Source organism: Hydrogenophaga flava NBRC 102514 (genome assembly GCF_001571145.1).
Classification (GTDB): Bacteria; Pseudomonadota; Gammaproteobacteria; order Burkholderiales; family Burkholderiaceae_C; genus Hydrogenophaga; species Hydrogenophaga flava.
The window spans coordinates 1-55915 of the sequence record NZ_BCTF01000008.1; the positions used below are offsets into that span (position 1 = coordinate 1).

57 protein-coding genes (1 of these 57 cut by a window edge) are annotated in these 55915 nt (G+C 65.5%); 21 read left to right on the plus strand and 36 right to left on the minus strand.

Going from position 1 to position 55915, the window contains the following annotated elements:
- Positions 1-186 precede the first annotated feature (186 nt).
- The 5 genes from HFL01S_RS08575 to HFL01S_RS08595 form a co-directional block, all read right to left on the minus strand.
- The gene (locus tag HFL01S_RS08575; protein WP_066257420.1) at positions 187-2475 is read right to left on the minus strand and encodes a YgiQ family radical SAM protein; all 2289 of its coding nucleotides are present in this window, start codon (positions 2473-2475) and stop codon (positions 187-189) included.
- Positions 2476-2570: 95 nt separating this feature from the next.
- Complete coding sequence (locus tag HFL01S_RS08580) at positions 2571-3167, minus strand: GAF domain-containing protein (protein WP_174525234.1); 597 nt, start codon at positions 3165-3167, stop codon at positions 2571-2573.
- Positions 3168-3227: 60 nt separating this feature from the next.
- On the minus strand, positions 3228-3431 hold the full coding sequence (locus HFL01S_RS08585; protein WP_066257422.1) for a hypothetical protein: 204 nt from the start codon (positions 3429-3431) through the stop codon (positions 3228-3230).
- Positions 3428-5137, minus strand: a complete 1710-nt coding sequence (locus tag HFL01S_RS08590; RefSeq protein WP_066257424.1) for an FAD-dependent monooxygenase — start codon at positions 5135-5137, stop codon at positions 3428-3430. Before HFL01S_RS08590 ends, HFL01S_RS08585 begins: the two co-directional genes overlap by 4 nt.
- 81 nt (positions 5138-5218) lie before the next feature.
- Positions 5219-6061, minus strand: coding sequence for a helix-turn-helix transcriptional regulator (locus HFL01S_RS08595; RefSeq protein WP_066257730.1), 843 nt, complete (start codon positions 6059-6061; stop codon positions 5219-5221).
- 80 nt (positions 6062-6141) lie between these two features.
- On the opposite strand from HFL01S_RS08595, the gene HFL01S_RS08600 reads away from it, so the two are divergent.
- The 12 genes from HFL01S_RS08600 (at position 6142) to HFL01S_RS08645 (ending at position 16384) form a co-directional block, all read left to right on the plus strand.
- Positions 6142-7038, plus strand: coding sequence for a crotonase/enoyl-CoA hydratase family protein (locus HFL01S_RS08600; protein ID WP_066257426.1), 897 nt, complete (start codon positions 6142-6144; stop codon positions 7036-7038).
- Between the two features lie 127 nt (positions 7039-7165).
- Positions 7166-7711, plus strand: a complete 546-nt coding sequence (locus tag HFL01S_RS08605; protein ID WP_066257428.1) for a bactofilin family protein — start codon at positions 7166-7168, stop codon at positions 7709-7711.
- A 155-nt stretch (positions 7712-7866) separates the two neighbouring features.
- A complete protein-coding gene (locus tag HFL01S_RS08610) occupies positions 7867-9501 on the plus strand; it encodes an ExeA family protein (RefSeq protein WP_369407716.1) in 1635 nt (544 codons plus the stop codon).
- Positions 9502-9514: 13 nt separating this feature from the next.
- Positions 9515-10183, plus strand: a complete 669-nt coding sequence (locus HFL01S_RS24620; protein ID WP_084383166.1) for a general secretion pathway protein GspB — start codon at positions 9515-9517, stop codon at positions 10181-10183.
- Between the two features lie 61 nt (positions 10184-10244).
- Positions 10245-11816 (plus strand): glycosyltransferase family 39 protein, encoded by a 1572-nt coding sequence (locus tag HFL01S_RS08615; RefSeq protein WP_066257433.1) that lies wholly within the window; start codon positions 10245-10247, stop codon positions 11814-11816.
- The gene (locus HFL01S_RS08620) at positions 11813-12538 is read left to right on the plus strand and encodes a class I SAM-dependent methyltransferase (protein ID WP_066257435.1); all 726 of its coding nucleotides are present in this window, start codon (positions 11813-11815) and stop codon (positions 12536-12538) included. The genes HFL01S_RS08615 and HFL01S_RS08620 overlap by 4 nt, the downstream gene beginning before the upstream one ends.
- Positions 12508-12930 carry a hypothetical protein gene (locus tag HFL01S_RS25050; protein WP_157538811.1) on the plus strand — a complete coding sequence of 141 codons (423 nt, stop codon included), beginning with the start codon at positions 12508-12510 and terminating at the stop codon, positions 12928-12930. Before HFL01S_RS08620 ends, HFL01S_RS25050 begins: the two co-directional genes overlap by 31 nt.
- On the plus strand, positions 12900-13853 hold the full coding sequence (locus HFL01S_RS08625) for a UDP-glucuronic acid decarboxylase family protein (RefSeq protein WP_066257437.1): 954 nt from the start codon (positions 12900-12902) through the stop codon (positions 13851-13853). Before HFL01S_RS25050 ends, HFL01S_RS08625 begins: the two co-directional genes overlap by 31 nt.
- Positions 13850-14800: a glycosyltransferase gene (locus HFL01S_RS08630; protein WP_066257438.1), complete on the plus strand. Its 951-nt coding sequence runs from the start codon at positions 13850-13852 to the stop codon at positions 14798-14800. Before HFL01S_RS08625 ends, HFL01S_RS08630 begins: the two co-directional genes overlap by 4 nt.
- Positions 14797-15204, plus strand: a complete 408-nt coding sequence (locus HFL01S_RS08635) for a GtrA family protein (protein WP_066257440.1) — start codon at positions 14797-14799, stop codon at positions 15202-15204. The genes HFL01S_RS08630 and HFL01S_RS08635 overlap by 4 nt, the downstream gene beginning before the upstream one ends.
- Entirely contained in the window at positions 15201-15788 is a 588-nt protein-coding gene (locus tag HFL01S_RS08640) for a hypothetical protein (RefSeq protein WP_066257442.1), read from the plus strand. Before HFL01S_RS08635 ends, HFL01S_RS08640 begins: the two co-directional genes overlap by 4 nt.
- Positions 15785-16384 carry an ABC transporter ATP-binding protein gene (locus tag HFL01S_RS08645; RefSeq protein WP_066257443.1) on the plus strand — a complete coding sequence of 200 codons (600 nt, stop codon included), beginning with the start codon at positions 15785-15787 and terminating at the stop codon, positions 16382-16384. Before HFL01S_RS08640 ends, HFL01S_RS08645 begins: the two co-directional genes overlap by 4 nt.
- Positions 16385-16399: 15 nt before the next feature.
- On the opposite strand, the gene HFL01S_RS08650 is transcribed toward HFL01S_RS08645, so the two are convergent.
- Positions 16400-17566: an acyl-CoA dehydrogenase family protein gene (locus HFL01S_RS08650; protein ID WP_066257445.1), complete on the minus strand. Its 1167-nt coding sequence runs from the start codon at positions 17564-17566 to the stop codon at positions 16400-16402.
- A gap of 111 nt (positions 17567-17677) precedes the next feature.
- Between HFL01S_RS08650 and HFL01S_RS08655 the strand changes: the two genes are divergently transcribed.
- Genes HFL01S_RS08655 through HFL01S_RS08675 form a run of 5 tightly spaced genes read left to right on the plus strand, consistent with a single transcriptional unit; the run spans position 17678 to position 23037 of the window.
- On the plus strand, positions 17678-18883 hold the full coding sequence (locus HFL01S_RS08655; RefSeq protein WP_066257447.1) for an acetyl-CoA C-acetyltransferase: 1206 nt from the start codon (positions 17678-17680) through the stop codon (positions 18881-18883).
- 21 nt (positions 18884-18904) lie between these two features.
- Positions 18905-21064: a 3-hydroxyacyl-CoA dehydrogenase NAD-binding domain-containing protein gene (locus HFL01S_RS08660; protein ID WP_066257453.1), complete on the plus strand. Its 2160-nt coding sequence runs from the start codon at positions 18905-18907 to the stop codon at positions 21062-21064.
- A gap of 3 nt (positions 21065-21067) precedes the next feature.
- Positions 21068-21811: a 3-oxoacyl-ACP reductase FabG gene (fabG, locus tag HFL01S_RS08665; RefSeq protein WP_066257455.1), complete on the plus strand. Its 744-nt coding sequence runs from the start codon at positions 21068-21070 to the stop codon at positions 21809-21811.
- A 27-nt stretch (positions 21812-21838) separates the two neighbouring features.
- A complete protein-coding gene (locus tag HFL01S_RS08670; RefSeq protein ID WP_066257457.1) occupies positions 21839-22444 on the plus strand; it encodes a chromate transporter in 606 nt (201 codons plus the stop codon).
- Positions 22441-23037, plus strand: a complete 597-nt coding sequence (locus HFL01S_RS08675; RefSeq protein WP_066257458.1) for a chromate transporter — start codon at positions 22441-22443, stop codon at positions 23035-23037. Before HFL01S_RS08670 ends, HFL01S_RS08675 begins: the two co-directional genes overlap by 4 nt.
- Positions 23038-23043: 6 nt before the next feature.
- Here the strand turns inward: HFL01S_RS08675 and HFL01S_RS25655 are convergent, their stop codons facing one another.
- The 4 genes from HFL01S_RS25655 to HFL01S_RS08695 all read right to left on the minus strand — a co-directional run bounded on the left by HFL01S_RS25655 (position 23044) and on the right by HFL01S_RS08695 (position 26200).
- Positions 23044-24282, minus strand: coding sequence for a Yip1 family protein (locus HFL01S_RS25655; protein ID WP_066257461.1), 1239 nt, complete (start codon positions 24280-24282; stop codon positions 23044-23046).
- 82 nt (positions 24283-24364) lie between these two features.
- Positions 24365-24706: a hypothetical protein gene (locus HFL01S_RS08685; protein WP_066257463.1), complete on the minus strand. Its 342-nt coding sequence runs from the start codon at positions 24704-24706 to the stop codon at positions 24365-24367.
- 20 nt (positions 24707-24726) lie between these two features.
- Positions 24727-25470 carry a 23S rRNA (guanosine(2251)-2'-O)-methyltransferase RlmB gene (gene rlmB, locus HFL01S_RS08690; RefSeq protein WP_066154159.1) on the minus strand — a complete coding sequence of 248 codons (744 nt, stop codon included), beginning with the start codon at positions 25468-25470 and terminating at the stop codon, positions 24727-24729.
- Positions 25471-25510: 40 nt separating this feature from the next.
- Positions 25511-26200, minus strand: coding sequence for an ABC transporter ATP-binding protein (locus HFL01S_RS08695; RefSeq protein WP_066154161.1), 690 nt, complete (start codon positions 26198-26200; stop codon positions 25511-25513).
- Here HFL01S_RS08695 and HFL01S_RS08700 point away from each other — a divergent pair.
- Both HFL01S_RS08700 and mnmH read left to right on the plus strand, forming a co-directional pair.
- Entirely contained in the window at positions 26199-26876 is a 678-nt protein-coding gene (locus tag HFL01S_RS08700; protein WP_084383169.1) for an arylesterase, read from the plus strand. The genes HFL01S_RS08695 and HFL01S_RS08700 overlap by 2 nt on opposite strands.
- Before the next feature lie 7 nt (positions 26877-26883).
- Positions 26884-27939, plus strand: coding sequence for a tRNA 2-selenouridine(34) synthase MnmH (mnmH, locus tag HFL01S_RS08705; RefSeq protein WP_066257469.1), 1056 nt, complete (start codon positions 26884-26886; stop codon positions 27937-27939).
- A 10-nt stretch (positions 27940-27949) separates the two neighbouring features.
- On the opposite strand, the gene HFL01S_RS08710 is transcribed toward mnmH, so the two are convergent.
- The 22 genes from HFL01S_RS08710 to HFL01S_RS08815 form a co-directional block, all read right to left on the minus strand.
- On the minus strand, positions 27950-28141 hold the full coding sequence (locus HFL01S_RS08710) for a hypothetical protein (protein ID WP_066257471.1): 192 nt from the start codon (positions 28139-28141) through the stop codon (positions 27950-27952).
- Between the two features lie 33 nt (positions 28142-28174).
- Positions 28175-29365 carry a PLP-dependent transferase gene (locus HFL01S_RS08715; protein ID WP_066257473.1) on the minus strand — a complete coding sequence of 397 codons (1191 nt, stop codon included), beginning with the start codon at positions 29363-29365 and terminating at the stop codon, positions 28175-28177.
- A 5-nt stretch (positions 29366-29370) separates the two neighbouring features.
- Entirely contained in the window at positions 29371-29895 is a 525-nt protein-coding gene (locus tag HFL01S_RS08720) for a phosphoribosyltransferase (protein ID WP_066257475.1), read from the minus strand.
- 56 nt (positions 29896-29951) lie between these two features.
- Complete coding sequence (locus HFL01S_RS08725; RefSeq protein WP_066257477.1) at positions 29952-31340, minus strand: adenylosuccinate synthase; 1389 nt, start codon at positions 31338-31340, stop codon at positions 29952-29954.
- Between the two features lie 13 nt (positions 31341-31353).
- Positions 31354-32526, minus strand: coding sequence for an ATP phosphoribosyltransferase regulatory subunit (locus HFL01S_RS08730; RefSeq protein WP_066257479.1), 1173 nt, complete (start codon positions 32524-32526; stop codon positions 31354-31356).
- A 66-nt stretch (positions 32527-32592) separates the two neighbouring features.
- Entirely contained in the window at positions 32593-32790 is a 198-nt protein-coding gene (locus HFL01S_RS08735) for a DUF2065 domain-containing protein (protein WP_066257481.1), read from the minus strand.
- Complete coding sequence (hflC, locus tag HFL01S_RS08740; protein WP_066257483.1) at positions 32791-33675, minus strand: protease modulator HflC; 885 nt, start codon at positions 33673-33675, stop codon at positions 32791-32793.
- A gap of 26 nt (positions 33676-33701) precedes the next feature.
- Entirely contained in the window at positions 33702-35042 is a 1341-nt protein-coding gene (gene hflK / locus HFL01S_RS08745) for an FtsH protease activity modulator HflK (RefSeq protein WP_066257485.1), read from the minus strand.
- 56 nt (positions 35043-35098) lie between these two features.
- Positions 35099-36277, minus strand: coding sequence for a GTPase HflX (gene hflX, locus HFL01S_RS08750; protein ID WP_500778579.1), 1179 nt, complete (start codon positions 36275-36277; stop codon positions 35099-35101).
- On the minus strand, positions 36274-36525 hold the full coding sequence (gene hfq, locus HFL01S_RS08755) for an RNA chaperone Hfq (protein ID WP_066154195.1): 252 nt from the start codon (positions 36523-36525) through the stop codon (positions 36274-36276). The genes hflX and hfq overlap by 4 nt, the downstream gene beginning before the upstream one ends.
- Before the next feature lie 86 nt (positions 36526-36611).
- A complete protein-coding gene (gene der, locus HFL01S_RS08760; RefSeq protein ID WP_066257490.1) occupies positions 36612-37946 on the minus strand; it encodes a ribosome biogenesis GTPase Der in 1335 nt (444 codons plus the stop codon).
- 45 nt (positions 37947-37991) lie between these two features.
- Positions 37992-39101, minus strand: coding sequence for an outer membrane protein assembly factor BamB (gene bamB, locus HFL01S_RS08765; protein ID WP_066257492.1), 1110 nt, complete (start codon positions 39099-39101; stop codon positions 37992-37994).
- 29 nt (positions 39102-39130) lie between these two features.
- Positions 39131-39802, minus strand: a complete 672-nt coding sequence (locus tag HFL01S_RS08770) for a YfgM family protein (protein ID WP_066257493.1) — start codon at positions 39800-39802, stop codon at positions 39131-39133.
- A 60-nt stretch (positions 39803-39862) separates the two neighbouring features.
- Entirely contained in the window at positions 39863-41158 is a 1296-nt protein-coding gene (gene hisS, locus HFL01S_RS08775; RefSeq protein WP_066257494.1) for a histidine--tRNA ligase, read from the minus strand.
- A 42-nt stretch (positions 41159-41200) separates the two neighbouring features.
- Positions 41201-42493, minus strand: coding sequence for a flavodoxin-dependent (E)-4-hydroxy-3-methylbut-2-enyl-diphosphate synthase (ispG, locus tag HFL01S_RS08780; protein WP_084383171.1), 1293 nt, complete (start codon positions 42491-42493; stop codon positions 41201-41203).
- Between the two features lie 2 nt (positions 42494-42495).
- Entirely contained in the window at positions 42496-43374 is an 879-nt protein-coding gene (locus HFL01S_RS08785) for a RodZ domain-containing protein (protein ID WP_066257497.1), read from the minus strand.
- Positions 43375-43381: 7 nt separating this feature from the next.
- A complete protein-coding gene (pilW, locus tag HFL01S_RS08790; protein ID WP_066257499.1) occupies positions 43382-44269 on the minus strand; it encodes a type IV pilus biogenesis/stability protein PilW in 888 nt (295 codons plus the stop codon).
- Positions 44270-44274: 5 nt separating this feature from the next.
- Positions 44275-45402, minus strand: coding sequence for a dual-specificity RNA methyltransferase RlmN (gene rlmN / locus HFL01S_RS08795; protein WP_066257732.1), 1128 nt, complete (start codon positions 45400-45402; stop codon positions 44275-44277).
- 21 nt (positions 45403-45423) lie between these two features.
- Positions 45424-45849 (minus strand): nucleoside-diphosphate kinase, encoded by a 426-nt coding sequence (gene ndk / locus HFL01S_RS08800; protein WP_066257501.1) that lies wholly within the window; start codon positions 45847-45849, stop codon positions 45424-45426.
- Positions 45850-45963: 114 nt separating this feature from the next.
- On the minus strand, positions 45964-47241 hold the full coding sequence (locus HFL01S_RS08805) for a pseudouridine synthase (protein WP_084383173.1): 1278 nt from the start codon (positions 47239-47241) through the stop codon (positions 45964-45966).
- Entirely contained in the window at positions 47210-47866 is a 657-nt protein-coding gene (scpB, locus tag HFL01S_RS08810) for an SMC-Scp complex subunit ScpB (protein ID WP_084383174.1), read from the minus strand. The genes HFL01S_RS08805 and scpB overlap by 32 nt, the downstream gene beginning before the upstream one ends.
- Before the next feature lie 143 nt (positions 47867-48009).
- A complete protein-coding gene (locus HFL01S_RS08815; protein WP_245644764.1) occupies positions 48010-48990 on the minus strand; it encodes an RluA family pseudouridine synthase in 981 nt (326 codons plus the stop codon).
- Between the two features lie 77 nt (positions 48991-49067).
- On the opposite strand from HFL01S_RS08815, the gene HFL01S_RS08820 reads away from it, so the two are divergent.
- Complete coding sequence (locus HFL01S_RS08820) at positions 49068-49871, plus strand: outer membrane protein assembly factor BamD (RefSeq protein ID WP_066257738.1); 804 nt, start codon at positions 49068-49070, stop codon at positions 49869-49871.
- A gap of 90 nt (positions 49872-49961) precedes the next feature.
- Entirely contained in the window at positions 49962-50720 is a 759-nt protein-coding gene (locus HFL01S_RS08825; protein ID WP_066257503.1) for a PP2C family protein-serine/threonine phosphatase, read from the plus strand.
- A 36-nt stretch (positions 50721-50756) separates the two neighbouring features.
- Here the strand turns inward: HFL01S_RS08825 and zapE are convergent, their stop codons facing one another.
- From zapE to HFL01S_RS08845, 4 genes are all read right to left on the minus strand, one after another.
- Positions 50757-51854 (minus strand): cell division protein ZapE, encoded by a 1098-nt coding sequence (gene zapE, locus HFL01S_RS08830; protein WP_066257504.1) that lies wholly within the window; start codon positions 51852-51854, stop codon positions 50757-50759.
- 13 nt (positions 51855-51867) lie between these two features.
- Complete coding sequence (gene lpdA / locus HFL01S_RS08835; protein WP_066257506.1) at positions 51868-53295, minus strand: dihydrolipoyl dehydrogenase; 1428 nt, start codon at positions 53293-53295, stop codon at positions 51868-51870.
- A gap of 66 nt (positions 53296-53361) precedes the next feature.
- Entirely contained in the window at positions 53362-54624 is a 1263-nt protein-coding gene (odhB, locus tag HFL01S_RS08840) for a 2-oxoglutarate dehydrogenase complex dihydrolipoyllysine-residue succinyltransferase (protein ID WP_066257508.1), read from the minus strand.
- 92 nt (positions 54625-54716) lie between these two features.
- Positions 54717-55915 carry the final stretch of a 2-oxoglutarate dehydrogenase E1 component gene (locus tag HFL01S_RS08845; RefSeq protein ID WP_066257510.1) on the minus strand. The gene runs 1678 nt beyond the window's last position, so 1199 of the gene's 2877 nt are visible here — the last part of the coding sequence; its start codon lies beyond the right edge, outside the window; its stop codon occupies positions 54717-54719.

Below are 55915 nucleotides of genomic sequence, written 5' to 3' on the forward strand. Positions count from 1 at the left end.
CGCCGATGGTGGTGTGCCCAACATCAACCAGTACGGCAACTCGTACCAGCTGCTCCCGGCTGAATGGGTGGGACCGTTCTACTACTAAGAAACAGAGAGCTCATGTAGAAACCCCCGCTGGATGTGAAATCCAGCGGGGGTTTTCTGCATCTGGCGACACAGGGCGCGAAGGTGTCTCTGTTGGCGCTACCCGCCCTTGCCCTTGGTGCCGGGCCTCGGTGGCAAGCCTGTGTGCTGGGTAAGGATGCGGCCCTTGACCGGCGCCTTCCCACCCGGCGTCGAGTTCTTCTTGCGAGCGCTCTGATATCCGCCATCAGTCATTGGCTGGAAGGTCGGGATCAGATGGTGTTTGCCGTTGCCGATCAGGTCGGCACGGCCCATGGCCTTGAGTGCTTCGCGCAGCAGCGGCCAGTTGTTGGGGTCGTGGTAGCGCAGGAAGGCCTTGTGCAAGCGGCGGCGCTTCTCACCCCGCACGATGTCCACGCGCTCGGCCCGCTCATCGCGGTGCACGCCCTTGAGAGGGTTCAGGTTGGTGTGGTACATGGCCGTGGCGGTGGCCATGGGGCTAGGGTAGAAGGTCTGCACCTGGTCGGCGCGGAAGCCGTTTTTCTTCAGCCAGAGCGCGAGGTTCATCATGTCCTCGTCGCTGGTGCCGGGGTGTGCGGCGATGAAGTACGGGATGAGGAACTGCTTTTTGCCGGCCTCTTCGCTGTACTTCTCGAACATGGTCTTGAAACGGTCGTAACTGCCGATGCCCGGCTTCATCATCTTGGAGAGCGGCCCGCTCTCGGTGTGCTCGGGCGCGATCTTCAGATACCCACCCACGTGGTGCTGCACCAGTTCCTTGACGTATTCCGGGCTCTTGACCGCCAGGTCGTAGCGCAGGCCGGAGCCGATCAGAACCTTCTTGACACCCTTGAGCGCGCGTGCCCGGCGGTAGATCTTGATCAGCGGGTCGTGGTTGGTGGTGAGGTTCTGGCAGATGCCGGGGTAGACGCAGCTGGGCTTGCGGCAAGCCGCTTCGATCTCGGGACTGCGGCAGCCCAGGCGGTACATGTTGGCCGTGGGGCCCCCGAGGTCGCTGACCACGCCGGTGAAGCCGACCACCTTGTCGCGCATCTCTTCGACTTCGCGAATGATCGAATCTTCCGAGCGGCTCTGGATGATGCGGCCTTCGTGCTCGGTGATGGAGCAGAAGGTGCAGCCGCCAAAGCAGCCGCGCATGATGTTCACGGAAAAGCGGATCATTTCCCAGGCCGGGATCTTGGTCGCGCCATCGTGTTTGCCGTGTTCGTCCGCGTAGGCGGGGTGCGGACCACGGGCGTAGGGCAGATCGAACACGTAGTCCATTTCCGCCGTGGTGAGCGGAATGGGCGGCGGGTTGATCCACACATCGCGCGCCGTCGTGCCTTCGCCGTGCGCCTGCACCAGCGCGCGGGCGTTGCCGGGGTTGGTTTCCAGGTGCAGCACGCGGTTGGCGTGCGCGTAGAGCACGGCATCACTCCTGACCTGCTCGTAGCTGGGCAGGCGGATGACGGTGCGCTCACGCGGCAGTTTGGCCACGCCGCCCGCGCCTTGCGGGCGGTGGATGGTGATGGGCTTGACCTGCGGGCCTGCCGCTGGAGCAGCAGCGCCCTCTTCCTTGGAACAACTCTGGCCTTGCGCCTGCGCCTGTTCAGAGGTGGTCTGGTAGGGGTTGATGTGGTCTTCGACGTGGCCGGGCGTGTCGACCTCGGTCGAATCCAGCTCGATCCAGCCCTCAGCCGTCGGGTCGCCCGGGCGGCGCACGAAGGCGGTGCCGCGCACGTCGGTGATCTGCTCGATGGGTTCGCGCGCGGCAATGCGGTGCGCCACCTCGACCAGCGCGCGCTCGGCGTTGCCGTACAGCAGCAGGTCGCATTTGGCGTCCACCACGATGGAGCGGCGCACCTTGTCGCTCCAGTAGTCGTAGTGGGCAATGCGGCGCAAGCTGCCTTCGATGCCGCCCAGGACGATGGGCACGTCCTTGTAGGCCTCGCGGCAGCGCTGGCTGTAGACGATGGCCGCTCGGTCGGGGCGCTTGCCGCCCACGTCGCCGGGCGTGTAGGCGTCGTCGCTGCGGATCTTCCGGTCGGCGGTGTACCGGTTGATCATGGAATCCATGTTGCCGGCGGTCACGCCCCAGAACAGGTTGGGCTTGCCCAGCGCCTTGAAGGGCTCTGCGCTCTGCCAGTCGGGCTGAGCGATGATGCCGACGCGAAAACCCTGCGCTTCCAGCACACGGCCGATCACGGCCATGCCGAAGCTGGGGTGGTCCACATAGGCGTCGCCCGTCACCAGCACGATGTCGCACGAATCCCAGCCGAGCTGCTCCATTTCCGCCCGGCTCATGGGCAGGAAGGGCGCGGTGCCGAAGCGCTTGGCCCAGTACGGGCGGTAACTGGTCAGCGGCTTGGCGTTGCGCGCGAAAAAGGAGACGTCGATGGGCGCGTTCATGGGGCCGTTCTGGGTACTTTCGGGGGAACCCGCAAGTGTAGGGGCCCCAGCCTGCCCTGCGTGGGCCTGGGGCCTCCCGCCAGACTGTCGGCGCCTTACAGAGAGCGCTTGCGCTCCAGCGGCACCAGCGACAGTTCCGGCCCCGCTGTGTCGTGCCGCTCCCGCTCTCGCCGGCCCTCAATCTTCCCCGCTGCCAGCTTCGCGGTGTAGCGCAAGACCTTCAAGTCGTTGGGGTCGGGATCGCCCAGAGGCGCCTGGCTGAAGGTGCACAGCGTTCCATAGACCTCGCCGCTCGCCAGCACGATGAGCGTGCTGATGTGGGTGCCGATGGAAAAGGGAACATCCTTGAGCAGGGCAGCCGAGGCCGGCAGCCGCCGGGCATCGGGAATGAACTCTGGCAGGCGTCCATCCACCACCCGCTGGCACCAGGACACCTCCAGCGGATCGGCGTCGCCGACAGCCAGGAGAGGGTTCCCGGGATCGGTATCCACGTACCGGATGACCCGCTGGCCCTCGGCAAACTGAGACACGAACACCACATCCATCTTCATGCGGTCGCGCAGCAACCGCAGCACATCCGTGATGGACTGGTCAATAAGTTCATCGGACTCATCGGCGGTGGCCACCAGCAGCTCGGACACCTGCACTTCAAGATCCTCGGGCCTGTAGCCCTGTTCGTACAGCGGATTCATGCAGGGTTTTATAAGTTAAAACCGCGCACCCTGCATCCCACAAGACGAAGCCTGTCCCGCTCAAAGGTCCTTGACCGCTGCGTCGATATGCGCCTGGAACAGGGCCGGGTCGGCCAGCGCATTGGCGTTCATCAGCGCAAGCTTCACGAGGAACAGCTCGGTTTTCGCGGGGTCGACGGCGTCGATGGCTGTCGCCAGCTGGTCGTAGACCTGCTCCAGGCCCGGGACCGTCAGGGTCTGCTGAGAGAGATGCTGGCTGCTCATGACGTGGCTCCTGTGTGCAGGCCGGTGGCGGTGTGGAGAGCGGCGCACAGCCGGCTGGCGTCCAGCGACGTCCATCGGGCGCAGACGTGCTGGTCGGGCCGCAGCAGGTAGACACCACCCGAGCAGAGCCCGTGGCGCAGGCGCAGGTGGCCGTCCGCATCGGACAAGGTCTGGTCGGCACCGGCAACCGGCTGGCGCGCCCCGACTGCGATCACCTGCAGCGGCAGGCCTTGGGCCCGGGCAGTATCGACCACCTCACGCACGTCGGCGGGAAGGCTGGCCCCCTCTTCGGCTGCCCACAGCAGGGTGAAGCGGTGGTCCAGGTGATCGAGCAGGAAGCAGTCGTCGCTCAGGCGGATGTTGCGCGGCGGCGCGCCGTGACCTGGCCCAGCCTCGAACGCCGCGTTGTCGTCGTCCACCGCATTGAGCGGCGAGCGGGTGTACTCGTGCGGGCGGGAGGTGCGCCAGTGGTAGAGCGGCCCGACGAAGGGCTGGCTCAGCGAGAGCGAGAGCACCGCGTCGCGCAGCAGCCGGAAACCGCGCGTGGGCGGTGTCATGAAGCGGGTGCTCTTGCCCGCCTCGTCGATGATCTCGCGCGCCGCGCCCACGCGCTCGCTGCTGTAGCTCTGCAACAGCGATGCAGGCGCCACGCCCCGGGCCACCAGCGCGAGCCGCCAGGCCAGCGCCTGTGCATCCTGAAAACCAGTGTTGGCGCCGCGCACCCCGAAGATGGGCAGCAGGTGCGCCGCATCGCCGACAAACAGCACATGGCCGTGCACGTAGTCGGGCAGCGTGAGCGCGCGCGCCGAATAGACCGAGCACCAGTCCATTTCCCAGGGCACGCCGGCGCGGCCGATCATGGCCAGCTGGGCGTCGATGCGCGCCTTCAGCGATTCGGGCTGGAGCGCGTCTTCGGGCGTCTCGCCGGGTGGCAGCTGGTAGTCCAGCCGCCACAGACCGTGCGGCTCGCGGTGCATGAGGATGGTGTTGCCCGGGTTCCAGTCGGGGCCGAAGAAGGCCAGGCGCTCGGTGGGCAGCGGCAGGTCCACGCGGATGTCGGCGATGACGAACTTGCCTTCGTAGGACGCGCCTTCGAGCTTGAGGTCCATGAGGGCGCGGATCGCCGAACGGGCACCGTCGGCGGCCACCAGCCAGTCGGATTTCAGCGTGTACGGGCCTTCGGCGGTGTCGACCTGCAATGTGGCACCGGAGGCGTCCTGCCCGAACGACACCAGCTTGTTGCCCCAGCGCAGTTCCACCATCGGATGGGCGTCGCAGGCCTCCACCAGGTACTGCTCCAGATACTGCTGCTGGATGTTGATCAGCGGGGCGAAACGGTCGTCGGGGTCGTGCGGGTTCTCCATGCGGAACACGCGCTGGCCACGGTAAATGGAGTTGCCACAGTTCCACGGCAGGCCGTTCTCTGTGACGCGGCGTGCCACACCCACCTGCTGCAGGATCTCCATCGAGCGCCGCGTGAAAGCGATGGCCCGGCTGCCCTCGGACACCTGTCGCTCGGCTTCTAGCACCACGCAGCGCACGCCCTGCTGCGCCAGCGCCAGCGCGGTCACCAGGCCAATGGGGCCGGCCCCCGCGATGACCACCGGGGCGTGCTGCTGCGCCGGGTGCTGCGATGGAACCCAGGCATCAAACACCTGGTAGCTGTAATAGATCGAGCGCCGTGGTTCCGCGTGGGGCTGGTGCATGCGTGTCTCCTGTAATGCGCCGCAGTGTAGGCAGCGACGAGCCGATCGATGTCCTTTTTTCAGGACATCCGGGACAAGTGATCAGGTCGACGCCAGCAGCGCGGCGAACAGTTCACGCTGCCCCGCCACACCCAGCTTGCGGTAGACCCGCTGGCAGTAGGTCTGGGCGCTGGAAGGCGTCAGGCCCAGGCGTTCGGCCAGGGTGTTGGTGTCCAGACCGTCCATGAGTGCCTGCAGCACGTCCTGGTCTCGGCGGGTGAGCTGCGGCCAGCGCCGGACGGCGCGCGCCAGCAGCAGTCCGCCCAGGTCCTGATGGACCGCCAGGCCTGTGTGGTGCAGGCGCACGGCCTGCACGATCAGTGGTGAAAAGGCCTCGACCACGGCGACCGCCGCGTCGTCAAAGGGGCCGTGCTCGGTGCCGCGGTAGAGGTGCACCGACATCCAGCGCCGCCCCTCATACAGCGCCAGCACCGCAAGCCGCTCGGCCACCTGCGGCAGCGTGTAGCAGGTCTGGCGGTAGCCGGCGTGGGCGATGTCGACACCGGTCTGGCGGTGCAGCAGGATGCGCGGCTGCTCGGTGCCGGCCTTTTGCGCGGCGGCCCACTCGGCCTGCATCACGGCGGCCAGCCCATCGAGCCGGTGGTAGCGGTTGACATAGGCCTCGGCAATGTGGGGCAACTCCTGAGTGCGCGAACGATCGCCCACCGCCACCACGACGGGCCTGCGCCCGGGCTCGAAGGAAAAAATGGTGCACTGGGCGAGAGGCGCGTGCGCACCCACAAGACGCAACAGGTCTTCGGCCACCGCGTCCCTGGCGCCCTGGCCCAGGTGGGTCAGCAGTGCGCTGGCCTGCGCCAGCGGCAGGTCCAGCGCAGGCGGCTGGCGGGAGCCCAGCTCCCAGTGGCGTCGCGATGGGGTGACCATGCGCGGCACTGTAGCTCAGGCGACGCGCACGGGTTACACAACACTCCTAGCATGCGGGCACCGCCACCGAGGAGCCCTCCATGCCCGAATTCAGCACCCTGCGCATCACGCCCGACCCGCATCAGCCGCGCATCGCCCGCCTGCTGCTCAACCGGCCAGAACAGTACAACGCGATCAACGACGCCATGCCCGGCGAGATCCGCGCCGCGGTGGACTGGGCCAACGCCGAACCAGAAATCCATGTCATCGTGGTCGAGGGGGCGGGCAAGGGCTTCTGTGGCGGCTACGACCTCGCCGGCTATGCCGAGCAGCGGATCGAACACCCCTGCCAGCAGGAAGCCCACCCCTGGGACCCGATGGCCGACTACGCCGTCATGAAGCGCAACACCGAGGACTTCATGAGCCTGTGGCGCTCATCCAAGCCGACCATCGCCAAGGTGCATGGCGCCGCGGTGGCCGGTGGCAGCGACATTGCGATGTGCTGCGACCTGCTGGTGATGGCCGAGGATGCGCGCATCGGCTACATGCCCACCCGCGTCTGGGGCTGCCCGACCACGGCCATGTGGACCTACCGGCTCGGGCCACTGCGCGCCAAGCAGATGATGTTCACCGGCGACGTGATCGACGGCCGCACCGCCGCCGACTGGGGCCTGGCCAACGAAGCCGTGCCGGAGGAACAGCTGGAGGACGCAGTGATGCGGCTGGCCGGGCGCATCGCGGGCGTGCCCTCGTCGCACCTGGCGATGCACAAGCTGGTGGTCAACCAGGCCATGCTCAGCATGGGTCTGGAACAGACCCAGATGTTCGCCACCGTGTTCGACGGCATCACGCGCCACAACCCCGAAGGCCTGTGGTTCCGCCGGTACGCCCAGGAACAGGGTTTCAAGGCCGCGGTGCAGTGGCGCGACAGCGGCCGGCCCATCCCCGAAGGCGACGAAGCACGCGCACTGATCCAGGAAATGGACGCGCGCGAATAGCAAGCGCGTGTTACGCAACAGGCGCAACCAGACGTACGGTTCATCTCGTTACCCCTCTTACGGCAGTGTTCCGAATGTAAGCCTCATGGTCCGTAGCATGAGCGCTTCACTTTCAGAAGGAGCTCGCATGGCACTGCATTTCGGAAAACGCGACAACGAACCCACCAACACCCTCAACCAGGGGCTCAACTCCCCCCGTTACGGCGCCAGCAGCATGAACACACCCTCCTCCAGCACCACACCCGAAAGCCGCCAGCCGGCATCGGCTGCGGCATCCGCCAGCACCACAGTGCCTGAAGGCGGCAGCAAGCTGACGGTCGGTCCGAACATCAAGCTCAAGGGCGTGGAAATCACCGACTGCGACACACTCGTGGTGGAAGGTCTGGTCGAAGCCACGATGGACTCGCGCGTGATCCAGATCGCCCAGCAAGGCGCCTTCAAAGGCTCGGCCGAGATCGACATCGCCGAGATCCACGGCGTGTTCGACGGCAACCTCACCGTGCGCCAGAAGCTCGTGATCTACGCCACCGGCAAGGTCACCGGCAAGATCCGTTACGGCAAGGTGGTGATCGAAGAAGGCGGCCAACTCTCGGGCGACATCGAGTGCTCGGTGGCCGGCAGCACCAAGTCATCCTCTTCCGCGGCCAAGCCCTCCATGGCGCTCGCCGCCTGAGCAACACCACCCTCTGAACCTCACCGCCCGCTTCTGCGGGCGGTATTCATTTGCGCCTGCCCCGGCGGCCCCGCTATCCTCTGGGCATGTACGCCGGTTATTTCGGTCTCCAGCAGACCCCCTTTTCCATTGCCCCGGACCCCCGCTACCTCCTGATGAGCGAGCGGCACCGGGAGGCGCTGGCGCTGCTTCTGTACGGGGTGCAGGGCGGCGGCGGCTTCGTCCTGCTCACCGGCGAGATCGGGGCCGGCAAAACCACGGTCTGCCGCTGCTTCCTCGAACAGGTCCCCGAGAACTGCAGGGTCGCCTACATCTTCAACCCCAAGCTCACCGTCGGCGACCTGCTCAAAACCATCTGCCACGAGTTCCAGCTGGAGGTGCGGCATGAGGGCATCGGCCCGGCCACGATCAAGGACTATCTTGATCCGCTGAACGAGTATTTGCTGCGCAGCCACGCCGCCGGTCAGCGCAATGTGCTGATCATCGACGAGGCGCAGAACCTCACGCCCCATGTGCTGGAACAGCTGCGGCTGCTGACCAATCTGGAAACCAACGAACGCAAGCTGTTGCAGATTGTTCTGATCGGGCAGCCTGAACTGCGCGCCGTGCTGGCCAGGCCCGAGCTGGAACAGCTGGCGCAACGTGTGATCGCGCGGTTCCACCTGGGGGCCCTCAGTCCGGCCGAAACCCGGCAGTACGTGCGGCACCGGATGGAGGTGGCAGGCCTCAAGGGCCCCCTGCCGTTCAGCGCCGAAGCGCTGGCGCGCGTCCATGCGATCACCCGCGGGGTGCCCCGGCGCATCAACCTGCTGTGTGATCGAGCGTTGCTGGGCGCCTACGCCACCGACAGCCGGCAAGTTGGTCCCGCGATGGTGGACAAGGCGGCCAGCGAGGTGTTCGACATGCCCGCCACCCGGTCCGCGCCTCCACCCGTCAAGACACTGGTCAGCCGCCCCTGGCAGACGCTGGCCCTGGGCGCACTGGGCGGCGCCGTGCTGGCCGCCGCAGTGGCCGCCGTGCTCTGGCAGCAGCGCGCACCGTCACAGACACCTGCTCCCGATCCATCCAGCCCCACCGCCAGCCCCACCAAGGGTCCGGCACCGGTGGCACCGACAACCGCGCCAGCCCCGCCCCCGCCCACCGCGGCCATCGAGGCTCCTGCCGACCCACTGCCTGCAAGCGCTCCTGCTCCACTCGTCAAGCCGCCGGTGGCCGCAGACCTGCTGGGCTCCGAGGTCACCGCTTGGCGCGAGCTCGGCGCGCTCTGGGGTGAGCCCTTGGCCGGAGGGGACCCCTGCACCGCGGCCCTGCAACGCCAGTTGCAGTGCTTCAGCACGCAGCGCATGACGCTGCACGGCCTGCGCCAGCTGAACCGCCCGGGCATCCTGTTGCTGCGCATGGGCAGTGAGGAACCGCGGCGGGCCCTCGTGACCGCCATGACCGCAGAAACTGCCACACTGCAGGCCAATGGTCAGCGCTGGCTGATGCCGCTGACCGCGCTGGCCGACGTCTGGCGCGGCGACTACGCAACCCTCTGGCGCCAGCCCGAGGGCACGCGGGGCCGTATCACACAGAACCCCCAGGGTGTGGCCGGTGACTGGCTTTCGGGAGAGCTCATCAGCCTCCAGACCAAGGGCCTGATTCCCGCCGAGGCCAGCACCTTCGCCACCCGCCTGAAGGCCTTCCAGCGGACACAAGGCCTGGAGGCCGACGGCGTGGCCGGGTCCATGACCTTCATGCAGGTCAACCTGGCAGCGGGTGTGGACGAACCCCGCCTGAGCAAGCCCTGAACGCCGCCGCGCCATGTCCTACATCCTTGATGCACTGAAACGGGCCGACGCCGAACGCGAGCGGGGCCACGTGCCCGGCCTCCACAGCCAGGGCACGCCGGCCCCCGCAGCGGGTGCGGCGCGGGCGAGGCGGTTCGGCCTGCCCATGATGGCGGGAGCCATCGTCCTGCTGCTGGCCGCAGCGACCGCCTTCTGGTGGTGGAACACGCCCCCCCGAGAGGCAGCGGCGCCAGTTGCTGTGGCGCAAGCACCGGTCAGCGCGCTGGAGAAGCCGGGCACGGCCCCGGAAGCCTCGGCGACACCCCCTGCCCCTGCGCTGCCCATTCTGGCACCGCCACAGGTGGTCGCCCCGCCGCCTGCGCCCCGCGCCGCGCCTGCCCCTGCGACGGCTTCTGCAACCTCACCCGCAGCGGCGTCCAGTGCGCCCACACCCCCTGCACCATCCGCCTCCGCCGGCATGGACGGACAACCTCCGCCGGCCGCCGCGGCCCCCGCATCGGCGCCTGCGGTCAAGGTCTCTGGTGTCACCTACTCCTCCAACGCGTCCCACCGGATGCTGATCGCGAATGGCAAGGTGGTGCGCGAAGGCGAAGAAATCGAGCCCGGTCTCAAGGTAGAGGTCATTTCCCCCAGAAGCGCCATACTCAACCACCGTGGCTCCCGATACAACATCAACTACTGAACGCCCCCTGCCGACGAGCCCTGCCCCGATACACAACAGGCCAGGCACCTGGGGCCATCCGGTGCTGTGGGTGGTGGTGCTGATCGGTATCGGATGGCTGCTGCGAGGTCGCCAGTACCTGTTCAACCGGTCCCTGTGGCTGGACGAGGCCTACCTGGCGGTCAACTTCATGGACCGCGATCTCGGGCAGTTGCTGTTCGAACCACTGTCCAACGGCCAGGCGGCCCCCCTCGGGTTTCTTGCGCTGACCAAGCTGCTGACGACGGTGTTGGGCGTGGAGGACTGGGTGCTGCGCTTGCAGCCACTGGCCGCGGGCCTGCTGACCCTGCTGGCGGCCTGGGGTCTGGCGCGCAGGACGCTGCCGCACCGCGCCGCCCAGGCCACCTTCGTGGGTCTGCTGGCCTTGTCCCCGGTGCTGGTGTACTACAGCTCGGAGTTCAAGCAATACCAGAACGACGTGCTGGCCACGGTGGGCCTGCTCTGGCTGGCCGCGCGCTTCGACCTGCAGCGCTGGCAACGGGATGCCCCTGTGCTGGCCGTGGCCGGCGTTCTCGCCATCTGGCTGTCCCACCCCAGCCTGTTCGTGCTCGCAGGCGTGGGCCTGGTGCTCTGGATCGAGGCAATCCGCCAGCGCCAGCGGGCGGCCTGGCTGGCGGTGTCCGGCGCAGGGCTGCTGTGGGTGCTGGCCTTTGCGGTTCACCACACCCTGGTGATGAAAACGCTTGCCGGCAACCAGCACCTGCTGGATTTCTGGCGGTTTGCCTATGCGCCAATGCCACCGGTCTCGCCGACCGAATGGCGCTGGTACCTGGACAGTGCGCTCGCACTGGTCTACCTCGCCATGCGCCATGTGGGCGTGGCGCACCACGGCATGCTGGTCGCCTGGTTCGACGGGCTGAACCTGGGTCTGCTGGCGCTATCTGCAGTAGGTTCGTTGACTCTGGCGTGGCGCGCACCGCGGATTGCTGCCATCGGGTTGGCCGTGCTGCTGGCCACGCTGGCGGCGTCGGCGCTGCACCTCTACCCGTTCCGTTCACGCCCAACCATCTTCCTGGTGCCGCTGGTGCACCTCGGCCTGGCCGCCCTGGTGCAGGCGGTGCTGGACCGCCGGCACCTGCCGGCGCGGCACCTGCTGGTGACGGTGGTCGCCGGCTTCGTGCTGCTGGTGCCCGCCTCTGCGTCCTGGAAGGTGCTGCGCAAGCCCCACAACGACCAGGACATGAAGGCCGCGCTCCTGCACATCGCCAGTCAGGCCAAGCCCGGGGACGGCATCGTCATCGACTCCATGTCGCACAAGGCGCTCGACTTTTATGCACGCCCCTATGGTGTTGACGCCATGCCCGACATCGTCTTCCGCCCCACCATCAACCAATACCACGACGCCAAGGCCACGGTGCGCCGCCTGTGCATCGAACAACCCATGCAGCGCAGCTGGGTCATCGTCACGCACCGGCTCCAGGAGCGCGCAGGCTTTCTGCAGCACATCGAGGGTATCGCCCCGGCCCTCCAGCGATGGGACGGGCAAGGTGCCACGGCACTGCTGTACGACTTCCGGGGCAGTGACTACTGCAAAAAATACACCGCGCCCAACCGCCCTGCCTCCGCGCCCTCTTCAGCATTCCCGACACAGTGACCGAATCCAGCACATTCATCTACAGCGGCACCGAACTCGACCTGTTTGCCACCGCCAAGCACTGGAAGTCCTATTGGACCCAGGTCATTGATCCCTATCTTGGCCAACACGTGCTGGAACTCGGTGCCGGAATCGGCACCAATGCGCAGGCCCTGCAACACCGACCCTATGCGCGCTGGCTCAGCGTTGAGCCCGACGCGGCCATGGTGCAACTGATGAAGCGGGGCATGGCCCAAGGTCTGCTCTCGCCCAGCCACGAGGCGGTCTGCGGCACTTCCCTGAACCTGTCAAGAGACGAGCGCTTCGACACCATCCTGTATCTCGATGTGCTGGAGCACATCGAGGACGATCGTGCCGAACTGCAGCGCGTGACCGGCCTTCTGCAACCCGGCGGACACATCGTCGTCCTGGCCCCGGCCCACAACTTCCTCTACACACCGTTCGACAGAAAGATCGGGCATTTCCGCCGCTACGACAAGGCGATGCTGCGCGCCATCGTCCCGACGGAGCTGCGCATCCGCAGGATGCAGTACTTGGACAGCGTTGGCATGCTCGCCAGTCTGGCCAACAAGCTGCTGCTGCGCTCCGATTCGCCCTCGCCTGGTCAGGTTCGTTTCTGGGACTCGGTCATGGTGCGCACGTCCCGGCTGGCCGATCCGCTGACCGGCTTCCAGCTGGGCAAGAGCATTGTTTGCGTTCTGCAAAAGTCATTGACTGTTTGAATCAAATCAATACGCGCGAAAATCCATTATTCACACCAATTGACTGTCGAATAATCTATTGCGAGACACCCAATATCACTCAATCGAGCAATCAGATAGAGAAATCCCTCGCACAGGATTGCATCCGCCAAACCTTAAGCAGCCTAAGCCAGCAGGCCGTTTCGGGCCACACCTTCGATGTCATTGGCAAGGCAGTTGCAGCAAGCCAATTGATGGCCGCAGCGCCCACCGGCGAATTCATCCAGGAGCCGTCGGCCAATCAGAGCCGACTGGACGTGCCGGTACAATGCCGCGGCCTGCACAGCAGGCCATCGCCACCGAATAAAGCGAATCCTGCCCACCCGACGCCCCGGAGCCCCGCATGCGCATTTCCAACAGAAAAAGAATCCTGATCACCGGGGGAGCCGGCTTTCTGGGCTCGCACCTGTGCGAGCGGCTGCTGGCCGAGGGCAACGACATCCTGTGCGCCGACAATTTCTACAGCGGCACCAAGGACAACGTGGCCCACCTGATGGGCAACCCGCACTTCGAGCTGATGCGCCACGACGTGACCTTCCCGCTGTATGTGGAGGTCGACGAGATCTACAACCTGGCCTGCCCCGCCTCGCCGGTGCACTACCAGTGGGACCCGGTGCAGACCACCAAGACCAGCGTGCACGGCGCCATCAACATGCTGGGCCTGGCCAAACGCACCAAGGCCAAAATCTTCCAGGCCTCCACCAGCGAGGTCTACGGCGACCCCGAGGTGCACCCCCAGCCCGAGAGCTACTGGGGCAAGGTCAACCCCATCGGCATCCGCTCCTGCTACGACGAAGGCAAGCGCTGCGCCGAAACCCTGTTCTTCGACTACCACCGCCAGCACCAGGTGGACATCAAGGTCGCCCGCATCTTCAACACCTACGGCCCGCGCATGCACCCCAACGACGGGCGCGTGGTGAGCAACTTCATCGTGCAGGCCCTGCGCGGTGAAGACATCACCATCTACGGCGACGGCTCGCAGACCCGCAGCTTCTGCTATGTGGACGACCTGATCGAGGGCTTCGTGCGCCTGATGGCCAGCCCCGACGGCGTGACCGGCCCTGTCAACCTGGGCAACCCCAACGAGTTCACCATCCGCCAGCTGGCCGAGGCCGTGCTGGCCAAGGTCGGCGGCCAGTCCCGGCTGGTCTGCAAGCCTCTGCCTTCGGACGACCCCAAGCAGCGCCAGCCCAACATCGAGCAAGCCAAGGCCGTGCTCGGCTGGCAGCCGCAGGTCCAGCTCGAAGAAGGCCTGGACAAGACCATCGCCTACTTCCGCCGCTTCCTGCAATCATGAGCTTCGCGCAGCACGAGATCGTGATCGTGACCCCGGTCTACGAAGACCTGGAGGCCAGCGGTCGACTGTTCAAGGAACTGGCCAAGGAGTTCGGCCAGCGGGTGTTCGTGGTGGCGGTGGACGACGGTTCGGTGCGCCAGCCCCTGACCATCGCCAGCCTCGAAGACGCAGGTGTGGCCGGGGTGGTGCTCAAGCTGCGCCGCAACGTGGGCCACCAGCGGGCGATTGCGATCGGGCTGAGCTACGCGGCCGAGCACCTGGCACCCCACCAGAAGGTGGTGCTGATGGATTCGGACGGCGAGGACCTGCCCTCGACCATCACCGAGCTGCTGCAACCGCTGGACCAGGCCGACGTGGACGTGGTGGTCGCGCAGCGCAAGAGCCGGGTGGAGACGCTCAAGTTCAAGGCCTTCTACCAGGTCTACAAACGCTTCTTCAAGGTGATGACAGGCCGCCCGATCAGCTTCGGCAACTTCATGGCGCTCAAGCCGGCTGCCGTGCAGCGCCTGGTGGCGATGCAGGAGCTGCCGATCCATGTGGCGGCGGCGGTGCTGGCCTCCAAGCTGCGCACCCGCGTCTGCCCGCTGGACCGCGGCCCACGCTACGCGGGCCAGTCCAAGATGAACTTCGTGGGCCTGGCGCTGCACGGCTTCAAAGCCCTGATGGTGTTCGCCGAGGACGTGCTGGTGCGCGTGGGCATCTTCAGCGCAGTGATCGCCGCGATGTCCGTGGTGGGATCGACCTGCGCCGTGGTGCTCAAGCTGCTGGGCTACTCCACCCCCGGCTGGTTCTCGCTGGTGCTGGGCATCTTCGTGCTGCTGTTCCTGCAGACCGGCGCCCTGGCGCTGATGACCCTCATGCTCACCGGCGTCATGCGCAGCGGCAGCGTGGTCACCGCCGTCGCCCACCGCGAGTTCATCGCCGAGGTCATCGAGACCCGACCATGAACGGTGCGGCCGCCTCCCACCCGCGCCAGGAACTGTTCCGGTTCGTGGTCAATGGCCTGGTGGCCACCGCGGTCCACTACGCGGTGCTGAGCTTCAACCTCCAGGTGCTGGGCTTTGGCTCTGCGGGCCTGGCCAACCTGTGCGCGGCGGTCGTCGGCATCACCTGCTCGTTCCTGGGCAGCCGCTTCTATGTGTTCGCCTGTTCCGCCCAGCAACCCTGGCTGCCACAGCTGCTGAAATTCAGCGGCCTCTATGGCGCCATCGCGCTGCTGCACGGCCTGGTGCTGTGGCTCTGGACCGACCGCCTCGGTCTGGACTACCGCGCCGGCTTCCTGCTGGCCACCGGCCTGCAGGTCTCGCTCAGCTACCTCGGCAACAAGTTCCTCGTGTTCAAACCCTCATGAAGCTCTTTCGCGCGCTCGCTGCCACCGCCCTGTTCGTCGTCCTGCTGCTGGCGGTCTACTACCTGCACATCCGTTTCTTTGCGGTCAACGTGGTGTTCTACTCGGCCATCGCCGACGGCGTGATCGCCGCCCTGCTCACGGGGCTGATCATCTCGACCAGCCGCACCTTCAACGGTTTCGAGAAGCTGCAACTGGTGGTGATCTGGCTGCTCTCGGGCTACTGCTTCGCGATCTCGGTGCCGACGGTCATCGACCGTTCGCTGTCCTTCTACATCCTGGAGAAGATCCAGCAGCGCGGCGGCGGCATCCAGCAGAGTCGCTTTGCCGACGTGTTCACGCAGGAGTACCTCAAGGAGCACAGGCTGGTCGATGTGCGCCTGACCGAGCAGCTCGAATCGGGCACCATCGAAATCCAGAACGGCTGCGTCAAGCTGACTGAAAAGGGCCAGCGCCTGGCCGCCGCCAGCCGCTACTTCCGCCAGAACTTCCTGCCCAAGCAGCGCCTGCTGATGGGCCAGTACTCCTCGGACCTGACCGACCCGTTCCGCCAGAGCGCAGACGTTGTCGACTACCAGTGCCAGTGAGCGCGTTCCTGGAGATCCGGGGCCTGGGCTTTGCCTGGCCCGGCCAGGCGCCGCTGTTTGCCCACCTGAACGCCTCGCTGGCACCGGGCCTGGCCTTGCTGACCGGTGACGAGCAGCGCGGCAAGACCACCCTGCTGCGGCTGCTGGCCGCAGAAATCCGTCCACAAATCGGGACGATGCAGCTGGCCGGGCAGGACATCGGCGACCAACTGGCGGGCCTGTGGCCCGACATGACCCGCCCGAACCTGGACCCGTTGGTGGTGGCCGACTGGCTGCGCACCCAGGTGCCCGAGGGCCCGGCACGCGACCGGCTGGACGAGCACATCGACGGCCTGTCGCTGGGCGAGCACCTGCACAAGGGCTTCTACATGCTCTCGGCCGGCGGGCGCCGCAAGGTGGGCCTGGCCGCCGCCATGGCCCTGCAGCAACCGCTGACCTTGCTGGACCAGCCGTTAGCGGCGCTGGACCTGGCCTCGATCCGATACCTCACCGACTGGCTGCGGGAACAGTCCCAGGCCACCGACCGGCTGGTGCTGCTGGCGGACTACGAGGCGCCCGCCGACCTGGCCATCGCCCAGCGCATCGACCTGGGCTGACACCTGGCGCTCGCGTCAGCGCCCGCCCAGCCCCATCGAGCGCGAGATCACCTCTTTCATGATCTCGTTGGTCCCGCCGTAGATGCGCTGCACGCGCGCATCGGCGTAGGCGCGGGTGATGGGGTATTCCCACATGTAGCCGTAGCCGCCGTGCAACTGCAGGCACTCGTCCATCACCTTGCACTGCAGGTCGGAACACCAGTACTTGGCCATGCTCGCGGTCGCGGTGTCAAGCTTGTCGATGTTCACCAGCTCGCAGCACTTGTCGACGAACACGCGCGCCACCTGCACCTCGGTCTGCAGTTCGGCCAGGGTGTAGCGGGTGTTCTGGTAGCTGGCCACGGCCTGGCCGAACACTTTGCGGTCCTTGACGTACTCGACCGTCCAGTCGATGGCCGCCTGCGCCGAGGCCACAGCACCAATCGCGATCTGCAGCCGCTCCCAGGGCAGTTGTTCCATCAGACAGATGAAGCCCTTGCCTTCAAAGCCAGCGCCGCCCAGCAGGTTCTCCGCCGGCACATTCACGTTGTCGAAGAGCAGCTCGGAGGTGTCCTGCGCCTTCATGCCCAGCTTCTTCAGGCGCTTGCCCTTGCTGAACCCTTCCATGCCGCGCTCGACCAGGAACAGGCTGGTGCCCTTGGCACCCGCGGCCGGGTCGGTCTTGGCAACCACGATCACCAGGTCTGCGTGCCAGCCGTTGGTGATGAAGGTCTTGCTGCCGTTCAGCACGTAGTGCGAACCGTCGGCGCTCTTGATGGCCGTGGTCTTCACGCCCTGCAGGTCGCTGCCAGCGGCCGGCTCGCTCATGGCGATGGCGCCCACCATTTCGCCGGTGGCCAGCAGTGGCAGGTATTTCTTCTTCTGCGCCTCGGTGCCGTAATGCAGGATGTACGGCGCCACGATCTCGCTGTGCAGGCCGAAGCCGATGCCGCTGACGCCCGCCCGCGCGATTTCCTCCATCTGCGCCACCGAGTACAGCCGGTCGGCCCGCGCACCGCCGTATTCCTCGGGCATGGTCATGCAGAGAAAACCGTTTTCTCCGGCGGCCTGCCAGACGGCGCGGTCCACATAGCCCTGCTCTTCCCAGCCGTCGTGGAACGGGGCGATTTCCTTCTCGACAAAGCGGCGGAAGCTGTCGCGGAAAGCCTCGTGGTCGGCGTTGAAGAGCGTGCGGTCGATCATGGTTGTCACCTTTCGGACTGGGTCAGACGATTTTTACAAAGCAAATGCTTGGCAAAAGTCTATACTGATCCGATTGGGTCCGGTACCGGACTTTTCCCCATAGGAGACACGATGAGCGAAGCCTTCGTCTACGACGCCATCCGCACCCCGCGCGGCAAGGGCAAGAAGGACGGCAGCCTGCACGAGGTCAAGCCCGTCAACCTGCTGGCCGGTCTGCTGACCGAACTCCAGAAACGCAACGACCTGGACACCGCCGCCGTGGACGACGTCGTCATGGGCGTGGTCTCGCCCATCGGCGAGCAGGGTTCGGTGCTACCCAAGGTCGCAGCGCTCAAGGCCGGCTGGGACTGGCGCTGCGCGGGTGTGCAGCTCAACCGCTTCTGCGCCTCGGGCCTGGAAGCCGTGAACATGGCCGCGATGAAGGTGAGAAGCGGCTGGGAAGACCTGGTCGTCGCCGGTGGCGTCGAAAGCATGAGCCGCGTGCCCATCGGCTCGGACGGCGGTGCCTGGGCGCAGGACCCGGAAACCAACAGCGCCACCCTCTTCGTGCCGCAAGGCATCGGCGCCGACCTGATCGCCACGCTCAACGGCTTTTCCCGCCAGGACGTGGACGCCTTCGCCCTCGAATCGCAGAAGCGCGCCACCGCCGCCCGCGCCGCCGGCCACTTCGACCGCTCGGTCGTGCCGGTCAAGGACAAGATGGGCCTGACCATCCTGGAGAAAGACGAGTTCATCAAGCCGGGCACCACCATGGAAGGCCTGGCCGGTCTCAAGCCCGCGTTCGAGCAGCTCGGCGCCATGGGCTTCGACGCCGTGGCCCTGCAACGTTACCCGCAGGTCGAACGCATCCACCACGTGCACCACGCCGGCAACTCGTCCGGCATCGTGGACGGCGCGGCGGCTATCCTGATCGGCAGCGAGGCCGCCGGCAAGACCCACGGCTTCACGCCGCGCGCCCGCATCGTGGCGGTCGCACTCTCGGGCGCCGACCCGACCATCATGCTCACCGGCCCCATGCCCGCCGCGCGCAAGGCGCTGGCCAAGGCGGGCCTGAGCATCGACCAGATCGACCTGTTCGAGGTGAACGAAGCTTTCGCCGCCGTGCCCATGAAGTTCATGCAGGAGATGGGTGTGCCGCACGAAAAGGTCAACGTCAACGGCGGCGCCATCGCCCTGGGCCACCCGCTGGGCGCGACCGGCGCCATGATCCTGAACACCCTGATCGACGAGCTGCACCGGACAGGCAAACGCTACGGCCTGGCCACTCTCTGCGTCGGCGGCGGCATGGGCATCGCGACGATTGTTGAACGCGTCTGATCGAAAGCGGAGACCACGAACATGATCACCAAAACCATCCGCTACGAGCTCGCGAACGGCATTGCCACCATCACCTTCGACGAGCAGGGCTCGCCGGTCAACACCATGTGCCTGCAGTGGCAGGACGACCTGGACGCCATTGCGGCGCAGGTGGCGAAGGACAAGGCCCAGCTCAAGGGCATCGTGCTGGCCTCGGCCAAGAGCACCTTCTTCGCCGGCGCCGACCTCAAGGGCGTGATGCGCTCGACCGAGGCCGACGGCCCGCGCGTGTTCAAGGAAATCGAGCGCATCAAGAAGAACTTCCGCACCATCGAGACGCAGGGCGTGCCGGTGGTGTCCTGCCTGAACGGTGCGGCGCTGGGCGGCGGCTGGGAGGTGGCCCTGGTCGGCCACCACCGCATCGCCGTCAACAACCCCAAAATCCAGTTCGGCCTGCCCGAGATCACGCTGGGCCTGATCCCGGGCGGCGGCGGCATCACCAAGATGACCCGCTTGCTGGGCCTGATGGCGGCGCAGCCCTACATCCTGGAAAGCAAGCTGTTCGGCCCCGAGGAAGCGCTGAAGATCGGCGTGGTGCATGAACTGGTCGCCTCACCCGAGGAGCTGCTGCCGCGCGCCCTCGCCTTCATCGAAGCCGCGCAAGGCAAGCCCGAGGCCTGCACCCACGTCTGGGACCGCAAGGATTACAAGATGCCCGGTGGCACGCCGAGCAACCCCAAGATCGCCGGCATGCTGACGGTGGCGCCGGCCGTGCTCAAGCAGAAGACACGCGGCCTCTACCCCGCGCCCGAGGCAGCCCTGGCCGCCATGGTCGAAGGCGCGATGGTGGACTTCGACACCGCCATGCGCGTGGAAAGCCGCTACCTGGCCGGGCTGATGACCGGTGGCGTGGCGCGCAACATGATCAACACCTTCTTCTTCAACATGAACGCCATCAAGGGCGGTCAGTCGCGCCCGAAGGACGTGCCGCGTTACCAGCCAAAGAAGGTGGGCGTGCTGGGCGCCGGCATGATGGGCTCGGGCATCGCCTATGCGCAAGCCACCAAAGGCATCGCCACCGTGCTCAAGGACGTGAGCGTTGAGGCCGCCGAGAAAGGCAAGTCGTACACCTCGAAGCTCACGCAGAAGCGGGTCGACAAGGGCCAGATGGGCGCCGAGAAGCAGCAGGGCATCCTGAACCTCATCACCCCCACCGCCAGCGCCGCCGACCTGCAGGGCTGCGACCTGATCATCGAGGCGGTGTTCGAGCAGCGCGAACTCAAGGCCATGGTGACCAAGGAGGCCGAGCCCATGCTCACCGAGGGCGGTTTCTTCGCCAGCAATACATCCACCCTGCCCATCTCCGGCCTGGCCCAGGTCAGCGCGAAGCCGCAGAAGTTCGTCGGCATCCACTTCTTCAGCCCGGTGGACAAGATGAAGCTGGTCGAGATCATCCGCGGCAAGGACACCGACGACGAGACCATCGCGCGCGCCTATGACTACGTGCAGGCCCTGGGCAAGCTGCCCATCGTCGTCAACGATTCGCGCGGCTTCTACACCAGCCGCACCTTCGGCACCTTCGTGATGGAGGGCGCGGCCATGCTGGGCGAAGGCATCCCGGCGCCGGTGATCGAAAACGCCGCCATGCAGGCCGGCATGCCAGTCGGTCCGCTGGCCGTGCTGGACGAGACCGCGCTCAGCCTGTCGGTGCATGTGCTGGAGCAGACCCGCCTCGACTTCCAGAAGGAAGGCCAACAGTACGTCGCGACGCCCGGCGAGACCCTGGTGGAGCAGATGGTCAAGCAACACAAGCGCCCGGGCCGCGCGGCGGGCGGCGGCTTCTACGACTACCCCGAGGGCGGCAAGAAGCATCTCTGGCCCCAGCTCAAGGCGCTCTATGAAAAGCCGGGTGTCGACTGGAACCTGCAGGACGTGAAAGACCGACTGCTCTACCGCCAGGCGGTGGAGACCGCGCGCTGCCTGGCCGAAGGCGTGCTGACCAGCGTGCACGACGGCAACATCGGCTCCATCTTCGGCATCGGCTTCCCGGCCTGGACGGGCGGCGCGCTGCAGTTCATCTACGGCATGGGTATCGACGCATTCGAGCGGCGCTGCGCCGAGCTGGCCGCCCGCCACGGCAGCGGCTTCATACTCGCGGACGCGGTGAAAGCCGCGCTGCGTCAACACCAACCCCATTACTGATTCATGAAACGACTCGAAGGAAAGATCTCTCTCATCACGGGCGCGGCACAAGGCATCGGCCTGGCCACGGCCCTGAAGTTCGCGCGCGAAGGCGCCACCGTTGTCGTCTGCGACGTCAGGCAGGCCGCAGTCGACGAGGCCGTGAAGCAATGCCAGGCCGCGGGCGCCACGGCCGTGGGCTTCGTGATGGACGTGACCCAGCGCGACATGGTCGACGCGGTGGTCGCCCAGGTGAAGGAGTACTTCGGCCGCATCGACGTGCTGGTGAACAACGCCGGCATCACGCAGGACGCGCGCCTGCAGAAGATGACGCTGGAGCAGTTCGACAAGGTGATCGATGTCAACCTGCGCGGGGTCTTCCATTGCGCGCAGGCCGTGGCCGACACCATGACGGCGCAGGGCAGCGGCGTGATCCTCAACGCCTCCTCGGTGGTCGGCATTTACGGCAACTTCGGCCAGACCAACTACGCCGCCACCAAGTTCGGCGTGATCGGCTTCACCAAGACCTGGAGCCGCGAGCTCGGCCCCAAGGGCGTGCGCGTCAACGCGGTCGCCCCCGGCTTCATCAGCACACCGATCCTGAGCACCATCCCCGACAAGGTGATCCAGGAGATGGAGCACCGCGTGCCGCTGAAGCGCCTGGGCCAGCCCGAAGAAATCGCCAACGTTTACGCCTTCCTGGCCAGTGACGAGGCCAGCTACATCAACGGGGCTGTCATCGAGGTTTCCGGCGGCATGTCGGTGTGACCTTCGGGCGCCCGGGATAATCCGGACATGCCCGAACACACACCATCCACCGACGCCGACCTCCAACGTCCCCGCTCGCGCACCGACCTCTTCCTGTCCTTCACCTGGCTGGCCCTGCAGGGCTTCGGCGGGGTGCTGGCCGTTGTGCAGCGCGAGCTGGTGGAGAAGAAGCGCTGGATGACCCGCGAACAGTTCGTCGAGGACTGGGCCGTGGCGCAGATCATGCCCGGCCCCAACGTGGTCAACCTCTCGCTGATGATCGGCGGCCGCTACTTCGGCCTGCCTGGCGCGCTGGCCGCACTCGCGGGCATGCTCGCGGCACCCTTGGTCCTGGTGCTGCTGCTGGCTGCGCTGTATGGCAGCGTGGCCGACAGCGCCGCGGCGCAGGGTGCACTGCGCGGAATGGGCGCTGTGGCCGCCGGCCTGATCACCGCCACCGGCATCAAGCTGATCGGCGCGCTGGACAAGAACGCCATGGGCCTGTGGGTCTGCATCGGCCTGGCCGCCCTCACCTTCGTCGCCATCGCCCTGCTGCGCCTGCCGCTGGCCTGGGTGCTGCTGGTCATCGGCGGCGGCGCCTGCTTCTGGGCCTACCGGGTGCTGGGCCGTGCCGGCAAGGAGACCCAAGCATGAGCATGGCGCCTACCTTTGCCAACTGGCTGGACCTGTTCCTGCACTTCGCCTCGCTGTCATTGCTGGCCATCGGCGGTGCCATCACCACGGCACCCGACATGCACCGCTACCTGGTGGGCGAGCAGCAGTGGCTGAGCGACGCGCAGTTCAACTCGTCCATCGCCCTCTCGCAGGCCGCACCGGGCCCGAACGTGCTGTTCGTCGCGCTGCTGGGCTGGAACGTGGGTCTGAATGCGGGCGGAGGCCCCTCGGCGGGCTGGCTGGCCTGGGCCCTGGCGCTGCTGGGCGTGGTGGTGACGCTGGTGGCCATCATGCTGCCCTCGTCCATCCTCACCTACACCGCCACCCAGTGGGGCCACCGCAACCGGGAACTGCGCGCCGTGCGGGCCTTCAAGACCGGCATGGCACCTATCGTGATCGCCCTGCTGATCGCCACCGGCTGGCTGCTGAGCGCGGCCCACAACGACCCAGCGCGTGACTGGCCCCTGTGGTTGCTGACCGTCTGCGCTGCGCTGCTGGTCTGGCGCACCCGGCTGCACCTGCTCTGGATGATCGGCGCGGGCGCGCTGGTGGGCGCGCTGGGCTGGGTCTGAGCCGGTTTACTTCTGCCGCTGCAGGCCGGACAGGCCCTTGACGTCCAGTGCGTTCATGGCAGCGCGCACGCCGTCGATGTTCACGTTGTCGCCGCTGACCTCGATCAGCACGCCATTGGCCAGCATCATCGACATCTCGGCGCTCGAACCGTCCTTGCGGTATTCCTCCTTGAAGGCCACGCCGTCTTTCTTGTAGACCTTCTCGACCTCGTCCTGGGTCTCGCGGCTGACCGTGCTCTGCGCCCAGGCCCCCATCGCCATCATCAGGGCGGGCATGGCGCCGATGTCCTGCACCTTGACCTCAACACGGCCCGCGTCGTTGCGGAACTCCGATGTGACGCTGGAAAAGGTCATGCCCATGGCCGAATCCGCGCGGGCCTCGATGGCGGTGCGTTCCATGCCGGCGAGCTTGGCCGGCACAAAGGTCTGCAGCGCATCGGGAGCGAACGGCTGACCACCCTGGCCGCCGCCCATGGCCGCGCCCATCATCTCGCCCAGCGCCTTGCCCGCGGCCTCCGAGTCGCCCTTGGCCTGGGCCGCCTCCATCTGCTTGCTGGCCTCTTCCATCTTCTTGGCCGCCTCTTCCAGCTGCGCGGTGTTGATGGTGACTTCAGAGCCCGGCACTTTGATGCTCACGTCCCCCGCGGGGGCGCTGGCGCCGCCCATCATCATGCCGGCACCGCCGCTGAACAGGCTGCCCACGGTCATCACCACGATACTGGCCACGATGCCGCAGACGATCAGCACGGCCGTGAAACCCAGCGCCTTGCCCTCGGGCACCTTCATCATCACCGGCACACCCGTATAGAGCAGGTAGATCGAATAGAGCGCGGCCAGCAGGCCCAGCATGGACAGCGCCGGCAGCAGGTTGAACACCCCGCCCAGCAGACCGGCGGTGGCGCCGTAGGCCACCAGCTTGAAGGCCTTGCCCATGTCCTTCTGGCCGCCGAAGCTCGGGGCCAGCGCATTGGCCACCAGGGCCAGCACATAAATCATCACCAGGGTCAGCACGAAACCGACCACCATGTTGGCCAGCCCCGCCAGGATCGGGACCCGGAAATGGATGCCCATCATGCCCGTGCCGACCAGGCTGAAGCCGATGAAGGCCGCCACCGACGACACACCGGCCAGATAGACCAGGTAGTTCTTGTAAAGGCCGGGGATGTCGTCCGGCTCGCCCTCGATGACCGGCCAGGTGGCCTTGGGCTTGAGCAGGATGGCTTGCACACGTTCTACCAGGTTCATGAGTTCCTCCTCGGGGTTGCAGACACTAGAAATCGGTCCGGCAGCGCGAACCATACCGCCATCCGCCGCGGCGGGCCACCTTTCAGCGTGGGCTCTCGAAGAACACCGCGTTGGTGTAGTCGCTGATCTCGAAATAGACCTTCTTCTCGCCCGGGTCGGCGACCATGTTCTGGTTCTCGTCGAGCACGCCATAACCGTAGCGGTAGGCTCGCGGCTTGCCATCGTCGGTGCCCAGGGCCGTGCTCATCTTGTCGATGGACAAAAAGCGCCGGGCCAGCTTGTCGCCAGCGTAGATCTCGAGCACGCCGTTGGTGCCGGTCCAGTTCTGGATGTCGCGGCTGATCTTGTTCTGCTGTTCCTGCGTGCACCCGGTCAGCAAAACCAATCCCAGAACACAGGCCAATGCGGACGTCATGGGCTTCATGCTGGCTTCCTTGAAAAAACTCAGCCGCGCTGGCGCAAGGCCTCGTACAGGCACACACCGCTGGCCACGGACACATTGAGGCTTTCGACGCCGCCCTTCATGGGAATGCCCACCAGCTCGTCGCAGGTCTTGCGCGTGAGCTGGCGCATGCCGTCGCCTTCGGCACCGAGCACCAGGGCCACCGGCCCCTTGAGGTCGACCTGGTACAGCGTCTTGGGCGCATCGTCACTGGTGCCGATGACCCAGATGTTGCGTTCCTTGAGTTCGTTCAGGGTGCGCGCCAGGTTGGTCACCATGAAATACGGCATGGTCTCGGCCGCCCCGCTGGCCACCTTGGCCACCGTCGCGTTGATGCCGACGGCGTGGTCCTTGGGCGCGATCACCGCGTGCGCACCCGCACCGTCGGCCACCCGCAGGCAAGCACCCAGGTTGTGGGGATCGGTCACGCCGTCGAGCACTAGCAGCAGCGGCGCGATGCCATCGGCCTCCAGCTTCTCCAGCAGTTCGTCCAGCGAATGGGCCTGCTCCAGCGCGTTGACCCGGGCTGCGACGCCCTGGTGGCCGTGGCTGCCCGCGAGTTTGGCCAGGCGCAGGCCATCGGCCTCGATCAGGCGCACGCCCGCCTCCTTGGCGCGCTCGATGAACTGCCGCATGCGCTGGTCGCGCCGCGTCGGCTCGAAATAGATCTCGATGATGGATTGCGGCGCGGTTTTCAGGCGCACGCCCACGGCGTGGAAGCCGAACAGGACTTTGGGGGAGGACATGCCCCGATTATCAAGCCCCCACGCGTCGCTGCCGATCGGCTCAGGCCGCCGCTGCTTCCGGCTCGCTGGCCTGACCGGCCTCGATGGTAATGCGCCGCTCGCAGCGCTGGGCGATGCCCCGGTCGTGCGTCACCAGCACCAGGGTGGTGCCCTGCTCGCGGTTGAGCTCGAACATGAGCTCCATGACCTTCTCGCCGGTCGCAAAGTCCAGGCTACCGGTGGGTTCGTCCGCCAGCAGCACCGCCGGCTGCACCACGAAGGCCCGGGCCAGCGCCACGCGCTGCTGTTCGCCGCCCGACAGCACCTTCGGGTAGTGGCCAAGGCGTTCGCCCAGACCCACGCGCTGCAGCATGGCGGTGGCGGCGCTGCGGGCATCGCGCCGGCCGGCCAGTTCCAGCGGCAGCATCACGTTTTCCAGCGCCGTCAGGTTGCCCAGCAGCTGGAAGCTCTGGAACACGAAGCCGAGCTTCTGGGCGCGCAGCGCCGCGCGCTGATCCTCGTCGCGGGCGAACAGGTCCACGCCATCGATGAACACGGTGCCGCGGGTCGGCGTGTCCAGCCCGGCGATGATGGACAGCAAGGTGCTCTTGCCCGAACCCGAGGCTCCGACGATGGCGGCGGTTTCCCCTTGGCGCAGGGAGAAATCGATATCGCGCAAAATCGTCAGCGTGCCCGTGGAGTCGGTGACCGACTTGAACACATGCTGCACCACAATCATTTCTTGTGCCATGAAGCCGCCCGGAAAGGCCCGCCAGTTGAAACGCCGCCACTTTAACGCCCTCCTCTGCTCTGCCGTCCTTACAGGGTCAATCGGGCCCGCTGCGGCACAGACCTCGGCCACCACCGCGTCCGTGCTGGTGGTAGGCGACTCGCTCAGCGCCGAATACGGCCTCAAACGGGGCAGCGGCTGGGTGCAGATCCTGCAGGAACGGCTGCTCAAGGAAGGCATTCCCGCCCGCATGGTCAACGCGGGCATCAGCGCCGACACCACCTCGGGTGGCCGGTCCCGCCTGCCGGCGCTGCTCAAGCTGCACAAGCCGGCGGTGGTGGTCATCGAGCTGGGGGCCAACGACGCGTTGCGCGGCCTACCGTTGAACATGACACGCGACAATCTGACCGCCATGGCGAAGGCGTCGAAGGCGGCCGGCGCCAAGGTGGTCATTGTGGGCATGCAGGTGCCGCCCAACTACGGCAGCCAGTACACCCGCGACTTCCGCGACCTTTTCCAGCAGGTGGCCAGCGCAGAGAAGGCCGCCCTCGTGCCCTTCCTGCTCAAGGGCGTGGCCGACCTGCCCGACCCTACCCTGCTGTTCCAGGACGACCGCATCCACCCCAACGAGGCCGCCCAGGCCACGATCGCCAACAACGTCTGGCCGGTGCTCGCGCCCTTGCTGCCGAAACGATAATCGACGGATGCCCGTCCGCACCCTGCCCGCCTCCGACGCACTGCACCGCCTCGGTGAGTTCGACGCCGTTGTCGACGCCCGCTCCGAAGATGAACACGCGCTCGACCACGTGCCCGGTGCGCTGAACTGGCCCAGCCTGAACAACGCCGAGCGCATCCTGATCGGCACCATGTACAAGCAGATCGATGCCTTCGAGGCCAAGAAGCGCGGCGCGGCGCTGGCGGCCCGCAACATCGCGGCGCACATCGAGCGCGAGGTGCTGGACAAGCCCAAGGGCTGGAAACCGCTGGTCTATTGCTGGCGCGGCGGCAACCGCAGCGGCGCACTGGCCACCATCCTGGGCGCGATCGGGTTCCAGGTCACCCTGATCGAGGGAGGCTACAAGGCCTGGCGCGCCGCCCTCGTGGACGACCTGCCTGCGCAGGCGCAGCGCCTGCACTACCGCGTGGTCTGCGGCCCCACCGGGAGCGGCAAGACCCGCCTGCTGCACGCGCTGGCGGCCGAAGGTGCCCAGGTGCTGGACCTGGAAGGTCTGGCCCGCCACCGCAGCTCGGTGCTCGGGCATATCCCTGGCGTGGAACAGCCCAGCCAGAAGCGCTTCGACAGCCTGATCTGGGCGGCGCTGCAGGCCTTCGACCCTGCGCGTCCCGTGTTCGTCGAGAGCGAGAGCAAGAAGGTGGGCAACTTGCGCGTGCCTGATGCACTGATCGACACCATGCGCGCCAGCCCCTGTATCGACCTGCGGTTGCCCGATGAAGAACGCGTGGCCCTGCTGATGGAAGACTACGACTTCTTCGTCAAGGACAGCGAGCACTTCTGCCAACGGCTGGAAGCGCTGACCGAACTGCGCGGGAAGGCCGTGGTGGGCGAGTGGATTGAAAAAGTGCGTGCCGGACGCACCAAGGAAGTGGTGTTGGACCTGCTCAGGCAGCACTACGATCCGACATATGCGGCGTCCATAGAACGCAACTTCGCGCTATATGGCCAAGCTGTTCCGTGCAGCCTGAACTCAGGCTCGGACCAATCGATGCATACCGCTGCCCGCAGCCTGCTCAGCCCCTGACTGCAGCAGATCAGCCCCCTGAAGATGTCCCGGCTTCGGAGCTGTCGCTGCCTGTTTCCGGACTCTGGGTGGCATCCTGCTCGTCAGGGCTGCCATCGCCATGTGTCTTGCGCTCGGCCTTGTTGCGCAGCTTCTCCTCTTTCTTCTGCTTCTTGGCGAGCTCGCGTTGGCGTTTTTCGTATCCGTAGTTGGGTGTGGCCAAGGGGGTATTTCCGAGGTTGAGGTGGTGAATTGGTCAGGTGTGAAGGGCCGCTAGGGCTTGAGCCAAGTCGGTCCGGAGATCATCGGCGCTTTCCAGGCCGATGGCAAACCGCACCAGCCCACCTTTGTGCGCCCAGGGCCGGGTGCGGATGGCTGGCACGTTGTACGGCGCGCAGAGACTGATCGGTCCCGCCCAGCTCCAGCCAGGACGGAACAGTCGCAGGCAGTCGCAGAAAGCGTCGATCTGGTGCTGTGAGAAGCGCTCGTCAAACACGGCGCTGAACAGGCAGGCCGCCGCGGTCGCGTCGCGTGCCCATGCTTCGTGCCCCGGAGAACCCGGCAGCGCCGGATGCAGAACGCGCACGACGCCCGGCTGGTCCTGCATCCATTTGGCCAACGCCCGCGTGGTCACGTCCTGCGCCTGGTAGCGCAAGGGCATGGAGGCCAGGCCCCGCAGCACCAGCTCGGTGTCGTTGCCGCTGACACCCAGACCCAGGCGCATGTGGCACAACAGCAGTTGGTGGTGCAGTGCGTGGTCGCGCGTCACCACGGAGCCCATCAGAACGTCGGCGCCCCCGCTGGGGTACTTGGTCAGCGCCTGCATGGAGATGTCAACACCCAGGTCGAACGGACAGAAGGCAATGCCGGCACCCCAGGTGTTGTCCAGCGCGGTCAGGATGCGGCGGTCGTCCGCCCTGCCCTGGTTGGCGCTTCGAACCACCGCCACCAGCGCCGGAATGTCCGGAAACTCCAGCGTGATCGAGCCCGGTGCCTCGATCCATACCAGGCGCGTGGCCGGTGACAGGCGGCTGGCCAGGTCCGCCGGATCCAGGGGGTCGTAGTAGCGGTGAGTGATGCCCCAGTGCGCGAGCTCGCCAGCGGCGAACGCCTTGCCCGGCCCGTAGGCGTTGTCGGGCAGCAGCACCTCATCGCCCTGACGCAGGAAGCTCATGTCGACCAAGGTCAGCGCCGACAGGCCACTGGGCGCCAGCACGCAGTACTGCCCGCCTTCAATGGTGGCGATGCGCTCTTCCAGCGTGAAGGTGGTCGGCGTGCCGTGAAGGCCATAGGTGTAGCCGCTCTTGTCGACCCACTCCTGCGTGCGAAGGGCATGCACGTCCTTGAACAGGACGGTGGACGCCTTGTGGACGCCGGGCGCAACGGCGTCAAAGCCCTCGGGAGGGCGGTAAGGATGATGGATGAGTCGGGTGGAAAGGTCTGACATTGAGCTCAGAGCTTCCACTTTTCGAGCAACTGCGCCGGTCGCATGCTGTCGTAGCTCTCGAACGGCTGATGGATCCAGGGGTTGGTCGGCAGGAACTCGACCGAGTAGTCGGGCGTGAACACCGACACCGCCTTGGTCCAGATCACGGCACTGCGAAGCTCGCTGATCGGCTTGTAGTGGTTCTTGAGGGTGTCGATCACGGCCCTGAGCGTGTGGCCGGAGTCGGCCAGATCGTCGACGAGCAGCACCTTGCCGGCGATCTTGCCCCTGGGCGTAGTGATGTAGCGGGCGATGTCGAGATTGCCCTGCTCGGTCCCGGCGTTGGCGCGGTAGGAGCTGGTGGACATGATCGCCAGCGGCACATCGAAAATGCGCGACAGGATGTCACCGGGTCGCATGCCACCCCGCGCCAGACACAGGATGGTGTCGAACTCCCATCCGGACTGGTAGACCTTGAGCGCCAGCTTCTCGATCAGGTTGTGGTATTCGTCGTACGAGACGTAGAGGTGTTTGCCGTCTTCGGTCAGCATGCGTGTCTTCCGTTCGTGGTCGCGGGTTGGTTCATTCTGCACCAGAGCAACGAGGCTCAGGCACTGAACGGATGGTGAAGCAGGATGGTGTGGTCACGGTCCGGACTGGTCGACACCACGTGGATCGGCACGCCAGTGGTCTCCTGGATGCGGTCCAGGTAGCGTTGCGCGTTGACCGGCAAGTCCTCATAACGCGTCTTGCCGACCGAGCTCTCGGTCCAGCCCGGCAGGGTTTCGTAAATCGGCTTGCAGCGAGAGATCTCATCGGCGCCGGCGGGGAGGATGTCGATGATCTCGCCATCCAGCTCGTAGCCGGTGCACAGCTTGAGCTCGGACAGACCGTCGAGCACGTCGAGCTTGGTGATGCACAGGCCAGTGAGACCGTTCACCTGGGCCGAACGCTTGAGCAGCGCGGCATCGAACCAGCCGCAGCGGCGCGAGCGCCCAGTTGTCACACCTTTTTCAGCACCCACGGTGCTCATGTGATACCCGGGGGTGCCGGGGACTTCCCAGTCCAGCTCGGTCGGGAAGGGGCCGCCACCCACCCGCGTGCAATAGGCCTTGGTGATGCCCAGCATGTAGTGCAGCATCTGCGGCCCGACGCCTGACCCGGCCGCTGCATTGCCGGCCACGCAATTGCTCGACGTCACGAACGGGTATGTGCCGTGGTCGATGTCCAGCAGCGTGCCCTGGGCGCCTTCGAACAGCAGGTTGGCACCCGCCTTGTGAGCCTCGTTGAGCTCGCGGGAGACGTCGGCGATCATGGGCTTGATCAGCTCGGCCTGGCGCATGGCTTCGTCATAGACCGCATCGAACTGGATCTCGCCGTCCTTCATGTAACCCGCGATCTTCTCGTCCCAGGCCAGCTCGGCAGAGTGGAGGAAGGTCTTGAGCACATGGTTGTGCAGTGCCAGCAGCTCGCGCAGCTTGGTCGCAAAACGCTCTGGATACTTGAGGTCCATCACACGCAATGCGCGACGGGCGATCTTGTCCTCGTAGGCCGGGCCGATGCCGCGGCCCGTGGTGCCGATCTTCTCGTTGCCAGCCTTGACCTTGGCGGCCTCGCGGGCGACGTCGATCGCGGCATGGAACGGCAGGATCAGCGGACAGCCCTCGCTCACGCGAAGACGCGAACGCACCTCCACACCGGCCTTTTCAAGCCCGGCGATTTCTTCAAACAGCTTGCCCACTGAGAGCACCACGCCGTTGCCGATGTAGCACTTCACGCCGGGACGCATGATGCCGCTGGGAATCAGGTGCAGTGCGGTCTTCACGCCATTGATCACCAGCGTGTGGCCGGCGTTGTGGCCGCCCTGGAAACGCACGACCCCCTGCGCAGACTCGGTCAGCCAGTCAACGAGCTTGCCTTTGCCTTCATCGCCCCACTGCGTACCCACGACCACCACGTTGCGTCCCGCAGAAGCGGCGCTGCTGTTCTTGCTCATTGCTTGATTCCGGTTAAAGGGATTTCACTGTCCAGGCACCCGCGCGTGCCGGATCGGGCACCAGTTCGCGGTCGCAATGGAACTCGTTGACTTCATGGTCGCGCCCAGGCAAGGCACAGACCACAGTGTGGCCCTGGGCCCGCAGCTCGGAGACGGCTTCTCGCAGACCGGGCTCCATGCCCCAGGGCGAACGGATGGCCGCGACCAGAGGACGCGGCTCCACCGCACCAACCAGTTCCTTGAGGTCCAGGCTGAAGCCCACCGCGGGGCGCTTGCGCCCGAAGACAGCCCCCACCTCGTCGTACCGCCCCCCGCGCGCCAGCTCCATCGCGGCACCTTGCGGCCCTTGAGCAAACACGGCAAAGCGCATACCGGTGTAGTAGGCGTATCCTCGCAGGTCGGCCAGGTCGACAGAGACCACAACGTCATCGCTTGCAGCCTGGTCGGCCAACCATTGCAGGTCATCCAACGCCACCTTCAAGGCAGCAGAAGGGGTCAGCAGGGATCGCGCCCTGGAGATGATCGAGGCGTCACCAAACAGTCCGGGCAGCGACATCAGGTCGTTGCACACCGCACCGGGCAGGCCTTTGGCCAGCTCGGAGAGTCTCGGCACATCCTTGCCCGCGAGGGCAGCATGAATGGAACGAACCGAGTCGACCGGCAGTTGCACTGGCGCAAGGACGGCATCGATCACGCGCACATCCGCCAGATCAAGCTGCAGCCGCCGGACACCGGCATGGTGAAGACATGCCCGCGCGAGCTCCACCACCTCGAGATCAGCCTCCAGGCCCGCATGCCCATAGATTTCAGCGCCGAACTGCAAGGGCTCCCGGCTGGCCAGTGGTCGGTCGACCCTGGTGTGGACCACCGGCCCACAATAGCTCAGGCGAGCCACACCCCGCCGGTTGAGCAAATGGGCATCGATTCGGGCGACTTGCGGCGTGCTGTCGGCACGAAGCCCCAGCGAGCGGCCGGACAGCTGGTCCACCAGTTTGAAGGTCATCAGGTCCAGCGCTTCACCGGTACCCGTGAGCAGCGAGTCCAGGTGCTCGACCATCGGCGGCATCACCAGCTCGTAGCCATAGCCGCGGGCGGTGTCCAGCAAACCCCTGCGAAGTTCTTCGATGTGCCGCGCCTCGGACGGCAGGACATCGGCAATGTGATCCGGGAGGACCCAGGCAGACATGTGAAATGAAGGGGCTGTTAAAAACGCGATTTTACCGGGTGCGGCGCACGGATCCGACGAGGCGGTTCAGGCCACCCACCACCAGAGCACGACGCCGCAGAGAAGGCAGATCAGACCGAAAAAACGGATCTGACCATCGCGCATGCGCAGCATCTCGGAAAACACGCGGCGCCAGACCCCGGGCGCCACAAAGGGCATCAGCCCTTCGAAGATGAGGACCAGCGCCAGCGTGGGCCAGAACAGGTCGGAGAGCGAAGTCGCCACTCAGCGGGTTGCCGGAGCGCCGCGCATGGCCTTGAAGAACTCCGACGACGGGTCCAGCACCATCACGTCCGACTTGCCGGTGAAGCTGGCCTTGTACGCCTCCAGACTCCGATAGAACTGCGCGAACGACGGATCTCTGCCGAATGCCTCACCGTACAGCGCAGCGGCCTTGGCATCGCCCTCGCCCTTCACCGCCTGCGCCTGCTTATAGGCGTCGGCCAGAATCACTTCACGCTGGCGGTCGGCATCGGCGCGGATCTTCTCTCCCTCGGCGAAGCCGGTGGAGCGCAGCTCGTTGGCCACCCGCTTGCGCTCGGTCTCCATGCGCTGGTAGACCGATGCCGTGATGCTCTCTGCATAGTCCACTCGCGTGATCCGCACATCGACCACATCCATGCCCCAGGGCTTTTCGGCACCAGCCACCGCGCGGAGCACTTCGCGCTTGACGTCCTCCATCAGTTCTTCACGACGGCTGGACAGCAGCTCGTTGAGCGTGCGCTTGTTGACTTCTTGCTGAAAGGAGTTGCGCACCACACGGTTCAGCTGCAGGGCGCCAGCGCTTTCATTCAGGCCCACATTGCGGATGTACTGCTGCGGCTCGCTGATGCGCCAGCGCACATACCAATCGATCACCACACGCTGCTTTTCCGCCGTCAGCGTCGGCTCCGCATCACTGCTCTCCAGCGTCAGCAGCCGCTTGTCGATGTAGGACACGTTCTGGACCAGCGGAATTTTCCAACCAAGCCCCGGCTCGGTCACCACCTTCTTGATCTCCCCCAGCTGAAACACCACGCCGAACTGGCGCTGGTCGACCACAAAAAAGGTGGCACTGAGAAACGCCAGAGCCACCAGAAAAGAGGTGACGATAAATCCAAGCTTGTTCATGTCTCGAAATCTCCGGGCGTCTTGCTTCAGCGGCTCTCACGCTCACGCGAGCGGGCATTGCTGTTGTTCGTAGTGGCAGGCGCCGGGGCCGGCGAGCTGGTCACGGGAGGCGTTGCCGCAGAAGAGGCTGCGGGCGACTGAGCGGCCTGCTGCATCAACTTGTCCAGTGGCAGGTACAACAGGTTCGAGCCAGCCTTGCTGTCGACCATCACCTTGGTGACGCTCGAATAGATGTCGGACATGGCGTCGAGGTACATGCGGTCGCGGGTCACCTGGGGCGCCTTCTGATACTCCGCCAGCACCGCGCGGAAACGCTGGGCATCACCGTCGGCCTGGCCGACGATGCGCGCCCGGTAACCTTCAGCCTCTGCGGCCAGGCGGGAGGCCGCGCCGCGGGCCCTTGGCACCACGTCATTGGCGTAGGCCTGGGCTTCATTTTTGGCGCGGTCGCGCTCCTGACTGGCCTTGAGCACGTCGTCAAACGCCGCCTGCACCTGCTCGGGAGGCCTCACATGCGTCAGGTTGACGCCCTCGACCACAACGCCCACCTTGTAACGATCCAGGATGGTCTGCATCAGCGTTCGCACCCTCGGAGCGATCTGATCGCGCTCTTCGACCAAGGCTGCATCCATCTTCATCTTGCCGACCACCTCGCGAACCGCGGTTTCAGCAGCCTTCACCACTGCAGACTCCGGATCACGGCTTTCGAACAGGTAGGCCCGGGCATCGCTGAGGCGGAACTGCACGACCAGCTTGATGTCGACGATGTTTTCGTCGGCGGTCAGCATGGACGACTCGCGCAGACCGGTGGCGGGCACGATGGCGTCACGCCCCACGTCCACGGAACGCAACTGGGTCACCGCCACGGTCTCATGGCGCTCGATCGGGTACGGCATGCGCCAGCTGATACCCGCTCCCACTGTGTTGCTGTACTTACCGAAACGCGTGATGACCGCCTGCTGGCCTTCCTGCACGATGAAGAAGCCCGTACCAAGCCAAATCAGCAACGCCACGAGACCGACCAGGCCCGCGCCGATACCCGCCGACTTGGGGCTGGGGCTGAAGCCCGGCGTGCCTCCACCGTTTCCACCGCGATTCCCGCCGCCTTTCCCACCCAGCAAACCACCCAGCTTGCGGTTGAAGTCGCGCCACAGTTCATCGAGGTCCGGCGGCCCCTGATTGGGACCCTGGGGACGTTGCCCACGAGGCTGGAAGTCGTCTTTTTCACCCGGCTTGGGTTCGGAGTCACCGCGCTGGGGCTCATCCCCTCTACCCCAACGGGGGTCGTTCAGGTTGAACACACCCAGCAGCCTCGCCCGCCAACCCTGACGGATCCCGGCACCAGGACCGCCGGAGGGAGATTCCATATTCACATTCATGGATGGTCAACTCTTGTTTCGGATCAAAACCACATTGTGCCCAATCAGGGCGCCGGATCATTGGAGGGGGCATCTTCCCCGGATGGCTCACCGTCACCGGCACGCTCCAGCACGATCGACGCCAGCAAGGCCCTCAACTCAGGCAAGCCGGTGCCCGCCAGCGCACTCACGAAGATACGAGGCACGCTGTGGCCATCGAGTTCCATAGTGTCCTGCAGCACACGCGGCGTGTTGGCGGGATCCATGGCATCAAGCTTGTTGAAGACCAGTATCTGTGGCACCTCGCTCGCCCCGATCTCCTGCAGGACGCCCTGCACCGAGGCGATCTGTTCCAAGTGAGATGGGTTGGATGCATCCACCACATGCAGCAACAGATCCGCATCGGCCGCTTCCTGCAGCGTTGCGGCAAAGGCGTCCACCAATCCGTGTGGCAGATCGCGAATGAACCCCACCGTGTCGGATAGCGACACCGACCGTCCCGCTTCACCGAGATACAGCTGCCGGGTGGTTGTGTCCAGTGTGGCGAACAACTGGTCGGCGGCGTAGGCGCGCGCCTTGACAAGCGCATTGAACAGCGAGGACTTGCCAGCGTTGGTGTAGCCCACCAGCGAGATCGCAAACGCGTCGCGCCGCTCCCGCCGACGGCGCTGGGTGGCGCGCTGCTTCTTGACTTTCTCAAGCCGGTCCTTGGTCCGCTTGATGGCGTCGGCAATCATCCGGCGGTCCAGTTCGATCTGCGTTTCACCCGGACCGCCGCGCATGCCAATACCGCCACTCTGGCGCTCCAGGTGGGTCCAGCGCCGGACCAGACGTGTCGAGAGGTACTGGAGACGCGCCAGCTCCACCTGGAGCTTGCCTTCGTGGCTGCGGGCGCGCTGCGCAAAGATTTGAAGGATCAGCAGGGTCCGGTCATTGACTGGCAGACCCAGAGCCCTCTCGAGGTTGCGCTGCTGGGCCGGACTCAGGGCCTGGTCGAACAGAACCTCGCTTGCACCAGTGGCCTGCGCGAGCATCCTGATTTCTTCCGCCTTGCCTGAACCGACGAACAACGCGGGATCGGGCGCCTTGCGCTTGCAGGTGACACGATCAGCCACAGCAAAGCCGGCCGTCTTGGCCAGCAGACCAAGCTCTTCGAGCGAGTGATCAAAATGGGGCAGACCGAAGTCCACCCCCACAAGAACAACCGACGGATGCGCCGGCGCGGTGGTACCCGAGGGGATCAAGAGCCGGACGATTCGTCCGCACCGACGGCGGAGAACTGGACAGGACGACCCGGGACGATGGTGGAGATCGCGTGCTTGTACACCATCTGGGTCACGGTGTTTCGAAGCAAAACGACATACTGGTCGAACGATTCGATCTGGCCCTGCAGCTTGATCCCGTTCACCAGGTAGATGGAGACGGGCACATGCTCCCGACGCAGCTGGTTCAGGAAGGGGTCTTGCAAGAGCTGGCCTTTGTTATTGCTCACGATATGCTCCGTGTTCAAAAATGAAGTGGATAAGGAGCCGCACCATACCACACCGGTGGCGCGGGCAGGAAGACGCCCAAGCGGGCCTATTCCTTGAAGGGATTGTCGGATGTCTTGAATTCGATCCGCAGGGGCGTTCCGACCAGATCGAACGCCTTGCGGAAGCGCCCTTCCAGAAAGCGCTTGTAGGCGTCAGGCACGTGTTCCAGCGAGTTGCCGTGAATCACGATCACAGGCGGATTCATGCCGCCTTGGTGGGCGTAGCGCATTTTGGGCCGGTACATGCCCACCTTCTGAGGCGACTGAAAGGCCACCGCCTCCTGGAGCAGACGGGTCAGCATGGGCGTCGGCATCTTGCGCATGGCCGAAGCCTGAGCCTGCACGATGGACCTCCAGACCGGGCCAAGCCCCTGGCGCTTGCGCGCCGAAATCAGGTGCAGGGAAGCAAACTTGAGAAACGCCAGCCGGGTTTCGATCTGCCGCTCGATCTGCTCACGCTGGTAGCTGTCCACCGCGTCCCATTTGTTGATGGCCAGCACCACCGCACGTCCGCTTTCTAGGATGTAACCGGCGATGTGGGCGTCCTGATCGGTCACTCCCTGCGTCGCATCGAGCAGCAGCAGCACCACATGGGCATTTTCGATGGCCTGCAGGGTCTTGACGACCGAAAACTTCTCGATCGCCTCAAACACCTTGCCCTTGCGGCGCAATCCGGCGGTGTCGATCAGTTCGAACTTCTTGCCGTCGCGCTCGAGCGGCACGGAAATCGCGTCGCGCGTGGTTCCAGGAAGGTCGAAAGCCACCAGACGTTCTTCGCCCAGCCAGACGTTGATCAGGGTCGACTTGCCGACATTGGGCCGCCCAGCCACCGCCAGCCGGATCACGCCCTCCACCGGTTCCGCTGCATCCTCGTCGTCCTCAGAGAACCCTGGAATGGCATCCAAGGCCTTCTCCAGCATTCCTCGCACACCCTGCCCGTGGGCACTCGACACCGGGAGCACTTCCCCCAGCCCGAGCTCGAAGAACTCGGCCAGCTGCACGCCCTGTGTCATGCCTTCCGCCTTGTTCGCCACCAGGATGGTAGGTTTGCCGAGGCGGCGAAGGTACTGGGCGATTTCATGGTCCTGAGCGCTCAGTCCGGCGCGCGCGTCAACCACGAACAGCACCACGTCGGATTCCGCCACCGCCTGGCGGGTCTGCTTGGCCATCTCACGATAGATGCCCTCGCTGGCATCGGGCTCGAAGCCCCCGGTATCGATGACGATGTACTCGCGCTTGCCCAGATGCCCGTTGCCGTAGTGGCGGTCGCGCGTCAGCCCCGCAAAGTCGGCCACGATGGCGTCACGGGTACCGGTCAACCGGTTGAACAGGGTGGATTTGCCCACATTGGGCCGCCCCACCAAGGCTATAACGGGTTTCACGAACAGGTACTTTCGATCAGCTCGCCCTGAGGGCGAAGGGAAAATTTATTGCGAGCGCCAGGCAAACACGCCGCCGTTGCGCGTCTGGACCACCAGAGCAGGACCAGACAGCACCGGCTGGGCAAGCACGGCCGAACCATCGGTGCTGAGACGGGTAAGCTCACTGCCATCCGACGTCGACAGCAGGTGCACCTGGCCGGACTGGTCTCCCACCACCAACAGCCTGCCAAGAACCAACGGGGCCGTCAGATCCCGGAACTTCAACCGATCCAGTTCCCAGCCTTTTTCCCCATTGGTCCGTTGCCACACCAGCACCCGACCGTCCGCTTCGGTCCCGGCGACCCACTGTGCATCACCGTGTATACCCACCACACCCTGTGCGGCCTTGTTCCATACGGAGCGGCCGGTATCGGTGTCCACGCAGGCCACCGCAGAGTTGTACGCGCGCGCGCAGACGCTAGACCCCTGGCGGCTCACAGGTCCGACGAGGTCCACGAGACGCTCAACCTCGTTGGTGCCGCGGGAGTTGGCAACCGGCACGTCCCACCGGGGCGTCCCGTTGTCTGGGTTCAAACCCACCAGTCGACCTGACAGCCCGGCGACCAGGGTGTCTCCGACAGCCAGCAGGACCCCGCCCTGCCGAAGCACCAGAGGCTCGCCTGGTCGGGTCTGCGTCCACAACTTCGCACCGGTGCGGCCATCGAACGCCAGCACACTGCGGTCGGCCGTCAGGACAAACACCCGCTGGCCCGCGACCAGCGGTGACGTGTAGGAAGCTGCGGGAAGCTGCGCCCGCCAGAGCTCCCGCCCCTCCGCCATGGCCACGAGCTGGTGTCCCTGAGTCACCACGGCAGCCACATCTCCATCGCTGCCAGCGCCCGTCGACAACGGCGTGTTGAGATTCATTCTCCAGACGTCCCGACCGGACGTGGCATCGACCACCGCCACCGTACCGGACCCACCCGCCAAGTAGACCCGCCCCTGATGGGCGAAGGGCGCCAGCGTGAGCGCCGATGCACCCACCTGGGTGGACCAGATCAGTTGTGCCGATGCCCGGTTCGCTGGTGGCGGCAGCTCTGCCGGCTTGACCTTGGCCGGCCCAGATGAGCATGCCGCAAGCACCACCAGAGCAGCTGCCGCCGCCAAGCGCTTCATCGTGAGGACAGAACCCCGGGCCACGGGCTTCACTGCGCCACCCCACCTGCCGGAGATGGCACCACGTTCACGCCCAGTGCCGCCAGCTTGACCTGGACCAGCTGCCGATACTCGGTGCGTTCGTTCATGGCGTCCCACGCCTTCTGGTACTGTGCCTTGGCTTCGTCGGCCTTGCCCTGCGCCATCAGCACATCGCCCCGGCGGTCGGCGGCAAGCGCTGCGTAGGGCTCGGGCATCGGCGCTTCCAGCACCTTCAGCGCCTCGTCGTAGGCCTGGGCCTGCAGGTGCACGCCCGCAAGTCGCAAACGGGCCACCGCCTTGTAGGAATCATCGGAGCCACTGTCGGCAACCCAGGACAATGCCGCCTTCGCCGCGTCAGCCTTGCCGGCTTCGAAAAGGCTCTGAGCAGCGAGCATCGCCCCCTGGGCTGCGAAACTGGTTCCGCCGAACTTGTCCTTCATATCAGCGAGCGCACGTTCGATCTTGTCGGCGTCGCGCGCATCGGCGGCGCGTTCAATCTCGTCGTACAGCGTCGCCGCCTTGATCGACTGGCTGCGCTGCCACCAGTTCCAGCCATTCCAGGCAGCGAACCCGCCGAGCACCACGATCAGTGACCAGGTGATCAGATTGCCGTACTGCGCCCAGAAGTGCTTGAGCTGGTCGATCTGTTCCTGCTCTTCAAGGTCTAAATGAGTAGCCATGGCTGTTGTTTGGTTGAAGTCGACGGATTGTAGGTGGTGGGGTGGCAGGCCAGACGCTTGTCAGAACCCGCGCAGTCCCTGCCCCCAGGCGGCCACCGCAGCCAGTGGCTGCAGCTGCTGCCCGCTCTCGGCGGCCCGGTCGCCACGCAGGGGTTTGACCGCCACCATGCCCTGCTCCAGTTCCTGGGCGCCGAACACAAGCGCATAGCGCGCGCCACTCGCGTCGGCCTTCTTGAACTGTGACTTCATACTGCCCATGCCCTCGGCGCCACCGGCGTGCATCGCGACCGACACACCCTGTGCGCGCAGCTGGCGCAGCAGCGGCATCGCGACCGACAGGGCCGCGCCATCCGGAATCACCGCATAGGCATCCGGCGCCACAGGCTCGGGCAACCGGCCCTGCTCCTTGAGCAGTTCCAGGATGCGTTCCATGCCCAGCGCCCAACCGACCGCTGGTGCCGGTTTGCCACCGATCTGCTCGAACAACCCGTCGTAGCGACCGCCAGCACACACCGTGCCCTGCGAGCCGAGCTGGGTGGTCACGAACTCGAACACCGAGAGGTTGTAGTAGTCCATGCCGCGCACCAGGCGCGGGTTGATCCGATAGGCGATGCCCTGGGCATCCAGCAGCGCCCGCAGGCGGTTGAAATGGTCCAGCGACTCGGCGCCGAGAAAAGCCATGAGGTGAGGAGCCCCGTTCACCATGGCCTGCATGGACGGGTTTTTGGTGTCCAGGATGCGCAGCGGATTGCTGTGCAGGCGGCGTCGCGCATCCTCATCCAGCAGGTCGGCATGTTTTTCCAGGTAGCTGATGAGCGCCTGCCGGTGGGCCAGGCGTTCGGCCGGCTGCCCGAGGCTGTTGATCTCCAGCTCGATGCCCTCCAGACCCAGCTCGGCCCACAGGTCGCAGGCCATCACGATCAGCTCCACGTCCACATCGGGCCCGGCAAACCCGAGCGCCTCGGCACCGAACTGGTGGAACTGCCGGTAACGCCCGCGCTGGGGGCGCTCGTGACGGAACATCGGGCCCATGTAATACAGGCGCTTGCCACCGTCATAGAGCATCGAGTGCTCGACCGCGGCGCGTACCACACCTGCCGTGTTTTCCGGGCGCAGGGTCAGCTGCTCGCCATTGAGGCGGTCTTCGAAGGAGTACATCTCCTTCTCGACGATGTCGGTCACTTCCCCCAGCCCCCGGATGAACAGGGCCGTCGGCTCCACAATCGGGGTGCGCACGTTGCGATAGCCGTAGCGGCGCATCAGCGACCGCAGTGTGTCTTCAAGCCACTCCCAGTGCGCGGACACGGGAGGTGCAATGTCGTTCATGCCTTTGACGGCGCTCAGTTTCTCTGCCATGGATCTGCTTCGCAATGTGGGGCGGCACGTGCCGCCGTCGGCTCAGGCTGTGGCGCCGAACCGCTTCTGGATGTAGTTTTCGACGATCTGCTGGAACTCGGTGGCGATGGCCTCGCCGCGCAAGGTCATCGCCTTCTGGCCGTCGATGAACACCGGCGCCGCAGGCGCCTCACCGGTTCCCGGCAGGCTGATGCCGATATCGGCGTGCTTGCTCTCGCCCGGACCGTTGACGATGCAGCCCATCACCGCGACCTTCATGCTTTCCACGCCCGGGTAACGTGCGCGCCATACCGGCATCGAAGCCCGCAGGAAATCGTCGATTTGCTTGGCCAGTTCCTGGAAGGTGGTGCTGGTGGTGCGGCCGCAACCAGGACAGGCAGTGACACTGGGCACGAACGTGCGCAGGCCCAGCGCCTGAAGAATCTCGGAGGCCACCACGACCTCCTGGGTCCGTGCCTCACCGGGCTGCGGAGTGAGCGACACACGGATGGTGTCGCCGATGCCCTGCTGCAGCAGCACCGACAGCGCCGCGGTGGAAGCCACAGTGCCTTTCGCCCCCATGCCCGCCTCGGTCAGACCGAGGTGCAGAACGTGGTCGGTGCGGCGCGCCAGCTCCTGGTAGACCGCGATCAGGTCCTGGACCCCCGACACCTTGCAGGACAGCATGATGTTGGCGGGGCTCAGGCCGATCTCTTCGGCACGGCGCGCGGAGTCCAGGGCAGAGGTGATCAGCGCCTCGTACATGACCTGGCGCGCATCCCAGGGTTCGGCCCGTTGGGCGTTGTCGTCCATCAGCCGAGCCAGCAGGTCCTGGTCCAGGCTGCCCCAGTTGACTCCGATGCGGATCGCCTTGTCGTGGCGAGCGGCAATCTCGACCATCTGTGCGAACTGCCGGTCGCCCTTGTCACCGCGCCCCACGTTGCCCGGATTGATCCGGTACTTGGACAAAGCCTCGGCACAGGCCGGGTGGTCGGTCAGCAGGCGGTGGCCGTTGTAATGAAAGTCACCGATCAGCGGCACATGAATGCCCATCCGGTCCAGCTGTTCCCGGATGTGCGGCACGGCCTGCGCCGCCTCATCGTTGTTCACCGTGATACGCACCAGCTCGGAACCGGCCAGTGCCAGCTCCTTGACCTGAATGGCGGTCCCGATGGCATCGGCGGTGTCGGTGTTGGTCATGGACTGCACGCGCACGGGTGCACCGCCGCCAACGGTTACCTCGTGGTCACCCCACCTCACCACGCCGGGACGGCTGTGCCGCACACGCGGTGCGCTGACGGCGATGGGCTGTGGCTCGGCAGGGCTTACTCGATCAGGAAGGGTTGCTGTGAGCATGGTCATTTCACCTGGAAGCGCGCCACGCTGTTGCGTGCAAGCGGCATCACATCAAAGCTCTGGCCTCGCACCGTCACCTGGACTGCGTCGGCCCGGCCGACCACCACCGAGTACGGCGGTGAAGCGGAAAAGTCCAGCGAATCGCCGGGTTTGAGCATGCGCTGCACCTGGGATACGCCCTTGCCATCCACCACCTCGACCCACGAAGCACCGACAGCCTGGATGCGCAATAGCACCGCGTCAGCGACATCCGCGGGGGCGGCCGCTGCAGCGGGCACCGGCACCGGTGCCGCAGCAGGGTTCGCTCCTGTCGCCGGTTCCGTCGGTGTGACAACAGTCTGCGATCCGTCAGAAGAGGTTTCGGCAGTCGCTGCCGCGGGAGGGGGCAACGATACCTCTGGTCCAGGCTCCACCCGCTCCGAAGCGTCGACCGCTGCAGACGGTGCCGCTTGCCGGAACTGATCGATCGTTGGCCCCCAATCAGGCGCCAGCAACAGACCCGCGGCGGCCAGCACCAGCAGGAGCGACGCCAGCACAGCAGGCCGCCGCAGCCATTCGACAGCGGGGGTGGTCGCTCCCTCCTGGGCAGGTTTGAAGGGTGCGTTGATGGTGTTCGGCGTATCGCCGAGCGCGGGTGTGCGACCGAAAGGAATCTGTTCCAGCACCGGCCCCGGGTCGATCTTCAGATGCCGGCAGGCGCTGGACGCAAGCGCTCTGGCAAATGTCAGATCGGGCAACTCTTCATACCGGCCGGCCTCCAGCGCCTCCAGTTTTTTGACAGGCACCTTGAGCGCTGCCGCCAGCGCGGCAATGTGCAGGCCGGCCGCCTCTCTCGATTGCTGCAGCAGCACCGGCCGCATCCAGGCCACATCCTGGGACATGGACGCCTCACTCATTGAAAGCCCCTCGCTGATAGGACGCCCACTCCTTGGAACGGGGGAAGCGGCGCTGCAGTTGCTGGGCCAGTTGCTCGACCACCTGGACGTTGTTGAGCCTGCGCTCGATCTTGATACCGAGCCAGAGCGTTTCGGAGTTGGCCTGTTCAGAGTTGTTGATGCGACGGATCACAAACTGCGCCTTGGTGAATTCGCCCCTGAGATATTCCAGATTCGCGAGGTTGTATCCCACGAAGGGATTGGCCGGATCGAGTTCGTACGACCGCGCGAAGCTGGCCTCCGCCTCGGCGGCCTGCCCCATGCGCAACTGGCAGGTGCCCTGCATCATCAGGGTCTTGGCCTGGTTGACGTACAGAGGGTTGGACAACGCGCTGCGGAACAGTTGCACGCCCTCGGCGTACCGCTGCCGCTGACAAAGAAACACGCCGTAGTTGTGCATGGCGTCGGCGTCGCGCGGATTGATCTGGAGCGCGCGGCGGAAGCTTTCTTCAGCCGGCGCCTGCTCGTTCAGCCGCATGTACACCAGCCCGCGCAGCGAGTAGGCAGGTCCGAAGCTGGCGTCGGCTGCAAGGGCCTGCTTGATCTGGTCGAGGGCCACCGAGGTCTGCCCCTGCTCGAAGTAACCCGCCGCGAGCTCCAGCCGGAGCCTTGCCCGCTTGCGGCCTTCCGGCTCATCCGATTCGGTGATGGGCTCGGTGCCTGTACCCGCGTTGGTGCTGGCATTGTTGGCTGCGGAAGCGGATGTGGCAGCACAGCCGCCCAGCCACAACATGACCCCCAGCAGCAGGAGCATCCCCAGAGCACGAACCAGCCATACAGACCGACCGACCTGCTGGGTCGGTCCGGGCAGAATTTCTGATCGCGCGCTGAAATCGGTCATGCCTGTCATTCCTTGGCTAGGTGCACAAATCGGATGGGTTGGGCCGAAGCGATCCGCCTGGCGACCTGGGTTCGGTCCATCACGTCTCCAGCCAGCTGGCCGCAGGCCGCATCGATGTCGTCACCACGCGTCTTTCGCACAGTGGTCACGATGCCGGCCTCGCTGAGGATCCTGGCAAACGCCTGCACCACCGGGCGCGGCGAACACTTCAGGCCGGAGTCGGGAAACGGGTTGAAGGGTATCAGGTTGAATTTGCACGGCACACCCCGACCGCCGTGATGCCGCACCAGGTCCAGCAATTGCTCGGCGTGTTCGGGTTGGTCATTGACCCCGTCCAGCATGCAGTACTCGAACGTTATGAAGTCGCGCGGCGCGGCAGGCAGATAGCGCAGGCAGGCGTCCAGCAGTTCGGCAATCGGGTACTTGCGGTTGATGGGCACGAGAACATCGCGTAACTGGTCGTTGGGCGCATGAAGCGACACTGCAAGCGCCACTGGGCAGTCCTTGGCCAGACGGTCGATCATGGGTACCACGCCCGAGGTCGATACCGTAACGCGGCGCCTCGAAAGCCCGTAACCATGGTCGTCCAGCATCACCCTCAACGCAGGCACAAGCGCGCTGTAGTTCTGCAAGGGCTCGCCCATGCCCATCATCACCACGTTGGTGACCACACGCTCGGACGACTTCAGGTGCTGACGCAGGAAGTGCTCGGCATGCCAAAGCTGGGCGAGGATTTCGCCAGTGGTCAGATTGCGGGAAAAGCCCTGATGACCAGTGGAGCAGAAGCGGCAGCCCACGGCACAACCCGCCTGTGAGGACACGCACAGCGTGCCTCGGTCGTCTTCGGGAATGAACACGGTCTCGACGGCATTGCCGTCGCCCACATCGAACAGCCACTTGATGGTGCCGTCGGCCGAGTCCTGCCGCGAGAGCACAGGAAGCCCGGAGATGGAGCAGACCGATGGGAGCTTTTCGCGCAGGCTCTTGGCGAGATCGCTCATCTCGTCAAAACGCGACGCACCCTTCTGGTGAATCCAGCGAAACAGCTGGACGGCGCGGAAGCGCTTTTCGCCCAGCTGTTCGCAAAAGGCGGTCAGGCCCTCGAGATCGAAATCGAGCAGGTTGACCGTCATGATGGCATGGTCAGCCCGCAATCAGCGCGAGTAGACGTTCATGCCGGGGAAGAAGAAGGCCACTTCCACGGCAGCGGTTTCGGGGGCGTCGGAGCCGTGCACGGCGTTGGCGTCGATGCTGTCGGCGAAGTCGGCACGGATGGTGCCGGCGGCGGCCTTCTTGGGGTCGGTGGCGCCCATCAGGTCACGGTTCTTGAGGATGGCGCCTTCGCCTTCCAGGACCTGGATCATCACGGGACCGGAGATCATGAAGCCCACCAGGTCCTTGAAGAAAGGACGCTCCTTGTGCACGGCATAGAACTGCTCGGCTTCGCGCTGCGACAGGTGAGCCATCCGGGCGGCCACAACCTTCAGGCCAGCCGCTTCGAAACGGGCGTAGATCTGGCCGATGACGTTCTTGGCGACGGCGTCGGGCTTGATGATGGAGAGGGTGCGTTCGATGGCCATGATGGTCCTTGGAGCAGGTTATGAAATAGAAATCGTGCGCCTTGCGGCAAAGCCTTTGATTCTACATCGCACCTATGTCAACACACACCCGATGCCCTCAAGAGCGCGCCGGGCTCAACGCCCGCCGGAACGCCCCGGCTTTCGGCCCTTCTGCGGCATTTTGTCGCGCGCCTCATCACGCTCCCTGCGCCGTTGCAGCGAGTCCTGCCCGATGTACCCATACGAGGTTTTCATGGGGTCCGGTTGTCCACCCGCCCCAGCGCCTTTGCCGGGCCCCTTGCCAGGACTCTTTCCAAAGCCCCTGGCACCGGCCCCTCCAGGCTTGCCGTCCTTGGCAAAGGAAGTGCCGGCGCGCGCGCCGCCACCTTTCCCGTCGGGTCGGGGGCCCTGCCCGAAATGCCGGCCACGCCCACCGGTGTTGCGGGCAGAAGCTGGGCCCTCGCCACTTTGCGGCATGCCGGCCGCCGTGGTCAGGCGCTCGATGTCCCGATGGTCCAGTTCGAGCCAGACACCTCGTTTGAGCCCGCGCGGAAGCATCATGGCGCCGTAGCGGATGCGGATCAGGCGGCTGACGGCATGCCCCACCGCCTCGAACATCCGGCGCACCTCGCGGTTGCGCCCCTCGGCGATGGTCACCCGGTACCAGCAATTGGCACCCTCACCCCCACCATCCTCGATGGACGCAAACTGGGCCATCCCGTCGTCGAGCCTCACCCCATCGAGAAGGCGCTGCTTTTCTTCAGAGGACAACGCACCCAGCACGCGCACGGCGTATTCCCGCTGCAATCCAAACCGGGGATGCATCAGCCGGTTGGCCAGCTCACCAGAGTTGGTGAGCAGCAGCAACCCCTCCGTGTTGAGGTCCAGACGTCCCACGGACTGCCACTTGCCGGTCTGCAGCCGCGGCAGACGACGAAACACCGTGGGCCGGTTCTGCGGGTCGTCGTGTGTCACCACTTCGCCAGCGGGTTTGTGATAGGCGAGCACCCGCGGCGGAGGCGGCGCGATGCGAACACGCACCGGCTTGCCATTGACCTTGATGGTGTCCCCGAACTGGATGCGCTGACCAATGTGAGCCGGCTCCCCATTGACGGAGATGCGCCCCTCCAGAATCAGCTGCTCCATCTCCAGCCGCGAGCCCAGCCCCGCCTGCGCCAGCACCTTGTGGAGTTTGGGAGAGTCGGCCTCAGGCTGCAGCACGCGCCTGGAAGGCAGGGGCAGGTCCTGCTCCTGCACGGCGTCAAACGCCCCGCTGACCACATCATCAAAGGCCATGTCGCCTGAAACCGGGGCCGCGGCGGGCCCGGACGCGGGCACAGACCCTGCAGGCGAAGCAGCCTGAGCGTCGTCCGGAGGGGTCTCATTCGGCTGTCGGGGGGGCACCATGTTCATGCTGTTCCTGAAAAAGTTCGGATGTCTGGGATTCAACGGGCTCGCCCGCCGGCTCCGCGGTGCTGCTGCCCAAGGCGTCAAAGTCCAGCCGTCCCAGAGCGGACTCCTGAACCTCGCTGCTGTCCAGCGGCGGCAGCTGATCAAGCGACGACAGGCCAAGGTCGTCCAGAAACTGGCGTGTCGTGGCAAACAGCGCAGGCCGCCCGACGGTTTCCCGATGGCCGATGACCTCGATCCAGCCCCGGTCTTCCAGCTGCTTGAGGATCAGGGAGTTGATGGTCACGCCCCGGATGTCCTCCATGTCGCCTCGCGTCACGGGTTGCCGGTAGGCAATGATCGCCAGCGTCTCCATGGCCGCTCGCGTGTACTTGGGCGGCTTCTCGGGGCGCAACCGGTCCAGGAAAGGTCGCAACTCGGGACGGCTCTGGAAGCGCCAACCAGAAGCGACCTGTACCAACTCCACGCCGCGACCGGTCCATTCGGCCTGCAGGTCCGACAGCAGGGTTTTGAGCGTGTCGGCCGACAGCTCTCCATCGAACAGCACGCCCAGTTCCCTCACGGACAAGGGCTGGGGCGCACAGATCAGGGCCGTCTCGACGACGCGCCGGGCATCCGAAGTGTTCATCGGTGGTGCCTGAATATGAATAGTGGGGGTCCTGACCAAGCCGCAACAGCGGCAGCGGGCGTCGCGCAGGACTGACCGAGTGCTACAGGAATCGGGGATTTGACGCGGCGCTTCAGAGGCCCTGAGGGCTGCTGGAACCGCGTCTACAGATCACCCTCATTGTAACGGAGCCCCGCTGCGTCCAAGGTGGCCCGAAAATCGGCGGGTACCACACCGGAGAAACCCAGCTCGCCACCCGTCACCGGATGAGTTAGACGCAAGCGCGCTGCGTGCAACGCCTGCCGCTGCATGCCCCACGCCACGCGACCACCATACAGCGCATCGCCCACCAGGGGATGACCGAGCCAGGCCATGTGCACCCGGATCTGGTGCGTTCGGCCGGTGTGAAGCTTGCAAGCCACCAGGCACGCCTGATCGACGGTATCCATCACCCTGAAGGTCGTGCGAGCCGGCTTGCCCGCAGTACTGTCTTTGCGCAAAACGGCCATACGCAGGCGATTGGCCGGGTCGCGCCCCACCGGCTGATCGACCTCACAAGACTCGTCTCGCCGCCAACGGCCCTGACCGATGGCCAGGTACTCGCGCTGTACCTCGCGCGCAGCAATCGCCCGCACCAGGCCATCCACTGCACGACGGCTCTTGCCCACAAGCATCAGCCCGGAGGTGTCCTTGTCCAGCCGATGCACGATGCCGGCGCGTGGCAAACTGGCCGCGCCCACGTGATGGGCCAGCAAACCATTGAGCAGCGTGCCGCTCCAGTTGCCGGCGGCTGGATGAACCACCAGTCCCACCGGCTTGCAGATCACCAGCAGGTCCTCGTCCTCGTACACGATGTCCAACGCCATGGGCTGGGCCACAAAGGCCATGGCCTGCTGCGTAGGCCGCAGCTCGACGCGGAGCCGACCGCCCGCCGCCACGCGCGCCGAGGGCTTGGCGGCCAGCCGCCCATTCAGCGACACCGCGCCCTCCACCATCAGTTGCTGGAGGTACGACCTCGAAAGCTCGGGCACCAGGGTGGCCAGCGCCTTGTCGATGCGCCAACCGTGCATGTCTGCAGGCACAGTGAGGTCGCGCACCTCGGTGTCCGCGAGCACATCGGTGGCGTCGATTTCGGCCTCGCTCACACCGGGGCCGTTCACCCCCCCCGTCGATATAATTTCTGCAGCCAATCCGGTGTTCCAGTTGTGAAGGTAAGCGTGTGATTCCTCGTTCGAGATTATCGGTCGTGCCCCTGTGTGCCGTAGCCGCCGCGCTGAGCTTCTCGGGCTGCAGCTCCACTCCCGTGGACCCGACCAAGGACTGGAGCCCCAACAAGATCCACAGCGAGGCGATGGACGAGCGCAACGCGGGCAACTACGAAAAGGCCATCGGCCTGTACGAGAAGCTCGAAGGTCGCGCGGCTGGCACGCCTCTGGCCCAGCAGGCACAGCTTGAAAAGGCCTACACGCAGTACAAGTCTGGCGAGCAGGCCCAGGCACTGGCCACCATCGAGCGCTTTCTGCGCCTGCACCCGGCCAGCCCTGCGCTGGACTATGCGCTCTACCTCAAGGGCTTGGTGACGTTCAACGAAAACCTCGGTCTTCTTGGCTCACTCGTCCAGCAGGACCTCTCTGAACGCGACCAGAAAGCGGCCAAGGAGTCGTTCGAGGCCCTGCGCGAGGTGGCCACCCGGTTCCCCGACTCGCGTTATGCACCGGATGCCCGGGCGCGCATGACCCACATCGTCAACTCGCTGGCGCAGTCGGAAGTGCATGTGGCCCGCTACTACATGAGCCGTGGTGCGTACCTCGCGGCCATCAACCGCGCGCAAACCGCCATCACCGACTACCCCAAGGCGCCCGCCCTGGAAGAAGCCCTGGCCATTCTCGTGAGCAGCTACGACGCGCTCGGAATGACCCAGTTGCGTGACGACGCCAAGCGGGTGCTTCAATCCAGCTTCCCGAACAGCGCCTACCTCGGTCGCACGCAGAGCTCCGGTGGCAAGCCGTGGTGGAAGCTCTGGTGACGCCACACTGCCAGCAGCAGTGGGCTGGAAATTAGTGGTTACCATGCGGACCAGTGTGGGCAGCCCGCCCGCTCCAAAAGACCCTCTCCCATGACCAAAGGCTATCGCATCCATGCGTCAACAGGCATCCATCGGGGTGACCGTGACTACCAGCAGGATCAGGTCTGTCTGCTGCACCATCCCCGCGAAAGCGGTTGCCTGCTGGCGGTGGTGGCGGATGGCATGGGTGGCCGAAGCGGAGGACGAAAAGCGTCGGATCAGGTGATGCTGACCTCGCGCCAGCTGTTCGAGCGCTACGACCCGGACACCGACGACGCCGCTGCCATGCTGCGCCAGGTGGTTGAGGAGTCGCACCTCGTCATCAAGCTCACCGCCGTGTCGGCCGAGCAGGAGCCGCACAGCACGATTGCCGCGTTTCTGCTCACCCCGGGTGGCAGCAGCCACTGGGTGCATGCGGGTGACTCACGGATCTACCACTTCCGCAACGGCAAGATGGTGTTCCGCACCATGGACCACTCCTATGTGCAGTCGCTGGTCAACCAGGGCGAGATCACCGAGGAAGAGGCGCTGGACCACCCGCACTCCAACATCCTGATGGGTTGCCTGGGCACCGACAGCGATCCCCCGGTGGACCTGCATGTGGTGCCGCAACTGGGACCCGGCGACGCGATCATGGCCTGCAGCGACGGCGTGTGGCACTACTTCACGCCCGACGAACTCGCCAGCACGGTGGCCATGCTCTCTCCCCGCGAGGCCTGCGAGTTCCTGATTCAGAAGGCCCGTTCACGGGCCAAGGGCTCTGGTGACAACCTCTCGCTCACCATCGTCAAGCTCGACCCGCTGACCTGATCAGCGCAGCCCCCAGGCAGGGGCGGCACGGACATCTCAGGTCAACCCGGTGTCGACCGTCCGGTGCTCCAGCGCCAGGTATTCGGCCGACTGCATCTCACCCAGGCGCGAAACCGTCCTGGGGAACTCGTGCGCCATCGGGCCATCGGTGTAGAGCTGCTCGGGCCGCACTGCGGCGGACATCACCAGCTTGACGCGGCGGTCGTACAGCACGTCGATCAGCCAGGTGAACCGGCGCGCTTCCGACGCCTGGCGCACCGCCATCTGCGGCACATTGGACAGCAGCAGCGTATGAAACTGCGAGGCGATTTCCAGGTAGTCGTTCTGTGAGCGAGGGCCGCCGCAAAGAGTCTTGAAGTCGAACCAGATCACGCCACCCGCCCGTCGCTTGGAACGGATCTCGCGTGACTCGATGTGCATCACCGGGTCTTCGTCGTGCGCCTCGGCCAGTTCGCCGAATGTCTTGTCCATCGCCGCATCAGCCGCCTCACCCAACGGACAGTGATAGAGCTCGATGTGCGTCAGGGTGCGCTGGCGGTAGTCGGTGCCGTTGTCGACATTGATCACCTCCAGCTTCTGCTTGAGCAGCTCGATGGCCGGCAGGATGCGGTCACGGTGCAGACCGTTGGGATACAACCCGTCCGGGTGGAAGTTGGAGGTGGTGACAAAGCCCACGCCTGCCTTGAACAAGGCGTCCAGCAGGCGGTGCAGGATCATGGCGTCGGTCACGTCCGCCACGTGGAACTCATCGAAGCAGATCAGCTTGTAGCGCTCGGCAATGCGCCGTCCCAGCTCATCCAGCGGGTTGACCGTTCCTTGCAGGTCGCGCAACTCGCGGCGCACTTCCCGCATGAATTCATGGAAGTGCAACCGCGTCTTGCGCCGGATCGGGACTGCGTTGAAGAAGCAGTCCATCAGGAAACTCTTGCCGCGCCCCACCCCGCCGAACATGTAGACCCCGCGCGGGATCTCGGGCTTGACGAACATCTTCTTCAGCGCGTTGGAGCGCTTCTGCTTGTAGTTCGTCCAGTCGACGGCACACCGCTCCAGAGCGTCGACGGCACGCTGCTGGGCGGGATCGGTGGTGTAGCCGCGCTGCTTGAGCTCGGCTTCGTAGGTGGCGCGGACCGACAAGGGCTAGACCGGATCAGAAGTTCAGGGTGCGCTTGTCCACCGCCAGCGCGGCTTCCTTGGTCGCTTCCGACAGCGAGGGGTGCGCGTGGCAGATGCGGGCGATGTCTTCGGCGCTGGCCTTGAACTCCATGGCCACCACGGCCTCGGAGATCAGCTCGGACGCCATCGGACCCACGATGTGCACGCCCAGGATCTCGTCCGTCTTGGCGTCGGCCAGGAACTTGACCATGCCGGTCGTGTCGCCCAGTGCGCGCGCGCGACCGTTGGCCAGGAACGGGAACGTGCCGGCCTTGTACGCCACGCCATCGGCTTTGAGCTGCTGCTCGGTGCGGCCGACCCAGGCGATTTCCGGGCTGGTGTAGATCACCCAGGGGATGGTGTTGAAGTTGACGTGACCGTGCTGGCCAGCCATGCGCTCGGCCACCGCCACGCCCTCTTCTTCCGCCTTGTGCGCCAGCATCGGGCCGCGCACCACATCGCCCACCGCCCAGACGCCCGGCAGATTGGTTTTGCAGTCGCCGTCAACCACGATGGCGCCGCGCTCGTCCAGCTGCAGGCCCACCGCTTCGGCGTTCAGGCCGATGGTGTTGGGCACGCGGCCGATGGAGACGATCAGCTTGTCCACGTCCAGCGACACTGCCTCGCCCTTGGCATTGGTGTAGGCGACGTTCACGCCCTTCTTGCCGGTCTTGATCTCGCCGACCTTCACGCCCAGCTCGATCTTCAGGCCCTGCTTGTCGAAGGCCTTCTTGGCTTCCTTGGCGATCTGCTCGTCCACGGCCCCCAGGAAGGTCGGCAGACCTTCGAGGATGGTGACGTCAGCGCCCAGGCGGCGCCAGACCGAGCCCATTTCCAGGCCGATCACACCGGAGCCAATCAGGGCCAGCTTCTTGGGCACTGCGCCGATGCGCAGCGCGCCGTCGTTGGACAGGACGTGCTCTTCGTCGAACGGAACGCCCGGCAGCGCGCGGGCATTGGAGCCGGTGGCCACCACGACCTGTTTGCCGGTGATGACTTCCTCAGCTGCGCCGGCCACCTTGATCTGGTAGCCACCATCGGCGGCGGCCACGAAGGAGCCGCGACCATGGAAGAAGGTCACCTTGTTCTTCTTGAACAGGTAAAGGATGCCGTCGTTGTTCTGCTTCACGACAGCGTCCTTGCGACCCACCATCTTGGCCACGTCCATCGTCACCTTGCCGGTGCTGATGCCATGGTCGGCGAAATGGTGGTTGGCGTGCTCGAAATGCTCGGACGATTGCAGCAATGCCTTGGAGGGGATGCAGCCCACGTTGGTGCAGGTGCCGCCGGGGGCGGGGCCGCCAGCGGCGTTCTTCCACTCGTCGATGCACGCGACCTTGAAGCCCAGCTGGGCTGCGCGGATGGCCGCAATGTAGCCGCCGGGGCCGCCGCCGATCACGACGACGTCAAATGCTTGGGACATGATTTCTTATCCTGAATGGGGTTGGACAAACGCCCCCGAAGGGGCGTCTGCAATTTCACTGTTCGATCAGATGTCGAAGAGGAGACGGGCCGGGTCTTCCAGCGCTTCCTTCATGGCCACCAGGCCCAGCACGGCTTCGCGGCCGTCGATGATGCGGTGGTCGTAGGACATGGCGAAGTAGTTCATCGGGCGCACCACAACCTGGCCGTTTTCGACCATGGCGCGGTCCTTGGTGGCGTGTACGCCCAGGATGGCCGACTGCGGCGGGTTGATGATGGGGGTGGACATCATCGAACCGAAGGTACCGCCGTTGGAGATCGAGAACGTGCCACCGGTCATGTCGTCGATGCCCAGCTTGCCATCCTTGGCCTTCTGGCCGAACTCGGCGATCTTCTTCTCGATCTCGGCGAAGCTCATCTGGTCGGCGTTGCGCAGGATGGGCACCACCAGACCGCGCGGCGAACCGACGGCGATACCGATGTCGAAGTAACCGTGGTAGACGATGTCGTTGCCATCGACCGAGGCGTTGAGGATCGGGAACTTCTTGAGGGCATGCACAGCAGCCTTCACGAAGAAGCTCATGAAGCCGAGCTTGACGCCGTGCTCCTTCTCGAATTTCTCCTGGAACTTCTTGCGCATCTCCATGACCGGTGCCATGTTGATTTCGTTGAAGGTGGTCAGGATGGCGTTGGTCGATTGCGACTGCAGCAGACGCTCGGCCACGCGGGCCCGCAGACGGGTCATCGGCACGCGCTCTTCGGGACGGTCGCCCAGGTCGGGAGCGACCACCGCCACCTGCGGCAGCACCTTGGTGGGCGCGCCGGTGGGAATGGCGGCCGGTGCGGCGACCGCAGCCTTGGGAGCACTCGCGGCGGCCAGCACATCACCCTTGGTGACGCGCCCGTCCTTGCCAGTGCCGGCCACGGAGCCAGGAGCCATGCCGTTGTCGGCCATCAGCTTGGCAGCGGCGGGCATGGCCACGCCAGCCTTGCTTGCGGTGGCTGCAGCCACAGAGGCAGCAGCAGCTGGTGCGGGCGCTGCGGCCGCCGGTGCGGGGGCGGCTGCCGGAGCAGCGGCGCCGGCCACCGCCGCGGTATCGATCCTGGCGATGACCTGGTCGGCGGCCACGGTGGCACCGTCGCCTTGCACGATCTCGACCAGCACGCCACCGGCGGGCGCCGGGCATTCGAGCACGACCTTGTCGGTCTCGATCTCGATCAGGATCTCATCGGCGGCGACGGCTTCGCCGGCCTTCTTCTTCCACTGCAGCAGGGTGGCCTCGGCCACGGATTCAGAGAGCTGCGGAACCTTGACTTCTACGATTGCCATGTTTGTTCTACCTGGAATGTTTCGAGGGACGTGGCCCAAAGGCTGCCCCGGCACGAAGGTGCCGGGGCGCTGGGCTCACAACGCCGGAACGTTTATTTGGTGAGGATGAAGCCCTTGAGCTTGGAGAAGGCGGCCTCGATGAGGGCCTTCTGCTGGTCTTGGTGCAGGTGGGCGTAACCAACGGCCGGCGAGGCCGAGGCCGCACGACCGGCGTACCCGAGCTTCTGTCCATCGAGCATGTTCTCGTGCACCTGGTGCTGCACGAAGAACCAGGCGCCCTGGTTCTGCGGCTCATCCTGGCACCACACGATGTCGGTGGCGTTCGGATACTTCTTGAGTTCGGCGCCGAAGACCTTGTGCGGGAACGGATACAGCTGTTCGACGCGGATGATGGCCACGTCGTCGGCACCCTTTTCCTCGCGCTTCTTGACCAGGTCGTAGTAGACCTTGCCCGAGCAGCAGATCACGCGCTTGACCTTGTCGGCCTTCTTGATCACCGCCTCGTTCTGCTCCGGGATCACGGTCTGGAAGCCGCCCTTGGTGAATTCGGACAACGGGGAGGTCGCGTCCTTGTTGCGCAGCAGGGACTTGGGCGTGAAGATCACCAGCGGCTTGCGCAGGTTGCGCACCATCTGGCGGCGCAGCAGGTGGAAGATCTGGCTGGCCGTGGTGGGCTGGCAGAGCTGCATGTTGGTGTCGGCCGCCAGCTGCATGAAGCGCTCGACGCGGGCTGAGCTGTGCTCGGGGCCCTGGCCTTCGTAGCCGTGCGGCAGCATCAGCGTCAGGCCATTGGCACGGCCCCACTTCACTTCGCCGGAAGCAATGAACTGGTCGATCACCACCTGGGCGCCGTTGGCAAAATCGCCGAACTGGGCTTCCCAGACCACCAGCGTGTTCGGGTCAGAGCCGGCGTAGCCGTACTCGAAGCCCAACACTGCCTCTTCAGACAGGATGGAGTCGATCACCACGAACGGTGCCTGGCCCTCACCCACGTTCTGCAGCGGCACATAGGTGCCCACGTCCCACTTCTCGCGGTTCTGGTCGTGGATCACGGCGTGACGGTGCGTGAAGGTGCCACGACCGCAGTCCTCGCCCGAGAGGCGCACCGGATAGCCCGAGGCGACCAGCGATGCAAAGGCCATGTGCTCGCCCATGCCCCAGTCCACGTTGATCTCGCCACGACCCATGGCCGCGCGGTCGTCGTACACCTTCTTGACCAGCTGGTGCGGGGTGACGGTCGCGGGAATGGTCGTGATCTTCTCGGCCAGGCGCTTCCACTCGGCCAGCGGAA

What these genes read in the sequence shown, in the direction of transcription:
- HFL01S_RS08575 (WP_066257420.1), bottom strand. Translation starts at nt 2,475, where the DNA reads ATGAACGCGCCCATCGACGTCTCCTTTTTCGCGCGCAACGCCAAGCCG.
- HFL01S_RS08580 (WP_174525234.1), bottom strand. Translation starts at nt 3,167, where the DNA reads ATGAATCCGCTGTACGAACAGGGCTACAGGCCCGAGGATCTTGAAGTG.
- HFL01S_RS08585 (WP_066257422.1), bottom strand. Translation starts at nt 3,431, where the DNA reads ATGAGCAGCCAGCATCTCTCTCAGCAGACCCTGACGGTCCCGGGCCTG.
- HFL01S_RS08590 (WP_066257424.1), bottom strand. Translation starts at nt 5,137, where the DNA reads ATGCACCAGCCCCACGCGGAACCACGGCGCTCGATCTATTACAGCTAC.
- HFL01S_RS08595 (WP_066257730.1), bottom strand. Translation starts at nt 6,061, where the DNA reads ATGGTCACCCCATCGCGACGCCACTGGGAGCTGGGCTCCCGCCAGCCG.
- HFL01S_RS08600 (WP_066257426.1), top strand. Translation starts at nt 6,142, where the DNA reads ATGCCCGAATTCAGCACCCTGCGCATCACGCCCGACCCGCATCAGCCG.
- HFL01S_RS08605 (WP_066257428.1), top strand. Translation starts at nt 7,166, where the DNA reads ATGGCACTGCATTTCGGAAAACGCGACAACGAACCCACCAACACCCTC.
- HFL01S_RS08610 (WP_369407716.1), top strand. Translation starts at nt 7,867, where the DNA reads ATGAGCGAGCGGCACCGGGAGGCGCTGGCGCTGCTTCTGTACGGGGTG.
- HFL01S_RS24620 (WP_084383166.1), top strand. Translation starts at nt 9,515, where the DNA reads ATGTCCTACATCCTTGATGCACTGAAACGGGCCGACGCCGAACGCGAG.
- HFL01S_RS08625 (WP_066257437.1), top strand. Translation starts at nt 12,900, where the DNA reads ATGCGCATTTCCAACAGAAAAAGAATCCTGATCACCGGGGGAGCCGGC.
- HFL01S_RS08630 (WP_066257438.1), top strand. Translation starts at nt 13,850, where the DNA reads ATGAGCTTCGCGCAGCACGAGATCGTGATCGTGACCCCGGTCTACGAA.
- HFL01S_RS08635 (WP_066257440.1), top strand. Translation starts at nt 14,797, where the DNA reads ATGAACGGTGCGGCCGCCTCCCACCCGCGCCAGGAACTGTTCCGGTTC.
- HFL01S_RS08640 (WP_066257442.1), top strand. Translation starts at nt 15,201, where the DNA reads ATGAAGCTCTTTCGCGCGCTCGCTGCCACCGCCCTGTTCGTCGTCCTG.
- HFL01S_RS08650 (WP_066257445.1), bottom strand. Translation starts at nt 17,566, where the DNA reads ATGATCGACCGCACGCTCTTCAACGCCGACCACGAGGCTTTCCGCGAC.
- HFL01S_RS08655 (WP_066257447.1), top strand. Translation starts at nt 17,678, where the DNA reads ATGAGCGAAGCCTTCGTCTACGACGCCATCCGCACCCCGCGCGGCAAG.
- HFL01S_RS08660 (WP_066257453.1), top strand. Translation starts at nt 18,905, where the DNA reads ATGATCACCAAAACCATCCGCTACGAGCTCGCGAACGGCATTGCCACC.
- fabG (WP_066257455.1), top strand. Translation starts at nt 21,068, where the DNA reads ATGAAACGACTCGAAGGAAAGATCTCTCTCATCACGGGCGCGGCACAA.
- HFL01S_RS08670 (WP_066257457.1), top strand. Translation starts at nt 21,839, where the DNA reads ATGCCCGAACACACACCATCCACCGACGCCGACCTCCAACGTCCCCGC.
- HFL01S_RS08675 (WP_066257458.1), top strand. Translation starts at nt 22,441, where the DNA reads ATGAGCATGGCGCCTACCTTTGCCAACTGGCTGGACCTGTTCCTGCAC.
- HFL01S_RS25655 (WP_066257461.1), bottom strand. Translation starts at nt 24,282, where the DNA reads ATGAACCTGGTAGAACGTGTGCAAGCCATCCTGCTCAAGCCCAAGGCC.
- HFL01S_RS08685 (WP_066257463.1), bottom strand. Translation starts at nt 24,706, where the DNA reads ATGAAGCCCATGACGTCCGCATTGGCCTGTGTTCTGGGATTGGTTTTG.
- rlmB (WP_066154159.1), bottom strand. Translation starts at nt 25,470, where the DNA reads ATGTCCTCCCCCAAAGTCCTGTTCGGCTTCCACGCCGTGGGCGTGCGC.
- HFL01S_RS08700 (WP_084383169.1), top strand. Translation starts at nt 26,199, where the DNA reads ATGAAGCCGCCCGGAAAGGCCCGCCAGTTGAAACGCCGCCACTTTAAC.
- HFL01S_RS08695 (WP_066154161.1), bottom strand. Translation starts at nt 26,200, where the DNA reads ATGGCACAAGAAATGATTGTGGTGCAGCATGTGTTCAAGTCGGTCACC.
- mnmH (WP_066257469.1), top strand. Translation starts at nt 26,884, where the DNA reads ATGCCCGTCCGCACCCTGCCCGCCTCCGACGCACTGCACCGCCTCGGT.
- HFL01S_RS08715 (WP_066257473.1), bottom strand. Translation starts at nt 29,365, where the DNA reads ATGTCAGACCTTTCCACCCGACTCATCCATCATCCTTACCGCCCTCCC.
- HFL01S_RS08720 (WP_066257475.1), bottom strand. Translation starts at nt 29,895, where the DNA reads ATGCTGACCGAAGACGGCAAACACCTCTACGTCTCGTACGACGAATAC.
- HFL01S_RS08725 (WP_066257477.1), bottom strand. Translation starts at nt 31,340, where the DNA reads ATGAGCAAGAACAGCAGCGCCGCTTCTGCGGGACGCAACGTGGTGGTC.
- HFL01S_RS08730 (WP_066257479.1), bottom strand. Translation starts at nt 32,526, where the DNA reads ATGTCTGCCTGGGTCCTCCCGGATCACATTGCCGATGTCCTGCCGTCC.
- hflC (WP_066257483.1), bottom strand. Translation starts at nt 33,675, where the DNA reads ATGAACAAGCTTGGATTTATCGTCACCTCTTTTCTGGTGGCTCTGGCG.
- hflK (WP_066257485.1), bottom strand. Translation starts at nt 35,042, where the DNA reads ATGGAATCTCCCTCCGGCGGTCCTGGTGCCGGGATCCGTCAGGGTTGG.
- bamB (WP_066257492.1), bottom strand. Translation starts at nt 39,101, where the DNA reads ATGAAGCGCTTGGCGGCGGCAGCTGCTCTGGTGGTGCTTGCGGCATGC.
- HFL01S_RS08770 (WP_066257493.1), bottom strand. Translation starts at nt 39,802, where the DNA reads ATGGCTACTCATTTAGACCTTGAAGAGCAGGAACAGATCGACCAGCTC.
- hisS (WP_066257494.1), bottom strand. Translation starts at nt 41,158, where the DNA reads ATGGCAGAGAAACTGAGCGCCGTCAAAGGCATGAACGACATTGCACCT.
- ispG (WP_084383171.1), bottom strand. Translation starts at nt 42,493, where the DNA reads ATGCTCACAGCAACCCTTCCTGATCGAGTAAGCCCTGCCGAGCCACAG.
- HFL01S_RS08785 (WP_066257497.1), bottom strand. Translation starts at nt 43,374, where the DNA reads ATGTCCCAGGATGTGGCCTGGATGCGGCCGGTGCTGCTGCAGCAATCG.
- pilW (WP_066257499.1), bottom strand. Translation starts at nt 44,269, where the DNA reads ATGACCGATTTCAGCGCGCGATCAGAAATTCTGCCCGGACCGACCCAG.
- rlmN (WP_066257732.1), bottom strand. Translation starts at nt 45,402, where the DNA reads ATGACGGTCAACCTGCTCGATTTCGATCTCGAGGGCCTGACCGCCTTT.
- ndk (WP_066257501.1), bottom strand. Translation starts at nt 45,849, where the DNA reads ATGGCCATCGAACGCACCCTCTCCATCATCAAGCCCGACGCCGTCGCC.
- HFL01S_RS08805 (WP_084383173.1), bottom strand. Translation starts at nt 47,241, where the DNA reads ATGAACATGGTGCCCCCCCGACAGCCGAATGAGACCCCTCCGGACGAC.
- scpB (WP_084383174.1), bottom strand. Translation starts at nt 47,866, where the DNA reads ATGAACACTTCGGATGCCCGGCGCGTCGTCGAGACGGCCCTGATCTGT.
- HFL01S_RS08825 (WP_066257503.1), top strand. Translation starts at nt 49,962, where the DNA reads ATGACCAAAGGCTATCGCATCCATGCGTCAACAGGCATCCATCGGGGT.
- lpdA (WP_066257506.1), bottom strand. Translation starts at nt 53,295, where the DNA reads ATGTCCCAAGCATTTGACGTCGTCGTGATCGGCGGCGGCCCCGGCGGC.
- odhB (WP_066257508.1), bottom strand. Translation starts at nt 54,624, where the DNA reads ATGGCAATCGTAGAAGTCAAGGTTCCGCAGCTCTCTGAATCCGTGGCC.